Source organism: Acidobacteriota bacterium, from assembly GCA_018001935.1.
GTDB lineage: Bacteria > Acidobacteriota > JAAYUB01 > JAAYUB01 > JAAYUB01 > JAGNHB01.
On record JAGNHB010000009.1, the window covers coordinates 57,672 to 115,342 of the forward strand.

43 protein-coding genes and 1 pseudogene (2 of these 44 cut by a window edge) are annotated in these 57,671 nt (G+C 67.5%); 10 read left to right on the plus strand and 34 right to left on the minus strand.

The annotated features are described in order from the left end of the window. From KA419_05630 to KA419_05640, 3 genes are all read left to right on the plus strand, one after another. A protein-coding gene (locus KA419_05630; protein ID MBP7865412.1) for a bifunctional oligoribonuclease/PAP phosphatase NrnA crosses the window boundary here: on the plus strand, positions 1–164 show its end. 862 nt of this gene lie to the left of the window's left edge; 164 of the gene's 1,026 nt are visible here — the last part of the coding sequence; the start codon falls outside the window, past its left edge; the stop codon is at positions 162–164. A gap of 72 nt (positions 165–236) precedes the next feature. Further along, on the plus strand, positions 237–1,502 hold the full coding sequence (locus KA419_05635; GenBank protein MBP7865413.1) for an ABC transporter permease: 1,266 nt from the start codon (positions 237–239) through the stop codon (positions 1,500–1,502). Positions 1,503–1,989: 487 nt separating this feature from the next. Beyond that, positions 1,990–5,385, plus strand: coding sequence for a tetratricopeptide repeat protein (locus KA419_05640; GenBank protein ID MBP7865414.1), 3,396 nt, complete (start codon positions 1,990–1,992; stop codon positions 5,383–5,385). A 1,078-nt stretch (positions 5,386–6,463) separates the two neighbouring features. On the opposite strand, the gene KA419_05645 is transcribed toward KA419_05640, so the two are convergent. The 4 genes from KA419_05645 to KA419_05660 form a co-directional block, all read right to left on the minus strand. Beyond that, entirely contained in the window at positions 6,464–7,456 is a 993-nt protein-coding gene (locus tag KA419_05645) for a hypothetical protein (GenBank protein ID MBP7865415.1), read from the minus strand. Between the two features lie 219 nt (positions 7,457–7,675). Further along, on the minus strand, positions 7,676–8,653 hold the full coding sequence (locus KA419_05650) for an aminopeptidase (GenBank protein ID MBP7865416.1): 978 nt from the start codon (positions 8,651–8,653) through the stop codon (positions 7,676–7,678). Positions 8,654–8,701: 48 nt separating this feature from the next. Further along, positions 8,702–10,063 (minus strand): DUF444 family protein, encoded by a 1,362-nt coding sequence (locus tag KA419_05655; GenBank protein ID MBP7865417.1) that lies wholly within the window; start codon positions 10,061–10,063, stop codon positions 8,702–8,704. 205 nt (positions 10,064–10,268) lie between these two features. Further along, complete coding sequence (locus KA419_05660) at positions 10,269–11,741, minus strand: alanine:cation symporter family protein (protein ID MBP7865418.1); 1,473 nt, start codon at positions 11,739–11,741, stop codon at positions 10,269–10,271. Positions 11,742–11,897: 156 nt separating this feature from the next. On the opposite strand from KA419_05660, the pseudogene KA419_05665 reads away from it, so the two are divergent. After that, a pseudogene (locus KA419_05665) lies at positions 11,898–12,161 on the plus strand (hypothetical protein). 543 nt (positions 12,162–12,704) lie between these two features. On the opposite strand, the gene KA419_05670 reads toward KA419_05665, so the two are convergent. The 16 genes from KA419_05670 to KA419_05745 all read right to left on the minus strand — a co-directional run bounded on the left by KA419_05670 (position 12,705) and on the right by KA419_05745 (position 34,084). Then, positions 12,705–12,935: a hypothetical protein gene (locus tag KA419_05670; protein ID MBP7865419.1), complete on the minus strand. Its 231-nt coding sequence runs from the start codon at positions 12,933–12,935 to the stop codon at positions 12,705–12,707. A gap of 33 nt (positions 12,936–12,968) precedes the next feature. Beyond that, the gene (gene atpC, locus KA419_05675) at positions 12,969–13,382 is read right to left on the minus strand and encodes an ATP synthase F1 subunit epsilon (GenBank protein MBP7865420.1); all 414 of its coding nucleotides are present in this window, start codon (positions 13,380–13,382) and stop codon (positions 12,969–12,971) included. Between the two features lie 15 nt (positions 13,383–13,397). Beyond that, a complete protein-coding gene (gene atpD / locus KA419_05680; GenBank protein MBP7865421.1) occupies positions 13,398–14,813 on the minus strand; it encodes a F0F1 ATP synthase subunit beta in 1,416 nt (471 codons plus the stop codon). A 39-nt stretch (positions 14,814–14,852) separates the two neighbouring features. After that, positions 14,853–15,239: a type II toxin-antitoxin system VapC family toxin gene (locus KA419_05685; protein MBP7865422.1), complete on the minus strand. Its 387-nt coding sequence runs from the start codon at positions 15,237–15,239 to the stop codon at positions 14,853–14,855. Further along, positions 15,236–15,472, minus strand: coding sequence for a DUF2281 domain-containing protein (locus KA419_05690; protein ID MBP7865423.1), 237 nt, complete (start codon positions 15,470–15,472; stop codon positions 15,236–15,238). Before KA419_05690 ends, KA419_05685 begins: the two co-directional genes overlap by 4 nt. A gap of 181 nt (positions 15,473–15,653) precedes the next feature. Further along, positions 15,654–16,517, minus strand: a complete 864-nt coding sequence (gene atpG / locus KA419_05695; GenBank protein MBP7865424.1) for an ATP synthase F1 subunit gamma — start codon at positions 16,515–16,517, stop codon at positions 15,654–15,656. 40 nt (positions 16,518–16,557) lie between these two features. Next, on the minus strand, positions 16,558–18,090 hold the full coding sequence (gene atpA, locus KA419_05700) for a F0F1 ATP synthase subunit alpha (protein ID MBP7865425.1): 1,533 nt from the start codon (positions 18,088–18,090) through the stop codon (positions 16,558–16,560). A 57-nt stretch (positions 18,091–18,147) separates the two neighbouring features. Further along, positions 18,148–18,693, minus strand: coding sequence for an ATP synthase F1 subunit delta (gene atpH / locus KA419_05705; protein ID MBP7865426.1), 546 nt, complete (start codon positions 18,691–18,693; stop codon positions 18,148–18,150). Continuing rightward, positions 18,690–19,274, minus strand: a complete 585-nt coding sequence (locus tag KA419_05710) for a hypothetical protein (GenBank protein ID MBP7865427.1) — start codon at positions 19,272–19,274, stop codon at positions 18,690–18,692. Before KA419_05710 ends, atpH begins: the two co-directional genes overlap by 4 nt. Next, entirely contained in the window at positions 19,271–19,729 is a 459-nt protein-coding gene (locus KA419_05715) for a hypothetical protein (protein MBP7865428.1), read from the minus strand. The genes KA419_05710 and KA419_05715 overlap by 4 nt, the downstream gene beginning before the upstream one ends. A gap of 1,325 nt (positions 19,730–21,054) precedes the next feature. Beyond that, positions 21,055–24,174, minus strand: coding sequence for a TonB-dependent receptor (locus KA419_05720; protein ID MBP7865429.1), 3,120 nt, complete (start codon positions 24,172–24,174; stop codon positions 21,055–21,057). Between the two features lie 131 nt (positions 24,175–24,305). Beyond that, positions 24,306–25,058 (minus strand): bacillithiol biosynthesis deacetylase BshB1, encoded by a 753-nt coding sequence (bshB1, locus tag KA419_05725; protein MBP7865430.1) that lies wholly within the window; start codon positions 25,056–25,058, stop codon positions 24,306–24,308. A 600-nt stretch (positions 25,059–25,658) separates the two neighbouring features. After that, positions 25,659–27,296, minus strand: coding sequence for a bacillithiol biosynthesis cysteine-adding enzyme BshC (bshC, locus tag KA419_05730; GenBank protein ID MBP7865431.1), 1,638 nt, complete (start codon positions 27,294–27,296; stop codon positions 25,659–25,661). Between the two features lie 468 nt (positions 27,297–27,764). After that, positions 27,765–29,960: a polyribonucleotide nucleotidyltransferase gene (pnp, locus tag KA419_05735; protein ID MBP7865432.1), complete on the minus strand. Its 2,196-nt coding sequence runs from the start codon at positions 29,958–29,960 to the stop codon at positions 27,765–27,767. A 228-nt stretch (positions 29,961–30,188) separates the two neighbouring features. After that, on the minus strand, positions 30,189–30,458 hold the full coding sequence (rpsO, locus tag KA419_05740; protein MBP7865433.1) for a 30S ribosomal protein S15: 270 nt from the start codon (positions 30,456–30,458) through the stop codon (positions 30,189–30,191). Between the two features lie 101 nt (positions 30,459–30,559). Next, complete coding sequence (locus KA419_05745) at positions 30,560–34,084, minus strand: M20/M25/M40 family metallo-hydrolase (GenBank protein ID MBP7865434.1); 3,525 nt, start codon at positions 34,082–34,084, stop codon at positions 30,560–30,562. A gap of 237 nt (positions 34,085–34,321) precedes the next feature. On the opposite strand from KA419_05745, the gene KA419_05750 reads away from it, so the two are divergent. Together KA419_05750 and KA419_05755 are read left to right on the plus strand one after the other, a co-directional pair. Beyond that, the gene (locus KA419_05750; GenBank protein MBP7865435.1) at positions 34,322–36,523 is read left to right on the plus strand and encodes a hypothetical protein; all 2,202 of its coding nucleotides are present in this window, start codon (positions 34,322–34,324) and stop codon (positions 36,521–36,523) included. After that, entirely contained in the window at positions 36,520–37,881 is a 1,362-nt protein-coding gene (locus tag KA419_05755; protein ID MBP7865436.1) for an FAD-dependent oxidoreductase, read from the plus strand. Before KA419_05750 ends, KA419_05755 begins: the two co-directional genes overlap by 4 nt. 270 nt (positions 37,882–38,151) lie before the next feature. Here the strand turns inward: KA419_05755 and KA419_05760 are convergent, their stop codons facing one another. The 5 genes from KA419_05760 to gatE form a co-directional block, all read right to left on the minus strand. Then, positions 38,152–39,162: an endonuclease/exonuclease/phosphatase family protein gene (locus tag KA419_05760; GenBank protein ID MBP7865437.1), complete on the minus strand. Its 1,011-nt coding sequence runs from the start codon at positions 39,160–39,162 to the stop codon at positions 38,152–38,154. Positions 39,163–39,283: 121 nt separating this feature from the next. Then, on the minus strand, positions 39,284–39,691 hold the full coding sequence (locus KA419_05765; GenBank protein MBP7865438.1) for a PIN domain-containing protein: 408 nt from the start codon (positions 39,689–39,691) through the stop codon (positions 39,284–39,286). After that, positions 39,675–39,884 carry a DUF2191 domain-containing protein gene (locus KA419_05770; GenBank protein MBP7865439.1) on the minus strand — a complete coding sequence of 70 codons (210 nt, stop codon included), beginning with the start codon at positions 39,882–39,884 and terminating at the stop codon, positions 39,675–39,677. The genes KA419_05765 and KA419_05770 overlap by 17 nt, the downstream gene beginning before the upstream one ends. Before the next feature lie 339 nt (positions 39,885–40,223). Beyond that, positions 40,224–41,606 (minus strand): Glu-tRNA(Gln) amidotransferase subunit GatD, encoded by a 1,383-nt coding sequence (gene gatD, locus KA419_05775; protein MBP7865440.1) that lies wholly within the window; start codon positions 41,604–41,606, stop codon positions 40,224–40,226. After that, positions 41,603–43,525 (minus strand): Glu-tRNA(Gln) amidotransferase subunit GatE, encoded by a 1,923-nt coding sequence (gatE, locus tag KA419_05780; GenBank protein ID MBP7865441.1) that lies wholly within the window; start codon positions 43,523–43,525, stop codon positions 41,603–41,605. The genes gatD and gatE overlap by 4 nt, the downstream gene beginning before the upstream one ends. 675 nt (positions 43,526–44,200) lie before the next feature. Between gatE and KA419_05785 the strand changes: the two genes are divergently transcribed. Continuing rightward, a complete protein-coding gene (locus tag KA419_05785) occupies positions 44,201–44,776 on the plus strand; it encodes an L-2-amino-thiazoline-4-carboxylic acid hydrolase (GenBank protein MBP7865442.1) in 576 nt (191 codons plus the stop codon). 99 nt (positions 44,777–44,875) lie between these two features. Here KA419_05785 and nfi read toward each other — a convergent pair whose 3' ends face one another. The 8 genes from nfi to KA419_05825 form a co-directional block, all read right to left on the minus strand. After that, the gene (nfi, locus tag KA419_05790; GenBank protein ID MBP7865443.1) at positions 44,876–45,694 is read right to left on the minus strand and encodes a deoxyribonuclease V; all 819 of its coding nucleotides are present in this window, start codon (positions 45,692–45,694) and stop codon (positions 44,876–44,878) included. 25 nt (positions 45,695–45,719) lie between these two features. Further along, positions 45,720–47,081, minus strand: coding sequence for a HEAT repeat domain-containing protein (locus KA419_05795; protein MBP7865444.1), 1,362 nt, complete (start codon positions 47,079–47,081; stop codon positions 45,720–45,722). A 471-nt stretch (positions 47,082–47,552) separates the two neighbouring features. Further along, on the minus strand, positions 47,553–48,173 hold the full coding sequence (locus KA419_05800) for a hypothetical protein (protein MBP7865445.1): 621 nt from the start codon (positions 48,171–48,173) through the stop codon (positions 47,553–47,555). Then, complete coding sequence (locus KA419_05805) at positions 48,170–49,357, minus strand: HD domain-containing protein (GenBank protein ID MBP7865446.1); 1,188 nt, start codon at positions 49,355–49,357, stop codon at positions 48,170–48,172. Before KA419_05805 ends, KA419_05800 begins: the two co-directional genes overlap by 4 nt. Continuing rightward, positions 49,354–50,379: a methyltransferase domain-containing protein gene (locus KA419_05810; GenBank protein MBP7865447.1), complete on the minus strand. Its 1,026-nt coding sequence runs from the start codon at positions 50,377–50,379 to the stop codon at positions 49,354–49,356. The genes KA419_05805 and KA419_05810 overlap by 4 nt, the downstream gene beginning before the upstream one ends. Before the next feature lie 50 nt (positions 50,380–50,429). Continuing rightward, positions 50,430–51,155 carry a 23S rRNA (guanosine(2251)-2'-O)-methyltransferase RlmB gene (rlmB, locus tag KA419_05815; GenBank protein MBP7865448.1) on the minus strand — a complete coding sequence of 242 codons (726 nt, stop codon included), beginning with the start codon at positions 51,153–51,155 and terminating at the stop codon, positions 50,430–50,432. 39 nt (positions 51,156–51,194) lie between these two features. Next, on the minus strand, positions 51,195–52,298 hold the full coding sequence (locus KA419_05820) for a hypothetical protein (protein ID MBP7865449.1): 1,104 nt from the start codon (positions 52,296–52,298) through the stop codon (positions 51,195–51,197). Between the two features lie 144 nt (positions 52,299–52,442). Beyond that, positions 52,443–52,652, minus strand: coding sequence for a molybdopterin-binding protein (locus KA419_05825; protein ID MBP7865450.1), 210 nt, complete (start codon positions 52,650–52,652; stop codon positions 52,443–52,445). 428 nt (positions 52,653–53,080) lie between these two features. Between KA419_05825 and KA419_05830 the strand changes: the two genes are divergently transcribed. The 3 genes from KA419_05830 to KA419_05840 all read left to right on the plus strand — a co-directional run bounded on the left by KA419_05830 (position 53,081) and on the right by KA419_05840 (position 55,848). Next, positions 53,081–54,025 (plus strand): DUF1848 domain-containing protein, encoded by a 945-nt coding sequence (locus KA419_05830; protein ID MBP7865451.1) that lies wholly within the window; start codon positions 53,081–53,083, stop codon positions 54,023–54,025. 295 nt (positions 54,026–54,320) lie between these two features. Then, positions 54,321–54,647: a TonB family protein gene (locus KA419_05835; protein ID MBP7865452.1), complete on the plus strand. Its 327-nt coding sequence runs from the start codon at positions 54,321–54,323 to the stop codon at positions 54,645–54,647. 100 nt (positions 54,648–54,747) lie between these two features. Then, complete coding sequence (locus tag KA419_05840; protein ID MBP7865453.1) at positions 54,748–55,848, plus strand: DUF4349 domain-containing protein; 1,101 nt, start codon at positions 54,748–54,750, stop codon at positions 55,846–55,848. Between the two features lie 30 nt (positions 55,849–55,878). Here KA419_05840 and KA419_05845 read toward each other — a convergent pair whose 3' ends face one another. After that, positions 55,879–57,671, minus strand: partial view of a PAS domain S-box protein gene (locus KA419_05845; protein MBP7865454.1) — the 3' portion only. It continues 610 nt past the right edge of the window; the window shows 1,793 of its 2,403 coding nt (coding positions 611–2,403); the start codon falls outside the window, past its right edge; its stop codon occupies positions 55,879–55,881.

Here is a 57,671-nt window from a genome sequence, read left to right on the forward strand (position 1 = left end):
CCCTCCGCTCCAAGGGCGACTTCAACGTGGGCGATTTCGCCCGGCGCATCATCGACACGGGCGGCGGGCACCCCCGCGCCGCCGGGTGCTCCTTCGACGGCCCCCTGCCCGAGGTGAAGCGGCATGTCTTCGACCTCCTCGACCGGGAACTGGCGCAGGGGTGACCGTCGCCCCCGGCCCCGCCGGACCCCGCTCGCCCGGCGGTTTCATTCCACTGCGACGGGGTGAGGCACGAGATGACAGGCACTCCCCGAACGGGCCCGAAAAGCCGCCCGCGCGTCCGCCGGCGCGACCTGCTCACCGTCGCCTGCCGCAACCTCGCCGAGAACCGCCTGCGCTCCTTCCTGACCCTCCTCGGGCTGAGCATCGGGGTCATGTCCCTCATCACCGTCATGACCGTCATCCAGGCGGCCAACGACTACGTCGCCACCCGGATCGCCAACCTGGGCACCAACGTCTTCCAGGTCACCAAGCTCGAGGACATCTCCAAGGGAATCGACGCCTTCGTCCGCTCCATGCGCCGCAAGGACATCACCTGGGACCACTTCCTGGCCCTCCGGGCGCGGGTGGGGAGCGCCCGGCGGATCGGGGCCCAGGTCGGCGCCGGCGCCTCGCTCCGGAGCGGGGAGAACGCCGTGGACGAGTGCCAGGTGGACGGCGCCACCGCCAACATGGTGGACATCGGGATCCGCGAGGTGGCCGACGGCCGGTGGTTTTCCGAGGAGGAGCAGCGCTACTCCCGGCGGGTCTGCGTCATCGGCGACGAGATCCGGACCAAGCTCTTCCCCGGCGTGGACCCCCTGGGGAAGGAACTCAAGATCAACCACGTCCCCTACACGGTTCTGGGCGTCTGCAAACCCCTGGGGAACATCTTCGGGATGAGCCAGGACAACTTCGCCGTTGTCCCCGTCACCGCCTGGTTCAAGCAGTTCGGGAGCCGGCGGAGCCTGGAGGTCTTCGTCCAGGCGGACGACCCCCCGCGCTTCGAAAAAGCCATGGACGAGGCCCGCATCGTCCTCCGGGCGGCACGGGGCCGCCGCTACGCCATGGAGGACGACTTCACCTTCCTCACCTCCGACACCACCATCGACCTCTTCCACACCATCACCGACAACTTCTTCCTCGTCTTCCTGATGCTGACCGCCGTGGCGGCGCTGGTGGGCGGCATCGTCATCATGAACATCATGCTGGTCTCGGTCACCGAGCGCACCGTGGAGATCGGGATCCGGCGCGCCATGGGTGCCTCGCGCAAGGACATCCTCCTGCAGTTCCTCACCGAGTCCGTCACCCTCTGCATGGCGGGGGGCGCCCTCGGCGTCGGGTCCGGGTTCCTGGCCGCAACCGCCCTCGGCCGGGCGGCGGGGATGGAAACCTCGGTCCGCCTCTGGGTGGCGGTCTTCGGCGTCGCCCTCTCCAGCGCCATCGGGATGTTCTTCGGCCTCTACCCCGCCTGGAAGGCGGCGGTCATGGACCCGGTGGAAGCCCTCCGGCATGAGCATTGAAGGGGCCGGGCAAACGGAAAAGGAACCTCGAAAGACACGGAAGACACGAAAGAAGAATCCAGAATTCAGAATCCAGAATTCAGAATGCAGGAGGGAGAGACGGGAGGGGCATACAGCCGTTGGGAGACAACCGTCCGCAGGCAGTCGTCAGTGAACAGCCGTCCGCAGGCAGTCGTCGGGAGACGGGGAAAAGGGGACGGCGATGGGCCTGCAGGCCGTAACCGGAGACGCCTCTTCTCCGTGCCTCCGTGCCCCGGTGAGAGACCTTCCGGAAGGTCTTTCCCGATTCACCCTGGGTTTGCTCTTCCGAAGGGCACGCGGAGCGTCCAGGGAACTGCAGCCGGAAAGCCACCCCCCCCGAGGCTTGACACCCGGCCCGATTCCGACTATTGTCGATTCCGATACCCCGTGGATCGGCCCGGGCACATGGCGGCCCCCTTCCGGCCCGCCGGCTCGCCCGCCGACGTCGCGGGACCGGGAGACCCCCATGAACACGAACCCGCCCCGAGACGACCGGCCGCCGCCAACCCGCGGGATGCCGGCCCGCTGCCGGCCCGCCGGTCTGATCATCCTCCTGTTGGCGGGTTTTTGCCCGGGTGAGCCGCCTTCCAGTTCGTCCCCGCCGTCCGGCACCCCCGCGGAAGCCCTGGCGGCCGGGAAGGACCTCGCCGCAAAGGGCCGGTTCGCGGAGGCCCGGGCTGCGTACGAGCGGGCCCTGGAAATGGCCCGGAAGGCATCCGACCGGGCCGCGGAGGGGCAGGCGCTCGTGGGGCTCGGGAACGCCCTCCTGGATTCCGGCGACCCCTCGGCCGGCGATTCCACCCTGCGGCAGGCACTGGATGTCTTCACCGCCCGGGGCGATCTCCCGGGGCGGGCCCTGGCCCTCCAGGGGCTCGGAGACGCGTCCCTGGCCGCGAACGACCTCGCTGCCGCGCTGGAGCGATACGAAAAGGCGCTCGCCCTCCAGCGCGAAACCGGGGACCGGCACGCCCAGGCCGAGACCCTGTACCGCCTGAGCGCCACCCAATACCGGGCCGATCGGTTCCAGGCCGCCATCGAACTCAGCGAGGCCGCCCTTCCCCTGTTCCGCGAGGCGGGGGACGCCCGCGGCGAGGCGGATGCCCTGGCGGGAATCGGCTCGGCCTGCTGCGGCCTCGGACAACCGAGCCGGGCGCTGGAGTGCTACGAGAAAGTCCTCGCCCTGCAGCGCACGTTCGGCGACCGGCAGGGCGAGGCCGTCACGCTCAACAACCTCGCCGGCATTCTGGACGACCTTGGCGAAAAGACCCGGGCGCTGGCCTGTTGCGAACAATCCCTCGCCCTCCGGCGCCAGGTGTGCGACGTCCGGGGCGAGGCCATCACCCTGAGCCGGATGGGGTCGCTCTACGACGATCTCGGCCAGAAGGCCCGGGCACTGGAGTGCTACGAAAATGCCCTCCCCCTCCGCCGGGAAGCGAAGGACCGGCGGGGAGAAGCTTACACCCTGAACAACATCGGCCTGGTCTACGCCGACCTGGGGCAGAAAGACCGCGCCGTGGAGTTCTACGAGAAAGCGCTCCCCATCCTCAGGGAAGTGGGGGACCGGCGGACCGAGGCCGTGACGCTTCAGAACCTGGGCGTGGTCTACGACGACCTCGGCCGGAAGGCCCGGGCGGTGGAGTACTTCGAGAAGGCCCTCCCCCTGCTGCGCGCGATCCCCGACCGGCGCAACGAGGCGGTGACGGTGCACAACCTCGGCCAGGTGTACCAGAGCCTCGGCCAGCTGGCGAAGGCGATCGATCTCTACGAGAAGGCCCTGGCCGTCGCCCGTGAGCAGAAGGACCCGCGGGGCGAGGGCATCGCCCTGCTCAACATCGGGGCGGCCCTCCAGAGAATCGGGGAGAACGCCCGAGCGATGGAGCACTTCGAGCGGGCCCTTCCCCTTCTCCGGAACGTCGGCGACCGGCGCAGCGAGGCGGCTGTCCTGGGCGGCATCGGCACCATCCGCTTCATCCTCGGCGACGGGGACCCGGCGCTGGAGTGCTTCGACCGGGCCATCGAGCTCAAACGGGCGGTGGGGGACCGCAACGGGGAAGGATTGATGTTGAACAACCTCGGCGCCGCCTGCTTCAAGCTGGGCCGGCGTGACCGGGCCGAGGCGTGCTTTCGCCGGAGCCTGCCGATCCTTCGGGAGGTTGGTGACCGGACGAGCCAGGCCGCCACGCTCAGTTTCCTGATGAAGGTGGCCGAGGACCGGGGTTTCCGTTACCTCGCGGTTTTACTGGGCAAACAGTCGATCCGCCTGTGCCAGGAAGTCCGGGGGGACCTCCGGCGGCTGGGCCCGGAAATCCGCCGGTCCTACCTCGAGACCGTCCAGTCCGCCTACCGCAACCTCGCCTCCAGCCTGCTGCGTCTGAAGCGGCCCGCCGAGGCCCACCAAGTCCTGTCCCTCCTGAAGGAACAGGAGTATTTCGATTTCACCCAGGGGGCGGATTTCGCGGGTGGAGCCGTTCTCACCGCCGATTTCACACCGCTGGAGCAGAGGATGGACCGACGGCTCCAGGAGGCCCTCGGGGAGGCAGCCCGGGTCGGGGGCGACCTCACGGTCCTTCAGTTTCGCCAGCGGCGAACATCGGGGGAGGAAACCCGCCTGGCCGAACTCGCCGCCGCTTATGAAAATACCCGGAAAGCCTGGGAAAGGGGCCTGGACGCCACCGGGGCCGAGATGGAGACGGAGGGGCCCCGGGAAGCCCCCTTGGTCCCGTCCTCCGTGAGGGAACTCTGGAAGGATCTGCACGCACTGGGACGGGGCACGGCCGTGGTGTACACCCTCCTGGCCCCGGACCGGGCCTGGCTCGTGGGGCTGACCCCCGGCGACCTCCGGTTCTGGGAGGTGGAGCTTCCCGTTGAAAGCCTGAAGTCCACCCTCGAAGCGTTTCACCGCCGGCTCCAGTCTCCGGGCTCGGACCCCCGCCCCACCGGGAAGAAACTCTACGACGCCCTGGTGGCGCCCCTGAAAAGCTGGCGGCAGGAGAAAAAGGTTCACCGGATTCTCTGGTCACTGGACGGGGTCCTCCGCTACGTTCCCCCCGGCGCGCTCTGGAGCGGGACGCACTACCTGGTGGAGGAGTTGCCTGTCTCCGTCTTCACGCCCGCCGCCCGGCTCCGTGCGAACCCTTCCCACGGGCCCCGGCAGGCCCTGGCGGCGGGGGTCTCGAAGGCGATCGGGGATTTCCCGGCCCTGGAAGGGGTACCGGCCGAGTTGCGTTGCGTGGTCCGGCAGGAGAACGGCCCGGACGGCGCCCTCCCCGGCCGGGTACTCCTGGACGGCGACTTCACCGAGGCGAGGCTTCGGGAGGGCCTGGGGACCGGATGCTCCGTGCTTCACCTGGCCAGTCACTTCCAGTTCAGCCCCGAGGGCGAGCGGGAATCCTTTCTGTTGCTGGGGGACGGCACCCGTCTTAGCCTGGAGGCCATGCGAGCGGGAGAGCCGCTGTTCCGGGGCCTGGACCTGCTGACGCTCTCCGCCTGCCAGACGGGCGTGGGAGGAATGGGGGCCATGGGGGACGAGGTCGAGGGGTTCGGCGTCATGGCGCAGCGGCAGGGGGCCCGGTCCGTGATCGCCACGCTCTGGCCCGTGACCGACGACAGCACCCGCGCCCTGATGCAGCGTTTCTACCGGGCCTGGGCCCGGCGGGGCGCCGCCCGCTCCGACGCGCTCCGGGAAGCCCAACTGGCCCTGCTCCGGGGGAAAGCCACGGTCCATCTCCCCGGGAGCGGGCGCGGGGACGCACCGGACGAGGGGAGCAAGGTCGGTTCCCGCCGCTTCGTGCCCCCGAAAAGCGCCCCCTGCGCCCACCCGTACTACTGGGCGTCCTTCATCCTGATGGGGAACTGGAAGTGAGAGGTTATAGGCTGTAGGCTGTAGGCTGTAGGCTGTAGGTCCGGAGGGGTTCCCATCGGTATCGGTATCGGTATCGCAATCGCCGTCGCGGGGAAACCCGTTCGTACGTGCCGTCCCGGCGCGGATCCCGCCCCGCCCGTTCGTACGCGCCGTCCCGACGGGGATTTCCCTGCAAATGGACGCACGTCAAAACGGTTTTACGGTTATTTCGGTCCCGTCGTGCATCGGAACAATGCCGTGCCCCCGCCGCCTTCGGGGCGGGTTCGGAAAGGTTTTGGCGCACGGATCCCCGGGGCGGCGCCGCGGACGCTCGACACGTCGTCGCGCTCTGCTTGGGTTCGCCGGCGTCCGCGGCTTGCCCCGGGCTGAAACGCCTTTCCCCTGCGGGGAATAGGGGCGGGGGGGGCACAAATCAAATCAGGATCGGACGTTCGAGGGCCCCGGTCGGGAGCGGACGTTCGAGCCGCCCAACCGGGATCAGACGTTCGAGAGCTTCGATCGGCATCGGACACTCGCGGAACTCAACCGGAAACGGCGCTTCGAGGGACCTGCCCTCCCCGAAGGGGAGGGGGCGTCCCAGCCGGGGGCAAGGCGCGGGCGCCGGCCTCGAACGTGTAGCGAGCCTCTCGTCCGGAGCGCCCGCGTCGCCGCCCCCGGAACGCGGCAGCGGAGGAAGAAAACGCACCCTGAAAGGGTGCGGGGAAGGCGGGTTTTCCGGCCAGGGCCGTCTTCTATAGCGGGCTTTGCGCCTGGCCAGAGCCGGTCCGAATCTTGATCTCGCCAAGGAGCAACGCTCGCAAAGAAAACCCTTTCCGGGAAGCGCTCGGGGTTGCGATGGGCTGGTGATGGGGCCGCGCCGCTTCGGCGGCCTGCGCGGCGCGGTCAAAGCGGCGCTCCGGAAGCCTGCGCGCCGCACTCCCCAGGACAGGCGGAAAGTGACAGGCCGCGGGTTGCGGGTCGGAGGGGACGCCCATACCGACTGCCCGCGCCGACTGCGATAACGATTCCGGAACCCTTTACGGCCCCGAGACGCTTACCGGCGCTGACCCCTCCGAACCTGCAGCCTACAGCCTACAGCCTATTCCCCGTACCCTTCCAGGATCTCCACCTGCAGGAGGACCAGGTCCAGGATGTTGATACGGCCGTCGCCGTTGAGGTCCGCGTCGGGATCGTCCGGCTCGTCCTGCCGAAGGATACGCTCGAGGAGCAGGGTGTCGGCGGCGGTCAGTTCCTCGTCCCCGTCCAGGTCGCCCCAGCGGCAGAGGGGGAAGGGGGCGCTCACGGCGGCGGGCCACCCGCTGGGGTGGCAGACCTTCAACCGGCACGCGGGGGCGAAGGCGCCCGGCACGACCCAGGGGTAGACCCCGGAATTGGCGATGTTCTCGGCCACGGCGATCCAGGTGGCGCCGTTGTCCGTGGAGTAGAAGATGGAAACCGTGCCGGAGTAGTTCGCGGTGTTCCACTGGATGTCCAGGTCGAAGTCCTCCACCGCCGGCTCGCCGGCCGCCGGCGCGGTCAGGGTGATGGTGCCGCTTCCGTGCATGGGGATCTTGGCGGCCTGCTCGGTCTCACGGCCGAAACTCTCGGCGAAGGCCACGACCTGGAGATTGGTCCGGTCCCAGGAGGGGTTGAGGGTCAGGGCTTGCTGGAGGGTGACGGACCCGCCGATGGGGATGTTGACCGTCGTCCCCAGGTTGCTCGGGAGCAGGGCGCGACAGACATGGTCCACCGTCCCCTCGCTGTACCAGGAGAAGGGGATGGCATTCTCGACGAGGGCGAAGAAGAACACCCCCTCGAAGGCATAGTCCCCGGAGACGTTGGCGACCGTCGCCGTCACCGTGTTTTCCGCCACCCAGGACAGCCGGATGTCCACGAGGGCGGGGACGCTCTTCCGGCTGTTGAAGGCGGTCAGGTACTCGTTGTAGGCGCTGGGGCAGTTGGCGGCGCCCGTGATTTTCAGGCTGCCGTCCACGACGACCGTGGGGGTGCCGGCGACGCCGTAGGGGCCCGAACGGGCGCCGTAGGCGGAGCCGGAGAAGGGGTCGCCGGCATGGTAGGCGAGGATCGCCACGTCGGCGCCCTGGTTGGTGTTGAGGGTCCGCAGGCCGCACGCGGCCGCCGGGCAGTACGGTCAACCCACCGCCGTGGTGAACTCCTGGAACAGGACCATCCGGGTCGCCCGGGCTTCCGACGCCCACACAAAGGCCACCGCCAAAGCGGCCAGGAGGATCGCGACAATCCGTCTTGGGGTCATGGCAAGCACCTTCTTGCTTTGGATAAAGGGAATGACTTATTCGCCGAGCAGGAGCGCCCCGTCCCGCATGAGGGGGCGGCCGTCCACGTCCACCGACGGGTCGCGCACGATCCCGTCCAGGTGGATGGGAACGTCCACGGTCCCGCCCATGGAAACGTTGTTACCGAACGCCACGTGGATGGTCCCCATGACCTTCTCGTCCTCCAGGATGCAGCCGATGATCCGGGCGGCGTCGTTGGTGCCGACGCCGAACTCGGCCACGGTGAAGGCGTCCGGCCCCACGGCGGTCAGCATCTCCCGGAGCCGGTCGGCGGACGGGCCGCCCGTGATTTCGACCGCGAGGCCGTCCCGGATCTTCACCCGGATCACCTCTCCCGCGGGCTGCAGGTCGCCGATGCCGGCCATGGAGCCGTCGATGACCACCACGCCGTTGGCCGTCCCCTCCAGGGGGCGGAGGTAGGCTTCGCCGGAGGGGAGGTTCCCGAAGGTCCCGGACTTGCGCACCAGGCCGGTGGACGCGTGGGCGTGGACGCCCCGGATGGAGAAGGACAGGTCGGTCCCGGTTTTCGTCGTCACCCGGACAGCCTCCCCCTTCTCCAGGATTTCCGCCACCGCCTCCGTGCGGGCGGCGATGGCGTCGTGGTCCGCCCCGAGGCAGCGGATCACGGTGTCCTCCCGGATCCCGGGCATGGTGGCCACCCGGGCCCCGGCGGCGCAGGCGTCCCGCCGGGCGGCGGTGTGGGTCAGCGACTTTTCGGTGGGGGCCACCACCAGGGAGAAGTCCCGCATCAGGCGGGCCACGGAATCGTTGGGCTCCTGCCCGTTGCGCTGCATGACCGGGATCTCCACGTAGACGGCGTAGAGCCCGAGGCCCAGGGCGCTCTCGAAAAACGCCCGCCCGATGGGCCGGCACACGGTGTCCGTCAGGATCAGCACGCTCTCGCACGCCTGGACCGCCAGGCAGTCGCGGAGCGCGACCGTCGCGCTCGCGATGAGGGCCTTTTCGTCAGTCATCGAACACGATCCTCCCTTGGGGAAATAGGCTGTTTCCGGGGTCATCGGTCAGGAGATGAGCTTGCGAATCCCCTCGATGACGCGGGGCTCGTCGGAATCCTCCGGCATGGCGTCCATCCGGAGCAGCCGGGGCTGCTCCTCGAGAAGCCTGGACCGCTTCACGTAACTTTCGAGCTCGGTGTCCTTCACCCCCCCGTGGCGGGCGACCGTGATCCCCACCCGGTTGGCGAAGCGGAGCATCTTCCGCAGCTCCGGGACGGCGAGGGCCCCGTTGCTGTCCCAGTCGTCGCCGTCGGTGCCGTGGAAGACGTAGATGTTGTTGTCGCGCTCCAGGTTCTCCTTCTCCACGATCTCGTTCACCAGGCGGTAGGCGGAAGACACCTGGGTCCCGCCGGCCACCCGGGAGTTGTAGTAGGTGTGGAAGTCGGGGACTTCCTTCGCGTCGGTGTCGTGGAGGATGAACCGGGAGACGATCTGCCGCTGGTACTGGAACAGCAGCCACGAGTAGATCAGCACGTGCTGGGTCACCACGAGTTCCGTGGGTTTCCCCGTCATGGAACCGGAGTAGTCCCGCAGGAAAAACACCACGGCCTGGGACTCGAAGTCCTTCTCCCGGGAGAGGATCCGGTAGACCTTGTCGTTGGGCGAGATCAGGAACTTCTCGGGGTCGATGGCCGCCGGGTCCGGGACGTTCCCCAGGTGGATGTTGGTCTGCAGGACCTCCTTGAGGGTGGCCTTCTTGTCGAGGAACTGGCCGAAGCCCCGGTGGCGGTCGGTGAGGTCGTAGGTGTAGCGGGTGAGCGAGCGCTTCTTCCCCTTGTCCTTGAGGTTGGGCAGCTCGAACTTCTCCGTCAGGATCTTCCCCAGGTCGTAGGCGCTGGACTCCATCTCGTGGGACTCGCCCTGCCCCTGCCCGGCGCCGCCCTGCCCCTCCTCGCCTTCCGGCCGGACCGGCTGCTCGCCGATGACCTCCCCTTCCTCCCCCTCGCCGGACCCGCCGGTCTGGCCCTCACGGGAAGCCGTGGTGAAGGAGTTGTCGTGGATCAGCTTCTCCTCCACCGTGGTGGGGACGACCACCACCTTGTCCTTGCCGCCCCGGCCGGGCTTGATCAGACGGCCCACGCGGATCTTTCGGGGGAAACCGTCCTTCTCGCGCTGCTTGTCGCGCTCCAGGAGTTCGTCCAGGGACTGCACGCACAGGACGGGGTTTTCCGCGGGCGGGCGCAGGGCCTGGAGCACATCGAGGTCGGTGTGGGCGTAGAACGTGGGCGGAGCGGGCGGGGCGTTCTCCGGGTCGTGGCCGGGGGACTCCCGGGAGACCTCCAGCTCGGCGCGGATGCGGGCCTCCTGTTCGGCGGTCAGGCCGTCCGCCTTCAGGCGATCCAGGAGTTCCCGGGCTTTCCGGTCCATGCGGGCCCCGCTGCGCTCAGTGTGCCGCCGTGGCGGCCGGTTTCAGAATATTTCAGTTTCCCCCGGTTTGCAACAGCCTTTTTCCCGCCCCGCCCGACAGACCTATCGCCGGCATTTGCATTCAATCCGCCCGCACCCCCGGGACCTCTTTCCGCGTATTCCGTGGTCTGTAAGACACTAAACCGCAGAATACGCAGATAAGATTTTATTGGTCGGCGTTTTTCGTGGTCGGAAGCGGGGGCTCACCGTCCGGCGCCCAGCAGGAGGTGCGGCGGATGCCGAGGGCCCCGGGTTGGAAGCTGAGGTTCTCGCCGCGCTTCCGCTGCGCCTCGAAGTCGCGCAGCACCGCGAGCCCTGGCTTCGCCAGGAACAGGATGGCGACGATGTTGAGCCAGGCCATCAGCGCCACGCCGATGTCGCCGAAGCCCCACATGAGCTTGGCCGTCCGGACGGCGCCGAAGTAGGTCACGCCCAGCAGAACGGCGCGGACAAGGATGATTCCCGAGTGGCGGGCCCGGCCCTTGAGCAGGTAGGCGACGTTGGTCTCCGCGTAGTAGGCGTAGGCCATGAGGGTGGTGAAGGCGAAGAAGAAGAGGGCGACGGAGACGAACTCGCCGCCGAACCCGGGGAAGAGCGTGTCCACGGCCCGCTGGGTCCAGGCCGGGCCGTGCGGCACGCCGGGGATGTTCTGCACCAGGAAACCGCCGCGGCCGTCCGCGGTGTTGAACTGGCCGGTCATGAGGATCATGAAGCCCGTGGCGGAGCAGACCAGGAGGGTGTCCACGTAAACCGAGAAGGCCTGGACGAGCCCCTGCTGCGCCGGGTGCTCCACCTCCGCCGCCGCGGCGGCCTGGGGGCCGGTCCCCTGGCCCGCCTCGTTGGAAAAGATGCCCCGCTTGACCCCCCAGGCGATGGCGGACCCGACAACCCCTCCGAAGACGGCGTGGCCGCCGAAGGCGGAGGAGAAGATCAGGCTGAGGACGGCGGGGAGCTTGCCGATGTTGACGGCCACGATGGCCAGGGACATGATGACGTAGCCGACGGCCATGAAGGGCACGGCCAGCTCGGCCACCCGCCCGATCCGTTTCACGCCGCCGAAGATGATCAGGGCGAGGAGGGCCGCGACCCCGGCGCCGGACGCCCAGGCGGGCCAGTTGAACGCGTTGGTGAAGGACTCGGCGATGGCGTTGGCCTGGATGCCGGGGAGCAGGACCCCGCAGGAGAGCACCGTCGCCACGGCGAAGATCGACCCGTACCACTTCCATCCGAGCCCTTTCTCGATGTAGTAGGACGGGCCGCCCCGGTACTCGCCCTCGATCTTCTCCTTCCAGACCTGGGCCAGGGCGGCCTCGACGAAGGCCGAGGCCGCGCCCAGGAAGGCGATGGCCCACATCCAGAAGAGCGCTCCCGGCCCCCCCATGGCGATGGCCGTGGCCACGCCCGCGATGTTCCCGACCCCCACGCGTCCCCCCAGGGCCATGGCGAATCCCTGGAACGACGAGATGCCGGCGGCGGAGGCCTTCCCGTGCCAGAGCTGGTGGACCATCTCGCCGAGGTGCCGGACCTGGAGGAAGCGCGTCCGGAAGGAGAAGTAGATGCCCGTGCCCAGGCAGAGAACGATCAGGGGGGTCCCCCACACCCATCCATTCACCGTTTCCACCAGCGAGTGCAGATCCATCGCTTTCTCCTTTGCGGCCGTGTTCGGGTCCCTCGACGAAAAAAAGTATTATACCGGTTCCTCCCCGGCAGGGAAACGGGAAACGACCGGGCCCGGTTTTTGCTTGCGCCCGGGTGTCGGGGTGAGTAGGATGAGAACCGCTCGCAAGGGGGAATGATGGACGAACGAGCTTTCTACACCGAGTCCCGGACGACGAAAACGGCCGTGCTGAACTGCCCGCACTGCCGGACGCAGGCGGATTACGGCCTCCAGTGGCTGGTGCGGCGGAAGAAGGACCGCCTGCCCCCGGGCGCCGACGAGCGCGACCGGGCCAAGTTCGGCAAGGCCCAGACCTACATGGTCCTCCTGGACGACCGGGTGATGTGCTCCAACCCCCGCTGCCGCAAGCGCTTCGAGGTCTCCGGGATCAAGACCGTCGCCATGGAGCAGCCCGACGCCCCGCCCCGCCCGGGGGCTCCGGGCGGCCGGTACGGGCCGAAAACCCGATGACGGGCCGGGACGCCCGGTGGCGGGCTGCCTTCCGGTTCACGCCGGAAGACCGGGCCTGCAACCGGGCGGGGCGGATGAGCGAGGCCCCGCGGCCTTCAATCCGGGATCAGCCGTTCGGGCGACGGGATCGCGGTGAGGAAATCAGATTGTCTTCGACAGTGACAGACTGGATTTTTCCTTTGCCAACCCCGAATACGGACGCCTCTTCCACCAGAGTAACAAGGCGCTGAAAAAGCAAACGTCCCGCATTCTCGGTCGATAGAACAATCTCTTCAGAATACACTTGACGCCGCAGGCAAGAGAACAGGGCTTCAACTCCTGACGGGTGTTCCGGAAATCAGGACTGCAGCGACACAAAGCCACTCAAGAGAAGTCTGTTTCAAGCCCTCGCTTTGCGAGGCCTGGCGGCTTCGCGGCTTTGCGCGAGGCCGAGACCGTCCGTTTTTGTTGTTTCGGAAGAGTCCGAGCGGGGGGTCAGGTCCTTTCCACGCGGACGATCTCGCGGCCGGAGGCGTCCACGCCGTAGCCCCGGACGGCCCACTCCGTGGGGCCGTTCTGGGAAAGGGCGTCCTCCCCGCAGGAGCAGGCGGGAGTCGGGCAGAGCAACCCCCGGATCCGGACGATCTGGTAGGACTTCAGCCAGCCGTCGGTGACATTGGCCACGGCCTCGGTCCGGTGAAACTCGTTGAAAAACCGCGCTTGCATGCCAACATCTCCTTGTGATGCGCTGCGGGCCGCTCAGCGGGGACGGGTCGCGCCCAGGCGCTGAAGCGCCCGGTAGAGGCTGGCGGCGGCCCGGGAGTAATCGATGTCGGGGGCGCCGGAGCCGAGCCGCTGTTCGGCCCTGAGCTTCGCGCGCTCCGCCCGCCCGGTGTCGATCTCCCCCTCGCTCTCCGCCACGTCGGCCAGGACGGACGTGTCCTCCCCCTTCACCTCCACGAAACCGTCCCGGCAGAAGAAGCGCCGCTCGTTGCCGTCGGTGTCCGTCAGCGTCAGGACGCCGCAGCCGAGCCGCGCCATGAGGTCGGCGTGCCCCGGCAGCACCCCGATCTCGCCGTCGACGGTCGGGATGCTGACCCGGGCCACCCGCCCGGAGTACAGGTTCTTGTCGGGGGTGACGATGTCCAGGTGAAGGGTCGTTTTCTCGGCCATCCGTTCCGCCTTTCCTCAGCTCTCCTGGGCCATCTTCCGGGCCCGCTCCACGACCTCCTCGATCCCGCCGGCCATGTAGAAGGCCTGTTCGGGGACGTCGTCGTGAAGGCCGTCGCAGATCTCCCGGAACCCGCGGACCGTCTCCTTCACGGGCACGTAGTTCCCCTTGTAGCCCGAGAACTGCTCGGCCACGAAGAAGGGCTGGGACAGGAACTTCTGGATCTTCCGGGCCCGCCCCACCACCAGCTTGTCGTCGTCGGAGAGCTCGTCGATGCCCAGGATGGCGATGATGTCCTGGAGGTCCTTGTAGCGCTGGAGGATGGTCTGGACGCGCCGGGCGACGGCGTAGTGCTCCTCGCCCACCACGTGGGGGGTGAGGATTCGGGAGGTGGACGCCAGCGGGTCCACCGCGGGGTAGATCCCCATTTCCACGATGGAGCGCTCCAGGTTGGTGGTGGCGTCCAGGTGGGTGAAGGTGGTGGCCGGCGCCGGGTCGGTGTAGTCGTCGGCCGGGACGTAGATGGCCTGGATGGAGGTGATGGAGCCCTTGGACGTGGTGGTGATCCGCTCCTGCAGTTCGCCCATCTCCGTGGCCAGGTTGGGCTGGTAGCCCACGGCGGAAGGCATGCGGCCGAGGAGGGCCGACACCTCGGACCCCGCCTGGGTGAAGCGGTAGATGTTGTCGATGAAGAGGAGCACGTCCTGGCCTTCCTCGTCCCGGAAGAACTCGGCCACGGTGAGGCCGGTCAGGGCCACGCGCAACCGCGCGCCCGGCGGCTCGGTCATCTGGCCGTACACCAGGGCCGCCTTCTCGATGACACCCGACTCCTTCATCTCCAGCCACAGGTCGTTCCCCTCGCGGGTGCGTTCGCCCACGCCGGCGAAGACGGAGAAGCCGCCGTGCTCCTTGGCGATGCGGTGGATCAGCTCCATGATGATGACGGTCTTGCCCACGCCGGCGCCCCCGAAGAGGCCGATCTTTCCGCCCTTGGGGAAGGGCTCGATGAGGTCGATGACCTTGATGCCCGTTTCGAGCATCTCCGTGGCCACGCTCTGGTCGGTGAAGGAGGGGGCGGGGCGGTGGATGGGGTAACGGGTGTCGGAGACGATCTCGGGCCCCTTGTCCACCGGCTTGCCGAGGAGGTTCATCACGCGCCCCAGGGTGTTTCGCCCCACGGGGATGCTGATGGCGGCGCCGGTGTCGATCGCCGTCATCCCGCGAACCATCCCCTCGGTGGGCTCCAGGGCCACCGTCCGGACGCGCCCCTCGCCGAGGTGCTGCTGGACCTCGGCGGTGACGTCGATCCGGGCCCCGCTGAAGGAGCCGTCGTCCACGATGCGGACGGCATTGTAGATGGCGGGGATCTTGTCCTCGTCGAAGAGGCAGTCCACCACCGGCCCGATGATCTGGATCACTTTTCCTTCAACCATGTGCGCTCCTTGAGTCTTCTAAATCAAAGCCGCTTTGAATCACCAGAGCCGCTCAACACCATAGGCGTCAAACGACGCGTCGGCGCTGAGGAGGGGGATTCGCTCAAAAAGAACCTGTGCCGCAAGCATCCGGTCAAACGGGTCACGATGATGAAAAGGTAGACTGGAAGTTGCTATCGTATGTTCAACGCTTATGGGGAGGACATTCAATCTCAATCTGTCCAGGAGGAGTTGAAGCAGATTGTCGAACGATCCCTGAAACAACAACTTATTTAAACTGAACTTGATGGCCATTTCCCAGAGACTCGCCACACTGAAAAGGAGTTCATGCCTGTTGTTTTCTAGAATGGATCGGGCCTCTCCGCTGAGCCTTGGTGAGCCCTCTGCGAACCAAAGTGCGGCATGGGTGTCAATTAAAACCTTCATTTTGTATAGTCCGCAAAGTCTTCCAGCGGGGCGTCAAAATCATCGGCTATACTGATTTTCCCCTTAGCAAAGCCGAAAACAGCCCGCGGCGCTTCCTTTTCGATCGGGGGAATGATCTTGGCCACGACGGTGATCTCGTCCTCCCCAGTGATGTACACTTCTTCTCCTCGTTCCACCTGTTGCAACAGTTGGAATATCTGCTCCTTGATCGCGCTGACCTTCACCCTTTTCATGTTAATCTTCTCGTAAGATAAAATCCTCAATACTAATCCAGTAGAATCTCTTACTGTCAGCTAAATGATCTTCAATTTGAGTTCTTTTTAACTTCATCGTTGTTATCGATCAAAAAGAATACTATTTTGTCTGCCAGACCAACGAGTTCATCATAGGTCATGTGCTCCACTGTTATTCTCCTTACAGTGCGTTGGCGCCGCTGACGATCTCGATGATCTCCTTGGTGATGGCCGCCTGGCGGACCCGGTTGCGGAACATCACCAGCCGGTCGATCATCTCGCCGGCATTCTTGGTGGCCGACTCCATGGCGGCCATCCGGGCCCCCTGCTCGGCGGCGGTGGACTCCAGCAGGGCGTGGTAGATCTGAACGAGGGCGTGGCGGGAGAAAACATCCTCGCAGATCTCCCCCCGGGGCTGGTCGTAGAGGTAGTCCACCCCGACCGGCTCCTCCCCCTCCTCCCCGAGTTCCAGCTCGGCGATGGGCAGGAGCTGCTCCACCACGATCCGCTGCTGGATGACCGACTTGAACTCGTTGTAAATGAGGAAGACCCTGTCGTACTCCCCGCGGATGAAACTCTCCAGGACCGGCTCGGCCACGCGGTGGGCCAGCCCCAGGTCCACGCGGGCCAGTTCGTCGACGTACCAGGCCTCCAGCTCGTAACGGCGGCGCTTGAAGTGCTCGTAGCCCTTCTTGCCCACGGTGTCCAGGGCGAAGGCGACGTCGGGGCGCTCCGCCATGAAGGCGTGGGACGCCCGCAAGATGTTGGCGTTGAAGGCGCCGCAGAGCCCCTTGTCCCCCGTCACCACCACGAGGAGAATCTTGCTGTCGCCGGTGTCGCGCATCAGGGGGTGGGAGAGGTCCTCCATCCTCCGGGTCAGACGGTTGACCACGGTCAGCATGTGCCGGGCGTAGGGCCGGGCGGCGAAGACCCTCGCCTGGGCCTTCTGGAGCTTGGCGGTGGCCACGAACTTCATGGCGCGGGTGATCTGCTGGGTGTTCTTGACGCTCTTGATCCGCCGCCGGATGTCGAGGAGATTGGCCATCGGAATTCCCTTCCTGCGGGCCTGTGGGGCGCCCGGGCCCTCAGGCCTGGATCGCCGCGGCGTTCTGCTCGGCGAAGACGGTCTTGAAGGCGCCGGTGACGTCCGTGAGACGCTGGCGGAGTTCGTCGCTCATCACCTTCTTCTCCGCCAGCTCCGCGAGGAGGGAAGCCTCCCGCGCCTGGAGGTGGGCGAAGAACTCCTTCTCGAACACCCGGCAGAGGGGGACCGGGATGTCGTCCAGGTACCCGTTGGTGGCCACGAAGATCAGGATGATCTGCTGTTCGGTGGGCAGGGGTTGGTACTGGTCCTGCTTGAGGATCTCCGTCAGGCGCTTGCCCCGCTCCAGCTGGGCCACCGTGGCCTTGTCCAGGTCGCTGCCGAACTGGGCAAAGGCCTGGAGCTCGCGGAATTGGGCCAGGTTGAGGCGAAGGCTCCCCGCCACCTGCTTCATGGCCTTCACCTGGGCGCTGCCCCCCACGCGGGACACGGAGATCCCCGGGTTGATGGCGGGGCGGACGCCGCTGTAGAACAGGTCCGTCTCCAGGAAGATCTGGCCGTCGGTGATGGAGATGACGTTGGTGGGGATGTAGGCCGAGATGTCCCCTGCCAGGGTCTCGATGATGGGGAGGGCCGTCAGGGAGCCGGCCCCCAGTTCCTCGTTGAGCTTCGCCGCCCGCTCCAGGAGGCGCGAGTGGAGGTAGAAGACGTCGCCCGGGTAGGCCTCGCGGCCGGGGGGGCGGCGGAGGAGGAGCGAGATCTCGCGGTACGCGGCGGCGTGCTTGGAGAGGTCGTCGTAGATCACCAGGGCGTGGCCCTGATGGTCGCGGAAGTACTCGCCCATGGCGCACCCGGTGTAGGGCGCCAGGTACTGCATGGGGGCGGGGTCGGAGGCGGCGGCCACCACCACGATGGACTTGTCCATGACGCCGTAGCGCCGGAGGGTGTCCACCACTCTCGCCACCGTGGACTGTTTCTGCCCGACGGCCACGTAGATGCCGACGACGTCCGTGTCCTTCTGGTTGATGATGGTGTCCACGGCGACGGCCGTCTTCCCCGTCTGCCGGTCGCCGATGATCAGCTCGCGCTGGCCCCGTCCGATGGGTATCATGGAGTCGATGGCCTTGATGCCGGTCTGCAGGGGCTCCTTCACCGGCATGCGGTCGGTGACGCCCGGGGCGAGGCGCTCCAGGGGGTAGTACTGGTCGGTGACGATGGGCCCCTTGCCGTCGATGGGCTGGCCCAGCGCGTTCACCACCCGGCCCACCAGGGCCTGTCCCACGGGGACCTGGGCGATGCGGCGGGTGCGCTTGACGACGTCCCCTTCCCGGATCTCGAAAAACTCGCCGAGGAGCACCGCGCCGACGTTGTCCTCCTCCAGGTTGAGGGCCATGCCCATGACGCCGTGGGGGAATTCCAGCAGTTCGCCGAGCATGGCGCGCTCCAGGCCGTGGATGCGGGCGATGCCGTCGCCGACGGTGATCACGCTGCCCACCTCGGCTACGTCCACCTCGGCTTCGAACCCCTTGATCTGCTCCTTGATCAGGCGAGTGATTTCATCGGCTCGGATATCCATGCTTACTCCTTGTTTCCGACTGCTGACGACCGTCGACCGCCCATGGCCGGGGAGGGCTCACGACGTCCCGGCCAGGCGCTCGGCGAGCCGCTCCACCTGGCGCTTCACCGACCCGTCGTAGACGGTCCCGGCCACCTCCACCCGCAACCCCCCGATCAGCGACGCGTCCACCGCGGCGCTCACCTGGACCCGCCGGGAGAGGACCCGGCCCAGGGTTTCGGAGAGCCGTGCCACCGCTTCCGGCGCCAGCGGGCGGGCGGTCCAGGCCCGGGCCTTGACCACCCGGTCCAGACGGTCCATCTCCTCCCCGAAGAGGGGGTGGATGTCCATCACGTGGGCCAGCCGGTGGTTCGCCGCCAGGACCTTGAGGTAGTCGTTGAAGTAGGGGTGCCACCCGAAGGCCTTCCCGAGCGCCGCGAGGATCTCCAGCTTGTTCCGGGACGGGATCACGGGGTTTTTCAGGATGGGGAGGAAATCGGGGACTTCCGCGGCGATCGCGCCCAGCTGCGCGTAGGCGGCCGTAACCTGCGGTGCGGCGCCGTCCGCGAAGGCCACCTCGGCCAGCGAACGGGCGTAGCGAAGGAGGGTCGATCGCCGGATCATCGCTGTTCTCCGAGGCCCTGGAGGAAGCGCTCGAAGAGGGCCGCGTCGTCCTCCGGGCGGATCTCGGCGCGCAGGAGCCGGCGGGCGGCCTCGGCGGACTGCTCGGCGGCGAAGGCCCGCAGCCCGTCCAGGGCTTCCTTCGTCTGGGACTCGATCTCGATACGGGCGCGGGCGCGGAAACGTTCCATCTCCTCCTCCGTGTGCCGGGCGATGCGGTCCTGCGCGGCGGCCGCGTCCCGCTCCGCCTGCTCACGGACCCGGCCGATCTCGGCCTCCAGGGCGGCCAGGCGCGCCTGGGCTTCGGCCAGCTTCGCCTCGGCCTCGGCCCGCGCCTTCTCCGCGTCCTCCAGCTTCTTGCGGATCTCCGCGGTCCGGTGGACGAAGAAATTCTTCAGGGGTTTTCGAAGGAGGAGGAAGAGGCCGCCGAAGAGGACGACGGCGTTGAAGATCTTGCCGGCCAGGAGCCACCCTTCGCTGAAGGAACTCGTGATGCCGCCGGAAGCGGCGCAGGGCGAGGCCATGGCGAAAAGAAGCCCACCGAGGAGGAGCCACCGGGACCGGGGAAGACGGACCGCGCTCATGACTGCAGCTCCCGCGCGAGAATCCGCTCCGCGGCCATCCGGCCGAAACGCTCGATGTCGTCCTGCAGGCGCTTCCGCGACAGGGCCGCCTGCTCCGCGATGTCCTTCCGGGCGGTCTCGACCTGCACGCGCAATTCCTCCTGGAGGGCGTCGAGCCGTTCTCCCTGGTCGCGGGCGGCCTCGAGCCGGGCGCGGTCCACTGCGGCGGCCGCTTCCTGGCGGGCGGCGCGAAGGGCGGCCTCCAGTTCGCCGGCGATTTCCTTCCGGCGGTGGTCGGCGGCGACGGCGGCGTGCAGTTTCCCCTCGGTCTCCGTTTCCCGTTGCTTGAGGGTACGGAAGAAGGGCTTGTAGAACATTCCTTTCAGCAGGAGATGGTAGGCCACGAAAAGCACCACCACCACCACCACGGAATAGTTGAGGCTCAAGGCCTCGGTCGCCCCCGACATCAGGTACATCCGCTCTCCATCATCGTCCCGGGATCGTCGCCCTCCGCGTTGCAGCGAAAGGATTTCTTATCATCGAATACCCCGGGTGTCAAGCTCCTTTCTCCGCCCCCAATCGGTTTCCCCCACCGTTGTCGGTATCGGTATCGGTATCGCAATCGCCATCGGTATCACAATGGCCATCGCCATCGCTGCACCACCCCCACGGCAGTTGATGACAGCGACCGCGATTGCGATGGCGACCGCGATGGCGACCGCGATGGCGATTGCGATGGCGATTGCGATACCGATATCGATGGCGATAGTTCAAGGGTTGGTTTTGGCCTTGACAAACGGTGATCATGGCCGCGACCGGGAAAAACCCGCCCCGAAGGCTGCGGGAGCCAAACGGGGACCTGGGATCTCGCGCGTGCTGCATATACACTGCTTCGAGGGGATTCAAGCTAAAGCCCCTTCGGCGCCGATCCCGAATCCGCCGGGGATAGTTCGGCCCGGGAGGAACCCTCCTTCCCCGCTCCCTTTCCGGGTGCGTTTGGCCTGTTGAGCTTAACCGGAGACGCTTCTTCTCTGTGCCTCCGTGCCTTCGTGAGAGATCTTCCGGAAGCTTTCTTCCGGACGCGGGGCGACCGGTGAAGGCTCGCTTTCGCACCGCTTGGCCGCCTCCCCGGCGACCTGTTTCCTTGGCGAACTTTGCGTCTTGGCGAGAGCCGACGCGGATCTTGATCTCGCAAAGGCGCCAAGAGCGCAAAGGAAGACCGATATAACGCCTGCCTGTGGGACATGCCCCGTCAGCGCCGCCTGTCCCTTTGGTCCCTTTGGTCCCCTTGTCCCTTCGCGCCCCGGCTTCATCACGGCGCCCTCATGCCGGCTGAAAGCTCGGCACCCTCCGCCGGGTGCCTGTGCGCCCGGGTCTCATTTGCCGGAAGACACGCGGGTTGCCGTGGGGTCGCGCCGCTCCGGCGGCCTGCGCGGCGCGGTCAAAGCGGCGCTCCGGCAGCCTGCGCGCCGCACTCCGCAAGGAAGGGAGGAGATCGAGGGCTGCGGGCCGCCGTCGCCGAGGAGGCCACCGATCCCGTCTGCGACCGCGTTCACGGCTGCGAAAGCGATTGCGGCTGCGATTGCGACAGCGATTGCGATTGCGACTGCGGTTGCGATTGCGATTGCGATTACGACTGCGATTGCGACTGCGATTGCGATACCGATACCGATACCGATACCGATGAGACAACCTCCGGACCTACAGCCTACAGCCTACAGCCTAAAACCCTTGGGCGTGGGTAAAAAAAAATCCCCCCCCGGAGGCGGGGGGGGATGGGTTTCGGAAATCCCCGGGGGGATCAGAAGGAGTAACGGATCCCGAACTGGATCTGCCAGCGGGACAGCAGGTCGTTGATGACGTAACGCTGACCGGGCGAGTACGCCAGCTTCGGCCGGCTGGTGGCGGCGTCGAGGCCGCGGAACGTGAGCAGCGAGTTGTCGAAGTTCACGTAGCGATAGACACCCCAGTCCTTGTTCAGCATGTTGAGGAAGTTCATGATGTCCATCGAGAACTCGATCTTGTGTCCCTTCAGCCACGGGAGCGGGATGTCCTGCATGAAGCGGACGTCGACGCTGTGGTTCCAGGGCTCGCGGGCGCTGTTGCGCGCCACGATCTCCCCGCGGTGCTGGCTCAGGGCCGGGTCGCCGTTGATGTAGGCGTTGAGGGCGTCCCAGTTGTTGGTGGTCAGGATGATGTCGTTCTGGTCGCGCGGGACGTAGATCAGGTCGTTGGCAGCGCCGTCGCCGTTCATGTCGCTGGCGTAGATGTAGGAGAAGGGGCGGCCGGAGCGGCTGGTCAGGAACATGGAGACCGTGGTCGCCGCGTTCTTCAGGAACTCACGCTGGTAGGAGACGGCCACCTTGATGCTGTGGCGGACGTCGAAGGCCGAGAACGTCATTTCCGGCTCGTTCGGGTTGCCGCGGATGTTGTTGTAGCGCCAGTTGGAGTACGCCACCGAGCTGGTGCCGCTGTTGACGTCGTAGGACTTGCCCAGGGTGTAGGAAGCGTTGGCGCTGAACCCGCCGGAGAACTGCTTCTGCATCTGGAAGGACAGGTTCCAGGACTTGCCCTCGTCGGTGTTGGTGAGGTACATGCAGTTGGTGTACTTCTTGGTCAGCCAGTTGGTGGTCCAGCTGGTGCTGGTGGCGCCGGCGGTGCCGTAGAGCGGTCGGCCGTCATAGAGGGTCTTGCCGGTGGCCAGCAGGTTGATGTTCTTGTAGAGGATGTCCTTGAGGACCTTGGTGTAGACGAACTCGACCGTCCCGACCAGGCCCCAGGGCAGCTGGCGATCGAAGGCGATGTCGCCGCGGATGATGGAGGGGTACTTGAACTCGGGGTCGATCAGGTTGACCTCGTTGGTCTGGGCGGCGAAGGAGTGGGGCTGGTTGTCGGGGTCGGGGTTGAACGCCGGCGTGGCAGCACCGGTGACGGTGATGCGGGTGAACTCGATGCCGGTGTTGCTGAACTGGTTGGACAGCCACACGTAAGGCACGCGGCCGGAGAAGAGGCCGATGCCGCCGCGGAGGTTGTTCTTGCCGTCGCTGTTGATGTCCCAGTTGAACCCGACGCGGGGCGACCACAGCAGGTTGCCGCTGGCCGTCTGGTTGGTGGGGATGCCGAAGTAGGTCACGGTGTCCGGGTTGGCGGTGGGGGTGTCCAGCATGTAGGGGATGTCCACGCGGAGGCCGTAGGTCAGCTTGACGTTGGGCTTGACCGAGAAGGTGTCGCCGAAGTAGAAGCCGATCTGGGCCACCCGGAAGCGGGCGGAGAGCAGCGGGTCGGAGCCGTTGGCGAACCCGACCTGGTAGCGGTTGGCCTTGCCGATGTTGAAGTCGTCGAGGCTGGAGAACCGGTAGGAACCGAAAAGGTTCTGGATGAACAGGTTACGGAACTTGTACATCTCGTTGTGGGTGCCGAACACGAAGGAGTGCTTGCCCCAGATCCAGGTGAGGTTGTCGGTGACCTCGTACACGTCCTGGTCGAGTTCGTTGGCCTGGGAGCTGTACTCCGTGCCGGCGTTGAACGAGTAGCTGCTGCTGGAGTTGACGTAGACCTGGATCGCCGGGAAGCGGGTGGCGCCGCTGCGGCGGTCACGGATCCGGGTGTAGGACACCGTGGCCTCGTTGAACAGGGAGTTGGAGAGCGTGCTGTTCAGCTGGACGACGGTGGAGTTGGTCTTGTCCTTGATGACGTAGTTGTTGTCCGGGAACTTGAAGGAATTGGGGTAGAGGTACAGGTTGTCCTTGAGGGGGGCGTTGTAGTTGTGCCGGACGGTGAGGTGGTGGTTGTCGGAGATGTTGGCGTCGACGCGGACGAACAGCTTGTTGGATTCCTTGCGCCGGGTGACGAAGGAACTGAAGCCGCCCGGGTCGTAGCCGTACTTCTGGCAGATCTGCACGAAGCGCTGGGCGTCGGCCACGGAAACGTTGGCGCCGCCCCAGTCGTACGGGCTGCCGCTGTCGTCGATGATGTACTCGGAGGGGTTGGAGTAACGGCTGAGTTCGCCGTTCACGAAGAAGAAGAGGCGGTCCTTGATGATGGGGCCGCCGATGCGGAAGCCGACCTGGTAGTCCTTGAACTCGGGGTAGGAGATCTCGTTGGTCCCCTTGCCCACGAGGGACTGGTTCCGGCCGTAGAAGTAGATGGACCCGTGGAACTCGTTGGAGCCGCCGCGGGTGACGACGTTCACGCCGCCGCCGGTGAACCCGCCCTGGCGGACGTCATAGGGGGCCAGAACGATCTGGAACTCCTGGATGGCGTCCATGGAGATGGGGGTGGACTCGGTCTGGCCGCCGGGGGAACCCAGGTCGCTCAGGCCGAACAGGTCGTTGTTCTGCGTCCCGTCGATCTGGATGTTGTTGTAACGGGCGCTGCGGCCGTTGGCGTTGAAGGACCCCGGGCGCTCCTTGTTGGAGTCGAACTGCGGGGACAGCCGGGTCAGGTCGTCCAGGGAGCGGGTGATGCTGGGCATGGCGTCGATGGTGTCCAGCGTCACGTTCTGGGACGCGCCCGTCCGGTTGGGGTTGATGATGGGGTTGGAGGCCACGACCAGCACCTCGCCGGCGTCGATGGACTCCATCACCAGCTGGACGTTGAAGGTCCGGGCTTCACCCAGTTTCAGGTAAACGTCCTTCACTTCCTCCTTCTTGAAGCCTTCGCAGGAGAACGTGAGGGAGTACGGACCACCCGCCCTCATCATGGGGATCGAGTATCCGCCGTCATCCCGGGTGACGACCTGGTAATTGGTGCCCGTGGGGACGTGCACGGCTTCCACCAGGGCCCCGGGAAGCTCGACCACCTTGTCAACGGTTTTACCTTCCACTCTCCCCTGGAGGCCTGACGTAGTCACGCTCTGGGAGAACGCGGCGGGTGCGCCGATCACAAGGCAGAGCAGCAGAAACGGAATGAGTCTCTTCATGCGCCTACTCCTTATGATGGTATTTGGCTCATATCATTGCAATCCGGAGCAACATGCCTCAAATTGCTTAATTCTTTTACCAGAATCGACAGGGAAATCAAAGGTTTTTTTTTGCATTCTCTGGTCAAAAATCACAACAGGCGGCCCGTTTTCCTTCCGAACGACCGGAGAGGGTCGTCCGTCACGAGGCAGCTGAACGTGTGAAAGGCCTCCGCGTGCTTCACCCCGACCAGGGCCCCCAGGCTGAGGGAATGCGCCTCCATCAGCCCGAAAAAGCGGGACTGGCCGAGGAAAGTGGGGGCTTCCCCCTCGCGGCGGGGGGCCACCTGGGAGGCGTGGCAGCGCACGGCCCGGCACTTGGTTTCCCACGCCTCGGAGACGTCCACCAAAAACGAGGGCTCCACCCGGTGCGGCGGGGCGAAGGCGAAGAGGTAGTGGGGCCGGAAGGGCTCCGAACCCGGGGCCACCTTGCCGAGGCCGGCGTTGTGGACGGCCGCCCGCGTGAGGAGAAAGGCGGCGGTGTGGTCCGGGTGCGGGTCGCGGGGGTGGTGGGTGTAGACCTGCCGCGGCCGGTGGCGCCGGATGAACCGCACCATCTCCAACCGCGCTTCCCGGGTGTTCTCCAGTTCGCCGTCGGGGCAGCCCGGGGTGTAGCGGAGGGCGACATCCAGGACCTGGGCGGCCTCCACGCTTTCCTGGCGCCGCAGTTCCGGTGTCCCCCGGCTGCCGGCCTCCCCCCGGGTCAGGTCCACCACGCCCACGCGGTAGCCCAGGCGCACCAGGACGGCCACGGTCCCGCCCGCCAGGATCTCGACGTCGTCGGGGTGCGCCCCCACGAAAAGCACGTCGAGCCGGTCGTCGTTCTCTTTGCGATAAAGGTACATGGGAACTCCAGGAGAAGGTTGATAGGCTGAAGGCTGTTAGGCTGAAGGCGGTTAGGCTGAAGGTTGTTAGGCTGAAGGCGGTTAGGCTGAAGGCGGTTAGGCTGAAGGGACTTAGGCGTTTTCATATAATTACTTCCTGAGGAGTGCGGCGTGGAGGCTGCCGGAGCGCCGCTTTTTTCCCTCCGGCCGCCACAAGGCGCGGAGGCTGCCGGAGCGCCGTCCCCACGGGGTTGACGGGCGCCGGGCACGCCGCCCGCGCCGCTCCGCGGACTGCGCGGCGCGAAGAAAGCGGCGCCACGAAGCGTGTCGCCGCACTCCACGAAGGAGCTTCCCGTCGTTTGCCGATGCCGGTTGCGATAAAGAAATCAATTCCAATCCCCAGTGCAACCGCGATACCGATTGCGATACCGACTGCGACTGCGACTGCGATTGCGATTGCGATCCCGATACCGATCCCGATTGCGATCCCGATTGCGATACCGATTGCGATACCGACTGCGACTGCGATCCCGATCCCGATACCGATGGAACCATCTCCGAACCCACAAACATAGCCTAACAGCCTTCAGTCTAACAGCCTTCAGCCTAACAGCCTTCAGCCTAACCGCCTTCAGCCTTCTCCCCCACCAGCACCGCGTGACGGCGCTCGAAGGGGTCGGCGGCCTCGAGGAGGTCTCGAACCAGGCCAGGCCCGTGACGGGCCACCAGGGCCGGGGCGCACAGGACGCGTTCCTGGGGCTTGCCGCCCGGGAAGACCTCGGAAAGGAGGGCGTCCACCTGGCGGGCCACCGTTTCGCCCCGGGCACGGGTCTCCCTCCCGAGCCGCGCTTCCAGGCGGGCTTCCAGGTCCCGCACCCGGTTGAGGGTCGTGGACGCCGACCGGGACATGTCGTCGGTGAAGGCGGCGCAGATCGCCTCCAGTTCCCCGGTGACCCGTAAAAACGCCTGGCGGGTTTCGCGGTAGCGCTCCAGCGCCCCGGTCTCCCCCCGGACGCGCATCCCCTTTTGTAACAACGAAACCCGGCCCTCGAAGAGGTCTCCGGCCGACAGGCCGAGGCGCTCGAGCTTCCGCAGGGTCCCCGCGGGGAGGACGCTGGCGGAGCCGCGCGGCCAGAACAACCCCCGCCCCACCGCCATCTCGCGGAAGAGCCCGGGGAGCTGGGCGTGGTACGCCATCTCGCCGGGGCCCCCGACGACAGCCGCCACCGGGAACAGCCAGTTCTGGAAGACGGGCCGCATCAGGACGTCCGGCGAGAACCGCGCGCCCTCGTCGGCCGCCGCCCGTTCCAGGGAATCCCACTCCCGGCCCGACCCGTCCGCCCGGAAGCCGCCGGTCCCCGTCCGGGTCAACCGGCGCCGCCCGAGGGTCTCGTCGAGGTGGAACCAGAACGCGCGCTCCGGCTTGAACCCGACCCGGGGCTTGAACCCGAGGGCCCGGATCGCCGCGGTGTCCTCCCGGACGGCGTCCAGCAGGACGTCGTGGCGTCCGGCGGCCCGGGCGGCGAACTCGCGGCGGAGACCGTCCACGGCCGGGTCGAGGGGGTCGAAGAGGAGGAGCCCCGTCCCGGCGAACAGGCGCCGCATCAGGGCCGTGAACGACCCGGCGAAGGTGGCCTCGGCCCGGACCGTCCCCAGGACCCACGTGCGGACCTCCCCGGCGAAGGGCAGCCCCGCGAGGCCCGTTTCGAGGGCGGCTTCCACGGTCGCCGCCCCGGGCCCCAGGGCCAGCGGGCCGGTCGGGAACCGGGACGCGCCGGCCCCGGGGCCGGCCGTCACGGTGAAGGGCTCGCCGGCGCCGGAGAGCAGGCGGGCGGTGCGCACTTCCGCGAGGTCGTGGTCCTCGGAGGCCACCCAGAACAGGGCGACGGCGTCGGTCCCCGCGTCCCGGAGAGCCTGGACCAGGCGGAGGGCCGTGACCGCCTTGAGGACGGTGTAGAGAGGCCCCGTCAGGAGCCCGGCCTGCTGACCGGCCACCACGTACCAGGGGGTCCCCCGGCGAACCTGTTCGACCGCCTGAAGGGTCTGCCCGTCACCGTCGGTGTTCCGGGCGGCCACGACGTCGGCCGCCCGCGCCCGTCCCGGCGGGGGCCCGGCGGCAATCGCGGCGATGGCGCCGGGGGACCACTCCCCGACGTCCAGGAACCGGCGGCGGGCTTCCCCGTCCCGCAACAACATCGCCGCGAAGGGGTTCACCCCCGGTCCAGTCCCCGTCCCTGTCTCGACCACGACATGCCGCATGTAATCCCTTCCCCCATCCAGGATGATGATCCCGAAAAAAATCCGGATTCCTCAAACCACAAAGAACGCAAAGACACGCAAAGAAGGTCCGAACTCTTTGATTTCAATGCATGGCAGGCTCATCATTCTGGGTTCCAAGAGTACTCCGCGCTCTTTGTGGTCTCATCGAATTTTACGAACGCATCAAGCATGACGGGTTCGCAAAAAGCCGGAAGACGGATGGAAAAGTGGCTGTAAAGCCTTTTTTTGAGCCATCACCCGGAGGGTGATGGTACTTTTTGCGGCCCCATCAAGTATCCGTTTCGGTATCCTGATCGGCCTCGCAAGCGGTCAAAATCAGGCGCTCCATCCGCTTGCCGACGGGCACGGCTCTGACCGGTCACTATACGCCTCCCCGGGGCCGGGAGGACAAAAAAAAGGGACTCCCGGTGAGGAAGTCCCTGACGTTTCGGGGGCAAAACCCGAAGGCTAGCGACGGTGGCCGCCGTGGCCGCGATCACCGCGGTCGCCGCGATCGCCGCGCGGCCGATCGTGGTGTCGCCGCGGCGGACGGTCGTCGTGGCGCTCCTCCTCGGGGCTCATCCCCTCGGGCGGCTCCTGGAGGGCCTTCATGCTGAGCTTGACCTTGTTGGGCGGCTCGATGCCGATCACCTTCACCTGGATCTCGTCGCCCAGCTTCAGGACGTCGTGGATGTCCGGCGTGCGGCGGTGGGAGACCTCGGAGATGTGCATCAGGCCGTCGGTGCCCGGGAGGATCTCCACGAAGGCGCCGTAAGCCTCCAGGCGGGTCACCTTGCCGGTGTAGACCTTCCCGACCTCGGCTTCGGCGCAGATGTCGTTGATCCGGCGCCGGGCGTCTTCCGCCGCTTTCTCGTCGCTGGCGAAAATCTTGACGGTGCCGTCGTTTTCGATGTCGATCTTGGCCTTGGTGGCTTCCACGATGGACTTGATGGTCTTCCCGCCGGGGCCGATGAGGTCCTTGATCTTGTAGTCGGAGATGGTCATGGTGTAGTAGCGCGGGGCCGTGGAGGACAGCTCGGGGCGGGGCTTGTCGATGACGGCGTCCATCTTGTCCAGGAGGAAGAGCCGGCCGCGAAGGGCCTGTTCCAAAGCTTCCTTCATGATCGCCGGGGTGATCCCCTCGATCTTGATGTCCATCTGCAGCGCGGTGATCCCGTCACGGGTGCCCGCCACCTTGAAGTCCATGTCGCCGTAGTGGTCCTCGAACCCGGCGATGTCGGTCAGGATGGCGTGCTTGTCGCCCTCCAGGACCAACCCCATGGCCACCCCGGCCACAGCCTTGGAGATCGGCACGCCGGCGTCCATCAGGGCCAGGGAGCCGCCGCAGATGGTGGCCTGGGAGGAGGAGCCGTTGGACTCCAGGATGTCCGACACCACGCGGATGGTGTAAGGGAAAACCTCCGTCGGGGGAATGACCGCGCGGAGGGCCTTCTCCGCCAGGGCGCCGTGCCCGATCTCCCGGCGGCCCGGGCCGCGCAGGAAGGCCACCTCGCCCACACTGAAGGGCGGGAAATTGTAGTGGACCATGAAGGTCTTGCTGGATTCGCCGTCCAGGGTCTCCATGACCTGGCTGTCGCCGGAGGTCCCCAGGGTCACCGTGACCAGGGACTGGGTCTCGCCGCGGGTGAAGAGGGCCGAGCCGTGCGTGCGGGGGATGAAGCTCAACTCCATGTCCAGGGGGCGGATCTGGTCGAAGGCGCGGTCGTCGGTCCGGCGGCGGTTTTCCAGCAGGTCCTTGCGGAAGATCTCCTCCTTGAGGCGGTCGAAGACGCGCTTGACCAGCTTGCGCCGGGCCTCGTCCTCCTCGGGGTAAGACTCGACGATTTCCTTTTTGAGTTCCTTGACGCGGCGCTCGCTGTTGAGCTTGCCGGGGGTCCGGATGGCCGCCAGGATGGCCTCGCCGTACTTGCCCCGCACCTCGGACATGAGGTCTTCGGGGTAAACGGGGGGCTCGACGACCCGCTTGACGGGCTGGAGCTTCGCATGGATCTCCTTCTGCAGCCCGATGAGCCGGCGAATCTCCCCATGGGCCAGGTCCAGGGCTTCCAGCATCTGTCCCTCGGCGATCTCCTTGCAGGAACACTCCACCATGACGATGGCGTCCTCGGAGCCCACCACTACCAGGTTCAGGGTGGTCCGCTCCATGTCGGGGATCCGCGGGTTGACGGTCAGGGCGCCGTCGATGAGACCGATCCGCACGCCCGCGATGGGCTTGTGGAAGGGGATGTCCGAGAAGTACAGGGCGCTGGAGGCGCCCAGCATGCTCAGGACGTCGGGCTCGTTCTCCCCGTCGGCGGAGACGACGAAGGCGATGACCTGGGTCTCGCAGTTGTATCCTTCCGGGAAGAGGGGCCGGATGGGCCGGTCGATGCACCGGCTGGTCAGGATTTCCTTCTCCGTGGGGCGCCCCTCCCGCTTGAAGAAGCCGCCGGGGAACCGTCCCGCGGCGTAGGTGTACTCCTTGTAGTCCACGGTGAGGGGAAGGAAGTCGACGTCCTTGGGCTCCCGGGCGGCGCAGGCGGTCACCAGGACCACCGTGTCGCCGTAGCGGACCAGGGCGGCGCCGTCCGCCTGCTTGGCCAGGCGTCCGGTCTCGATGCTGAGCTCCCGTCCGCCGATCTCGAGTGATGCGCGATGTTGCATGTGTATATCCTCCATATCGATTATGCTCAAGGTAGTGGCGCAAGCTTCAGCTTGCGCGAGTTGTTTTGAAAGTTCTCCCGTCACGCCGGGTCGAGCGGATCCCGACGCGCCCGGCCGGCCGCGGCGTTATCGGGAGTGCCGGCGGAAAATAAGCCACACCCGGCGGAGTGCGCGACACCGCCGGGTGTGAACGGTTCAGGTTCTGTTCGGAGTGATTTCGCTGCGGGCTTACTTGCGGAGGCCCAGTTCGGCGATGAGCTTGCGGTAACGTTCAATGTCCTTTGCTTTCAGGTATTCCAGGATGCGCTTGCGCTGGCCCACGAGCTTGAGCAGGCCGCGGCGGGAATGGTGGTCTTTCACGTGCGCCTTGAAGTGGTCCGTCAACTCGGTGATGCGCTGGGTCAGGAGGGCCACCTGCACCTCGGGGGACCCGGTATCCTTTTCATGGTGCCGATATTTCGCGATCACTTCGCCTTTTGCTTCCTTGGTGACGTTCAAAATCGTTCCTCCTCGACAAAATGCAAACGCGCTTTTTAGCACAGATGCGCGGCGTTGTAAAGAGAAAATTTTCGTCCGCCGCCGACGACACCGAAGGGGAATCACCTCGGTTTCGGCACCACGTGCAGCTTCACCGGCCGCCCCTCGCGGTCCACCGTGACGTCGGTCCCCTGCCCGGCCGTCAGCGTCTTCAGGACCTCGGTGTACTCCTTGAGCCCCGCGACGCTCCGGGCGCCCACCGCCACGATCACGTCGCCCGCCCGGAAGCCGGCCAGGGCCGCGGGGCCGCCCTCCGTCACGACCCCGACGCGCACGCCGGCGCCCTGGAAGGTGAAGTCGGGCACGATCCCGATCCCGACGCGGCGCGACCCGGCGGGAGGGCCCCCGGTCGCCGCGCCTTGACCGGCTTCGGCGCCCCGGGGGGCGTCCGGGTCGGCGGAGGCCGTTTGCGGCACCGCCAGCGCCTCCTTGCGGCCGGCCAGGTAACCGACGATCTCCGAGGCGTACTCGGCGATCTTCGCGAGGCCCGCGAAGTCCACCTTGTCGGGGGTGTCGGCGGGGGTGTGGTAATCGGGGTGAGGGGGGGTGAACAGGTGCAGCGCCGGGACGCCCCTGGCGGCGAACATCGCCTGGTCGCTGGAGTCCAGGGCCTCGTTGACCAGGTCGTGCTGGAGTCCCGTCACGTAACCGGCCCCCATGAGGATGAAGGGCCACTCCCGCGCCGTCGCGGCGCCCAGGGCCAGGAGCTTGCCCGCCCCGAGCCGGCCCACGGTGTCCAGGTTCAGAACCGCGAACAGCTTATCGACCGCGAAGGGTTTTCCGGCCGCGATGAGGTGCCGGGACCCCACCATGCCGCACTCCTCCCCGGTGAAGGCGACGAAGAGAACGGGCCGGTCGGGGCGCTCCCCCCCCGCCATCACCCGGGCCAGTTCCAGGAGCACCGCCACGCCCGAGGCGTTGTCGTCGGCCCCGGGGTGGACTTTCCCGGCGTTGCCGGGGTGGGCGAGGGGGTACCCCCGGCCGAGGTGGTCGTAGTGGGCGCAGACCAGGACCGGCGATCCCGCGAGGGCGGGGTCCTTCCCCGGCAGCAGGCCGAGGACGTTCTTCACCGGCTTCGCGGTTTCGCCGTCCCGGCAGGGCGCCTCGAAGCGCTGGAAGTACGCCGCGTCCCCCGCCGGCTGGAGCCCTGCCGCCTGGAAGGCCAGGGCGACGTGGTCGGCCGCGGCGTCCAGCCCCGGGGACCCGAAAGCCCGGCCCTCGAGGGCGGGGTCGGTGAGGGCTTCGACGTGACGCTTCAGGGCCGCTGCGGTGTAGGGGGAAGGCAGTTCGGCCAGGGCCCGGCCGACGGGCAGCTTCCCCATCGGGGGGAAGGCGGCCGCGGGGACGGACGGGTCGAAGGCCGCCGTCAGGGGCGAACGCATCGCGGGCCAGACGCCTTTCCCCACGTTGACGGGTTCACTCCCCTCGAAGACCAGCCAGCCGTACTTTCCGTAATGGGGGACCTTCCGGCCCAGCCCCGCCACCACGTTGGGGGAGTCCGCCGCCAGCCACCCCACGGCCAGGGAGGGGGACGCGGGGTGGGGAAGCGCCGCCACCACGCAGCGCCCGGCCCGGGGGATCTCACGCCCCTCCAGCGTCGCCACGCGGGGGGTGAGCTGCGCGCCGTACGGTTCCGCCAGGGCCGCGAGCCTCGGGACGAGGCGGTTTTCCCAGCCGAGCGCCCAGACCGCGGCGTCGGCCGGCAGCTCGGACAATTCGTTGTCCAGGCAGACCGCGGCCTTTCCCCCGGAATCCTTCGCCCACCCCTCGGCGAGGTCCCGCCACGCCCGCAGCATCCCCGTGTCCGCGTCCGCCGGCAGGGCCAACCAGACTTTCGCGGCCCCCAGGACGCGGGACAGGGAGGGGGGGGTCTCCCGGGGATCCAGGCGGCGGAAGAGGTCGAAGGCGGGGTCCACGTCGATCCGGAGGGGCCTGCCGGGAACGGTGAGGGTGAACTCCCGCACCGGTCCGTCCAGCGTCACGCGCCGGACGACGGCGTCGCGCTTCCCCTCGAGGGTCACGGCCACCGGGACGTCCAGGCGGTAGGGCGACCCCGCCTGGACCTGGGCCAGGCGGAAGCTCACGGTGAAACCGCGGCCGGCAGAACGGGTGGAAACGCCCGACAGGCGAAGGTCCGGGGCGCCGGACCGGTCGATCCACTGGCGGAAGAAGGCCCGCAGGTCCTGCCCGGAGACGGCGGCGAAGGAAGCCCGGAGGTCGTCCCACGACGCGCGCCGGAACCGGTTCGACGCGTAGAAGGCGCCCAGGGCCTTCCGGAAGGTCTCGTCCCCCAGGGTCGTTCGAAGCATGTGGAAGACCATCATGGATTTGCCGTAACCCAGGGCCTCGGTCACGGCATCCCGACGCTCGCGGAAGCGGTCCAGGGGGGCGTCGTCCGCGGGCTTGACGTAGTCGGCGTACTTCTGGAGGGCGGTGCGGCGGTAGTCGGTGTCCTGGCCCTTCTGCTGGGCGATGAGGTGGTCCGCCAGGTAGGTGGTGAGACCCTCGCACCAGTTTCCGCCCGCCATGTCCACGAAGACGCCGTTCCCCCAGTAGTTGTGGAGCAGTTCGTGGGGGTAGGAGGAGTGGAGGATGAAGGGGAGACGGATGACCTTCTCCCCCAGCAGGGTGAAGGAGGGCATGCCGTAGCCCGTTTCCCAGTAGTTCTCCACCAGCGCGAACTTGCGGTAGGGGAAGGGCCCGATCAGGGAGCGGTACAGGGCGGCGTAACGGACGGTGGCGTCGAGGTAGCGCCGGGCGAGGGCGCCGTCCGGCGTCCGGAGGAAGGCCTGGACGGCCAGCCCGTTCCCGGTCGCGGCGTACTCGGTGAAGGGGCCCGCCACGAGGTAGATCTCCTCGGCGGGGTCGGCGCAGCGCCAGGCGGTCCGGCGGAGGCCGTCGACGGTCTCGTGGGCCGTCCGCTCCCCCTGGGAGACGGCGTCCCAGTTCCCGGGGAGGGTGACCGCCAGGTCGAAGGCGACCAGGCCGTCGCCGAACCAGGGCACCCACAGGGAGCGCCCGCAGAGGTAAACCCCCCGGGGATCGACGGTCCCCGGGGTCTCGGAGAACCCCCGGGCATACTCCGGGCCGCTCGGCGTCACCGGGTGCTGCAGGGGCCCGGCGTAGCGGAGGGTGACCACGCTTCCCCCGCTGCGCCCGGCGGGAAGGTCCAGGACGAAGAGGGAGGCGGGCACGGCGTCCGGCATCGACGCGGCGGACGGTCCCGGGCGCCGGGGGGGCTTCCCCGCCCGAGGGGCATCGACGAGGGAGAAATCGCCGGGCCGGGGGGAGCGTTCCTCCCGTCGCAGGCGGGCGCCCGCCGTCTCGCAGGAGACGTCCAGCCCCTCGTGAAGCAGGAAGGCCACCGGGCGGCCCGCCGCGGAGGCCGGGAAGGTGATCCGGTCCCGGACCTCGAGATGCCTCCGGGCCGGGTCGATCCGGACGTCCAGGTCGTGGTGGACGCGCGCCCGGCCGGCCGGAGCCGGCGGGGCGGCCGCGAGCGCGGCCAGGAAGGCCCCGGAAAGGAACAGGGCGGTTGAAATCGCCCGCGAACCGGCAGGTCTCGACAAGGGGGGTCTGGGTCTCATCTCGGGCTCCTCGCTCTCCGGGTTGGCGGCCGTGGCGGCCAAGGGAGAATTGATGCGGTCGCAAAAAGGGCCATCGCCCTCTTTGCGAGGCCAGCGGGATTTGACCACAACCCGGGCCCGCCCCGCAACGGGGAAATGGGGAGAGCGGGGCGGGCGGGGCGGGGTGTTCCCTTTTCCTTTGAAACCGGTGCCCGCCTCGGCTAGAATGCCTGCACCCGACCGGGTAAGGAGGCTCCCATGGAACACGATCAAGACGGACGCACGGACCCTTCCGGCGAACCGCGGGCCGAACAGCCGGCCCCTGTGACCGAACCGCCGGACGCCGGCTCCCCGGACGCCGCTACGGCCGTCCCCCCGCCGGTGAACCTCCCGGAAAGCTCATCCTTCGCCACGCTCCCGCCGGGCCCTCTTCCGGCGACCGTTGAGCCGGGCGCCGTCCCGGGCGGGTTCGGCGCCCCAGCGCCGATGCCTCCCCCGCCGCCGGAAGGAACCGGCGCGGGAACGAAAAAGGTGGTTTGGTTGCTCGTGGGCTTGGTCGCCCTCGCCGGGATCATCCTGGGCGGGTACTTCCTGTGGAGGAAAACTGGGGGAGGAGGCGGGAGACCCTTCGAGACCGCCGCCCGCCACATCCCGAAGGACTCGCCCGGCTTCCTCTCCATCGACGACCCCTCGGCCCTGCTCGAGGTTTACGGCAATGCGGCGGCGAAGAGCCCCGACTTCAAGCGGGCCATGGACATGGTCGCCCTGCAGAGCAAGCAGGCCATCGGCTTCGACGTCACCACGCCCTCGGGCTGGGAGGACGGCGGGTTCGACCCTTCGGCCCCCATCTGTGCCGGCATGCTCTCCGTCCCGGGCCCCGACCAGCGCTACGAGTTCCTTGCCAGCGTCGGGGTCGTCAGCGAGGGGCGGGCGCTCGAGAGCATCCGCAAGATCCTCACCTCGGGGGGCCTCTCCCTCGAAAAGGACAGCGAGGGCGACCCCGTGGTCTACCGGGCCCGCTACGGTTTCGGGACCGCGACCACGGGCCCCTTCCACCTCGCCTTCAAGGATTCCCGGGCGTTTTTCCTGATCACCGACCGCCCCGGCGTCAAGCCCCCCGACCGCCTCCGGGAAGTCCTGCGGCTCGCGCCGGCGGACTCCCTGCTGGCGGACCCGGAGTTTAAGCAGGTCACGGCCCGGTGCACCACGACGGGGATGTCCAGTGTCTTCGTCAACCTCAAAGCCGTCGTCCGCGCCGCCACCGGGGGCAAGCCCAACCCCCTGTGGGACTCGTTCCGTTCCATGGCCGCCGCCTCCGGCGACGAGGCGGGGACCCTCTACCTGTCCCTGGAGCCGGGGTCGGGGCTGCTGGAGTTCCTCAAGCCCGGGGGCAGCTGCACCGAGATGCTCTCCCGGCTCGAAAAGCCCTTCGCGGCCTTCTCCCTGAGCCTGGCTAACCCCGTCGGTTTCTACCGCTTCATCGCCGAGAGCGTGGGGGAGGGGAGTGAAGTGGAACAGAACACCCACCTGCTCGAGGAGGTCTACGGGATCCGGATGGCGGACCTCGAGGAACTGACCCGGAACTGCGCCCTGTCGGTGGCGGTGTACCTCGGCCCCGACCTGTTCGCGCTCGGGACGCGCGGCGCCCGGCCCGACGTGGTGGGCGTGGCGGAGGTCAAGGACCCCGCCCGGGCACGGCAGGTCCTGTCGGCGGTCGCCGCCGCCGGGCGCCTGAGGGAGCAGCCCGCCGTCGCCGGCGTCCTCTACGTCTCCGACGACCCCCAGCACCCGTGGGCCATCGGCCTGTCGGGGAAGTACCTGGTGGGCGGCAACTCCGTCGCCCGCGTGGAGGGCGCGTGCCGCGCCACGGTTGCGCGCTGGGCCCCGCACCCCGCTGAAGGGTCCCTGATCAGCCTGGAGATGCACCTCGGCGACCTGCTCAAGGGCCTCCCCGAGGCGGTCAAGCGGCAGGCCGGCGGCATCCTGGACAGTTTCATCGGGGAGGACGCCCTCGTCACCTACCAGGCCGTTCGCAAGGACAACGGCCTGCAGCTGGACGTCCTGACGAAAGGGGTCAACCCGGCCTTCTTCCTGATGGCGGGGAGCGTGGCCGCCTATCTGCTGCCGACGATGGGGGACCGCCCGCCGCGACGGGTCTCGGAGGCCTCGACCGCCGCCATGCTGCGCAACATTGCCTCCGCCCAGGTCGCCTACAGTTCCAAGCTGTCGAACGAAGGGCAGTACGGGAGTTTCGCCGACCTGGCCGGGCAGGGCTTCCTGGATTCACGCTTCAAGAGCGAGGAACCGGTGATCGACGGGTTCCAGTTCTCCCTGAGCACGGACGGGAAGCTCTTCACCTGCGCCGCGGTGGGAACGGAAGACAACGCCGGGAAGCGCTACTTCATCAACAACGACCTGGTGGTGTGCAAGGACCCGGCCTGCAGGGAACCCTTGCAGTGAGCGCAGGGATCGTCGTCATCGGGGGCCAGGCGTCCGGCCTGGCGGCGGCCGTCCAGGCACGGCGGCGGAACTCCACCGTACCCGTCACGGTCCTGGAGGCCTCCCCCCACGCCGGGACGGGCGTCTGCGGGCTCCCTTTCCTCTTCACCGGCGAGGTGGCTTCCCCCGGGGACCTGGTCCTCCACCGGCCCGAGGACCTGGAGCGACACTACCGGGTCCGCGTGCGGACGGGCCACCGGGTGACGTCCGTGCACCCGGGGCGCCGGGTCGTGCGCTGCGCCCTCGAGGGAGGCGGGGAATCCGACGTCCCCTACGACCGCCTTGTCCTCGCCGCGGGGGCCCGGGCTGCCGTTCCCCCGGAAGCCGCCGCGGCCGGCCCCGACGGGGTCTTCACCCTCCGCACCCTGTCCGACGCGGCCCCCCTGCTCGTCTTCCTGTCGGAGCGCCGCCCCCGCTCGGTCCTGGTCCTGGGCGGGGGCACCCTGGGGATCGAGATGGCGGACGTGTTCGCCCGCCGGGGTCTCGAGGTCACCCTGGTGGAGCGGGAAGCGTCCCTGCTCCCCGCCTGGGAGCCGGAACTGGCCCTCCGGGCATCGTCCGTCCTGGCGCAGCGGGGGGTCCGCCCGGCCCCGGGGTCGGTGGTCCGCGAGCTCGGGCACTCGGGGGGGGCATTCCACTGCCGGCTGGGGACCGGGGAACGAATTTCAGCGGACTTCGTGTTCTGTGCCTGCGGTGTCCGGCCCGAAACCGCTTTCCTCGCCGACCTTCCCCTGCGGTTCCATCCTTCCGGCGCCGTCGTCGTCGATGCGCGCATGGAGACGTCCGTCGCGGGCATCTATGCCGCCGGGGACTTCGCCGCAGCCCCCTCCCGGCCTTCGGGCGCGCCGGCCCCGGCCAACACCGCCGTGCGCGCCGCCCTCACCGGCGGGGTCGCCGGCGACAACGCCGCGGGCTACGACAGCCGCGGTGGGCAATGGGCCGACGCCTGGTGCCTCCGCCTGTCGGGGCTGGAGCTGGCAGCGGCGGGCGTCACCGGGGCGTCCGCCCGCGGGTGCGGCCTCCGGGCCGAAACCGTCTCCATCCGGGCGCCGCTGGCCCCCCCCTACTTCCGGGACCGGGCGGGAGCCGCCGCGGTGGTCGGCGTGTTCGACACCGCCCGCGGCACCCTGCTGGGCGCCCACGCCGCCGGCCCCGCGGGGACCGCCGCGCTGGTGCAGCCGGCCGTGCCCCTGATCGCGCAGGAAGCCACCGCACGAGAGATCCTCGGGATGGAATTTCCCTACACCCCGCCGCTGGGCACCGTCCGCCACCCCCTGCAGCAGCTCGCCCGGCTCTTCCTGAAGACCGCCGGGGGGTGAGCCCGCCGCCCCCCGCCCCGGTTTTTTCAGGTTCCGAAAAAAAACTTGAGAACTTTTCCCGGATATGGCATCATACCTATGTTGCCGGTCTTTCATGTCACAACTAGATTCTCTACATTAAACGCCATTTGAGACACCCACCCATTTAGCGATTCCCACCTTAAAGAGACCACTTTTCATGAAAGACCGGCACGTTTTTTCCGCCGGCCCCGCGATAAATCCTTCATTATCCATGATCAACCCGGAACACCCTTCCGGGCGCCCACCCCTTCAATCCGAGGGAAGCTCGAGATCGACGACGAGGGGGTAGTGGTCGGAACCGGTGTACGGTCCGACGACGCGGTCCCGGACCCGGACGTCCGGGGAGTGGAGGCAGTGGTCGAGGGGGATGCGGAGGAAGAGGTTCCCGCTCGGCCAGGTGGGCTGGACGCCGAACCCCCGGGAACTGTCCTTCAGGCCCGACCGGGCCAGAAGCGACCGGAAGGCGTGGCTCCAGGGCGTGGCGTTGAGGTCCCCCAGGACGACCAGCGGCCCCGGAGTCCGGCGGGCCCGTTCGGCCAGGCGCTCCAGATGCTCGTCCCGCCAGCGGGCGTATAGCCGTCCCGCGGGCGGGAGCGGGTGGGTGGCGATGACGGCGAGCCGGGCGGGGGCGATGTCCAGCTCGGCCACGATGGAGGGGACACCGGCTACCCCGATCCCGACGACCTCGGCCCGGCGAAAGGGGAGCCGGCTGAAGACGCCGATCCCGAAGTTGTCGTCCCGAGGCTCGGCGAGGGAGGCCCGGAAGCCTGCCAGGACGGGGCGCAGCCGCTCCAGCCAGGCGGCGTCGATCTCCTCCAGCACCAAAACGTCCGGGCTGTACCGGCGGATCACCGTGGCAACGCGGGCGGGGTCCCCCGCCCGGGTGTTCACGTTGACCAGCATCACCCGCAGTGCGCGTCCCCTGCCGGGGGGCGCCGTTTCCGGGCCCACGTAGAGCGGGATGATCACGGCCAGGTTGGCCAGGGCAAAGGCCGTGAAAACCAGGGCGGTCCGGAACCGCCGCGTCAGGTAGAACGGGATCGCCAGGAGGGACAGGCCGACGAAGTACTGCACCCGGAAGTGGGCGAAGAGGTCGAGGTACCAGGCCCACGCGCCCGGGAAGCCCAGCAGAGTGGCGGTGCAGAACAGGACACCCACGGGGGTCAGGAAGCGCCAGGGGCGAAACCGGAACCACCCGGTCTTGGGGTGCTCGTCCAGCGCCATGGTCTTGTTCACCATCGGCCCATCCGTCTTAGCCATCGGGTCGCGCCGCTCCGCCGGGCTGCGCGGCGCGCTGATAGCGGCGCTCCGGGAGCCTCCGCGCCGCACTCCACGGGAGAGGGTGCGCCTCCCGGGCGTCTCGGGATCTAGATAACCTCTTTCATTCCATCATTTTAAACAGGCGTAAACCCGCCTCTTCTTCCAGGGTGACGAAATGGCTGTCCAGGCTCAGGATTTCCACGTCATTTTCCTTGGCGATCATGGCGATATGGCAATCTGCCAATCCGATGGTTTTCCCTTTTCGCCTCATGCGAAATGACAACTCCCCTGCCGCCAGCCAGGTAGCGGGGGATTCATGAAGAAATTCGAAGACGTGAACGAAGTCCCGCAACACGGACAACTCTTTTTCGGACTTGGCCCCCTGCATCATTTCGGCCACGACGATCCCGGCGGAGCAGACCCGGTCCTCGGCCAGCAATCGTTGCACCACTGAAAAGCCGGGTTCAGTCCTGCGAAAGAAGTCGATCCAGACGGAGGTATCGACCAGCACCTTACCCGAGCCGTGCATCGCCGTGCCTCAATTCGTCCGCGGTGACGACGAATTCCATTTTTCCGGCCATTTCCAGGATCCGCTCGAGTTTCTTCTGCCGGATCTCCTCCTTGATGGCCAGGATGACTGCCTCGGTCTTGCTGCGGGCGTTCGTGACCTCCATCAACTCCGTTAAAAGGTCGCCGGGCAAGGTAATGGTCGCTCTTGACATGAATTTTCTCCATGAATATTCTGCATGGATACTAGCATGATTGATATGAGATTTTCAAGCACGGATTTTCAGAGCGCCATCGTCCGGGGCCTGCCGGTCGTTCCTCCCCCGACGGGCCGCATCGCACCGCCGGGCTGCGCGGTGCGTGGACAGCGGCACTCCGGCGGCCTTCACGGCAAAGGGGACACTCTTCTTGTTTGTGGCGAGGGGGTGTATCGATTGCGATTGCGAAATCGATACCGATACCGATGGATTCCCGTTACGGCTTCTGTCTTCTTCTGAGACTACAGCCTTTTCGATGACGACTGCGATTCCGATACCGATACCGATGAGTGTGGCTTATTTCCGATAACGGGAAATGAACTCCTCCACCTCGGGGATGCCGCCCTGGAAGATGAGGTAGCCGTTGCTGGGCTCGCGCTCGGTGATCTCGCCGTTCACGGGCTCGAACATGATGCGCTTGACCTCGTCCAGGTCAGCGGATTGCCCCAGCGCCCAACCGAGCTTGACGTACGCCACCTCGGGGAGCATGTTGGCCATGGGCACCACGCCCAGCTCCATCATGTCCCGCCCGGTGTCGTAGACGTACATCTGCACGTAGCCCCAGAGGGTCTGAACGGTCATGTAAACCGCGATCCCCTTGTCCTGGGCCCGCTTGAGGGCCGGGTAGAGGGGCTTGTTCACGTGGCCCAGGCCGGTCCCGGCGAAGACGATGCCGCGGTAGCCGTTGTCCACCAGGGAGTCGATGATGTCCGCCTTCATGTTGGGGTAGTAGTAAACGATGCTCACCCGGTCGTCGAAGGCGGTGTTGACGGTCACGTCCTTGTCCTGCCGGCGGCGCTTGTAGTCGGTGCGCAGCGGGGTGATCGTCTCGCGGCTCACCATGGCCAGCGGGATGTCGCCGATGGTCCGGAAGGTGGAGCGGTAGCTGGAGTGCATCTTGCGCACCCGGGTGCCGCGGTGCAGCAGCCCGTAGGTGTCGGAGGTGGGGCCGAACATGCAGACCATCACCTCGGCGATGTCACCCTCGGCGGCGGCCTTGACGCTGTGCATGAGGTTGAGGGCCGCGTCGGAGGAGGGACGGTCGCTGGAGCGCTGGGAGCCCACCATGACGATGGGGACCGGCGAGTTCTGCACCATGAAGGACAGGATGGCGGCCGTGTGGTGCATGGTGTCGGTGCCGTGGCCGATGACCACGCCCTGGACGCCCTTGCGGATCTCCCGGCCGATGGCCTCCGCCGTGCCGATCCACTGCTCGGGGCCCATGTTCTCCGAGAAGACGCCGTAGAGCTTCTCGGTCTCCAGGTTGCAGATGTCCGCCAGTTCCGGGACGGACCCGTACAGTTCGCCCGGCGAGAAGGCGGGGATGACGGCGCCCGTGCGGTAGTCCAGGCGGCTGGCGATGGTCCCGCCGGTGCCCAGGAGCTTGACCCGGGGCTTCTTGGGGTCGAAGGGGAACTCCTTCTCCGGGATCTTGTAGTGGGCCTCCTTCCGGCCGCCCACGGTGACGGTGGTGATGTTGTCCACGGCGATCCCGATGTTGTACCCCGTGCGGAGCTTGATGACCACGTGCAGGGGGTCGGCGGTCTCGGACCGGGGCAGGATGATGCCGGTGAAGGTCCCCTTGGCGGTGGCGATCTCCACGTCGCTCCAGACCGGGGCGGAGAAGTGCTTGAGGACCTCCAGCGCGCGCCCGCGGTATCCCTTGTATTCGGACATCATGCCTTCACCTCCTGCAGGATTTCCCGGACGCGCCCGGCCACGGCGGACCCGTCGAGCCGGCCGCGCAGGTGGCCCATCACGGGCCGCATGGCGGCGCGGAAGCGCTTCTCGGCGTCCGCCCCCGGCATGGGGGGCAGCAGGGCGATCTGCCGGCGGACGAGGCCGTCGATCTCGTCCGGCGGGGGGGCGGCGGGGTGGCCGTCCTCCCAGGGCTCCCCGCGGGCGGCCCGCTCCAGGAGGAGCAGGACCCCTTCCCGGACGGTCTTCCCGTCCCGGAGCAACTCAAAAACTTTCCGGTACACGTCGGCGGTGAGGGCGGCCTTGTCGAGCCCCTTCCGGGCCAGGCGCTTGGGGAACTGCACCAGCGCGACGGCGGCGAAGCCCGGGGCGAGGCCGAGTTCCCTGACCGCGGACGCGAAGACCCGGTGCAGGGGGGAGATGGCCAGCGGCCGAACCGTGTCCGCCGGGATGCCGAGCTGCCGGTACCAGCTCTCCCGGTCCCAGACGTAGTCGGGCAGGCCGGCCCGGATGCGGTCGAGCCGCTCGGCGCTGATCTTCTTGGGGGGCAGGTCGGTGTCGGGGTACATGCGGTCGGGGCCGGGGAGGATCCGCTCGAAGCCGTTGGTGCCGTCCCGGAGGGCCTGGCGCGTCTCCGAGGGGATGCCGACGGTGGCCTCCCGCGCCCGGATCACGATCTCCGAGGCGCCGGTGGCGGCGTCGGCGGCGTCGCCCCAGACCAGCACCACGGTGTCGTCGTCGCCGCTGCCGCCGGCCTTCTTGACCGCCTGCCACTCGGCGGTGGAGAGGGTCTCGCTGGCACTGTCGGAGTGGACGATGTTGGGCAGCGTGGTCAGGCAGGCCACGACCCGCACCCGGTCCATGATCTCGCGGGAGAAGAAGGTGTCCGTCTGGGTCTGCCAGCGCAGCAGGCCCTTGAAACCGAAGAGCGTCACGCACTGGACCGTCTTCCCCTCGCCCACGGCCCGCCGAATGGGCTCGTAGCGGGTCTTTCGCAGCAGGCGGGTCACGTCCTCCACCCGGGAGGCGAAGGCCTCGGCGGTGATGCCGCGCCGGTGCAGCTCCTCGCGCAGCCGCAACAGGTTCCACTGCCGCATGGCCTCGTTGTAGGTGAGGAGCGGGATGTTGGGGATTCGCGGGACCCCCTTGATCTCGATGCGGGTGCCGCCGGTGACGCTGACGTTCACGTCCTGGCGGGCGGCGCCGATGCCGGTGCGGACCTTCCCGGTGGTGCGCACCGTGCGGCGCAGGATCTCGCCCACCTCGGCCACCTCGAAGGGGGTCCGCATGGCGGGCGCCGTCACCGTCTCGATGAGGGGCATGCCGAGGCGGTCGGTGAGGTAGACCCGGCGGTGGCCCACGTCGCTCACCTCCCGGCAGGCGTCCTCCTCCAGCCCGAGCTGGATGATGGGGATGGTGCGGTCCTTGTAGGGGACGCTCCCGTTGACGCCCACGATGGTGGTGCGCTGGAAGCCCGTGGGAATGCTGCCGTCCAGGTACTGCTTGCGGGCGATGTGGATCTCGTCCACCATGGAGCAGCGGTAGAGGAGGCCGATCTCCAGGGCGATGTCCAGCGCCTCCTCGTTCAGCTCGAAGGGCGGGGTGTCGTCCATCTCGTAGGTGCAGACCGTCTCCCGCTTGATCTGGTAGATGATCTCCTTTTTCGTCTTGAATTCCATGAGGGCCGTGCCGTCGTACTCCCCCAGCTCCGAGAGGGTGGGACGCATGTGGCGCAGGATCTCGGCGTCGTAGTCGTCGGAGTAGCGCCCGGCGGGACAGCGGCAGAAGAGCTTCTTCCGCGTCAGGAGCTGCTGGTGGATCTCGAGGCCCGAGCGGAAGCCGACGGTCTCGTAGTCCTTCCCGGTCATCTCGGCGAACGGCTTGAAGATGAAATCGAACACGAAGCCCCCTTTCGTGGGGAACGGCCGGCGGCGCCGGCGATTCTCCGAAAATTGCGAAGCACCCGACACTATAGCGCGGATGCGGCGGCGATTCAAGCGCCGAGCGCGACCTGCGGACAATCCGTGAGAGATCCTTCCGGGATTATTTTCACCAAAGCACGGAACGAATAAACGGAGCATCGGAAGTCGGGAGGGGTGATCCGCGGGTGATGCGGGATTTGCGGCCCATGCGGTCTTCCTTCGCGAGCTTGGCGCCGGGGCGAGAGCCTGTCCGGATCTTGATCTCGCAAAGGCGCCAAGCTCGCCAAGAAAACCGAATAACCGGGGATGTGGCCAGGGGGTACGAAAGCCCGCCTTCACCCGGTCGTCGCGCTGCCGGAAGAGAGCTTCCGGAATCGTTCTCTCACAGAGGCACAGGGGCACGGAGAAGCGGCGTCTCCGATTACGATCAACCGGCTGAACGCCCTCTCCTTTCTCCTGCCTCCTGCCTTCTTTCTTCTGAATTCTTCGTTCGTGTGGTTCGTGTGGTTCGTGGTTATTTTCCCTTTCGTGTATTCCGTGTATTTCGTGGTTCTTTTTCCGGTTTATCTGCGTCCGAAAAAAGCGCTCCCTCGATTTCGCGCGGCGCCTGCGGTAGAATCCCGGTGTGCACGAATCGGGAGAAGGAGAACCGGAATGGAAATCGATCGTCGATGCTGCCTGAGGTCGCTGGTGATCGGTGCGGGCCTGTGCGCGGCGCCGTTCGGCCTCGCCGCAACGGACGGGGAACGCAAGGGGCTCGAGGAGGAGATCCTGGCCATGCTCAAGCGCGAGATGCGCGATAGGGCCGGGCTGTTCAAGGCACTGGTGAAGAAGTACGGCCCCGGCGTGCTGGAGTCGGTCCGGGACTACGTGGAAAGCTCCACCGCGGAGCGCCTCCGGGCCGCCGACCTCCCCCGGCGCGACCTCGACGCCATCCTGGAGCTGATCTGGAAACCGTCCTCCGGGACCCTGGATTGGGAGGTGGAAGCGAAGTCACCCGGGGAGCTGCGAATCCGCGTCACGCGGTGCCTTTACGCCGACGAGATGCGCCGCCGGGACGCCGCCGACATCGGATTCGCTTTCTACTGCGCCTTCGACGACGGTTTCTGCCGCGGGTTCAACCCCGACCTGAGCTTCCGCCGCACCAAAACCCTCATGGCCGGCGACGACTGTTGTAACCACACCTACACGCTCACCCCGTCAGAGCCGCGACCGTCAGGGAGCGGTTGATGCCTGATCTTCGATGGTTTCGCCCAAGGCCGGAAAACGAAAGGGAAAGTGTCTGTATCGCCCTGGGTTGAGCCATTACCCGGAGGGCGGCGGGGGATGTCACCCTGGAGTTGGGTCCTGTGGCCCGGTTTGAGGTCCCGGGTCAAGGCTTGGGTGTCCCGCCTGGCGGCTGCGGCGGCGGGCGGCCTGGTGGGCGAGGCGGGTGGGTTCGGGGAGACGGAAGCGGCCGCAGCAAATCAGGGTCCATTCCACGGCCCCGTCGAAATCCACCCGGTGGCCGGGGGAAACGAAGAGCGGCGCGACTCCGTCGCGGGTGCGGACCACGCGGCCCACCTCCCGGCCCCCGTAGACCAGCGGCACCCGGCTCCCCCGGGCGAAGGGCAGCGGGCCGTGGGCTCCCACCAGCCGGCTCTTGGCACAGCCGATGGTGGGAATCCCCAAGACCAGCCCGAGGTGGGAGGCGAGGCCCAGGCCGCGGGGGTGGGCGATCCCCTGGCCGTCGCACAGGACGAGGTCCGGGCGTGCGGAGAGCCTGGCGAAGGCGGCCAGGATCGGCGGGATCTCGCGGAAGGAGAGGAACCCGGAGACGTAGGGGAATTCCACCGGCGCCTCCGCCTCGACGGTCTCGACCGGCCGGAGGGTGGCGGTGTCCACCACCACCAGGACCGCGTAGCCGGTGTCCCCCGCCACGTGAACGTCGGCGCCCAGGACCCGGTCGATGGGCCCTTTCAGCGGCTCCAGGCTGACCTGCGAAGCCAGTCGGTGCTGAACTGCCGCCGCCTCCGCCGTAGTGCGGACGGGGGGGAAACCGACTTCGTTCACCACGGATGAACACGGATGAACGCGGATCGCATCGTCCACCGGGTTAGTCGGCCCCGGAGGAGATCCGGAGAAGCATCCGTGTCTATCCGTGTCCATCCGTGGTTGATCGGCTTCGACGTCGTCACTCGCCCAGCTTGGCGCGGAGGCGGCGGATGGCGTTGATGGCGGCGTTGGCCACGTCGGTGTTGGAATCGTGGGTGTAGGACTCCAGCTCGGCCAGGGTGTCCCTTCCGCCGGCGAGGCCCAGGGCGTCGATCAGCTTCACGCGCACCTTCCCCTTGCTGGACCGGAGCAGCGGGAAGAGCCGGGGACATTCCTCCGGGGAGAAGCCGGCGAGGTAGTCGAACACCTGGTCGCTGTAGCGGACGCTGCCCAACTCGCTCACCATCTCCTCCAGGGCGCCGGGGCGGCCGACGCGGTAGAGGGCGAAGTCCAGGGAGAGCTGGTTGCGGCGCTCCTCGGAGCGCTCCCGGGCGGCCTCCAGGGTGTCCCGGTGCGCCGGGTTGGCGATGCGGGCCAACCCTTCGGCCCCCGCCATCTGCATCCCCGTGATCTTGTGGTTCAGGGCGGCCACGAAGAGCTTCTCCGCCCGCGGGTCCCCGATCAGGGCCAGGGCCTGGAGGCACTTGATCTGGAGGTCCTCGGGCCGGGAGGCGGGGACCACCTTGAGGATCTTGTCCCGTTCCTTGATGCCGGACTCGAAGATGTCCATCAGCGGTTCCACCGCCTCGGGACAGCGCAGCAGGCCGGCCACCAGGATGGCCTCGTCGTGCACGTCCTTCTCGGGGTCGTTGACGAAGGGGATCAGGGCCCCGCAGGCCGAGGGGTCGCCGATCTTGTAGAAGGAGCGAAAATACTCGATCCGGATGTCGTTCTTGGGCTCGGCAGGGAGCTTTTCCGCCATGGCGCTCAGCGCCCCGCGGCCCCGGAGGATGCCCAGGCTCATCACCGCCCCCTTGCGGACCCCGTTGGAGGGGTCGCTCAGCCGGGCGGCCAGCGCCTGGACGGCGTCGGGACTGACGGGGACGTACGGCTCGACGATCAGGTCGTTGTAATTGCTGTCGAAGGGGTTGAAGAAGGAGAGCACCTTCTTGGAGCCGGCGACGAAACCACCTTCGTCCAGGACGTAGAGCCGCACGATGGCGTTGATGGCGGTCTTGCGGATCCCCTCGTCCCGGTCGGCGGTGAGCTTGATGAACACGGGCAGGGCCCGCATGTCGCGGATCCGGTCGAGGGCGTAGAGAACGGCGGCGCGGACCTTCGCCTCGGGGTCGTCCGCGGCCTCGATCAGGGCGGGCACCGCGGCGCGGACCTCCTTGTCCCCCAGGATCTTCGCGGACTCCTCGCGGCGGTCGGCGTCCGGGTGCTTGAGGTCGTAGATCAACCCCTGGACGGACAGGGTCTTCGTGACCTGCTGGGGCGGGGCGGCGACCAGGGCGGACAGGGCGAGGGCCATGAGCACGAGAACGGCGGTTCGTTTCACCTCGAATTCTCCTTCGAACGGGATTCCGGCGCGTCGGGCGGGCGCGGGCAGTGACAAGGGAAGTCTACACCAAACCCGAAGCCCCGGTAAAGATGATTCGGGTTCGGGGGCCCCGGTTGCATCGCGTCTTCGAGTTCCCGCTGAAAGCCTGGGAAAGGAACCACGAATGGAGAATTCAGGAGGCAGGAGGCGGGAGACGGGAGAAAGGAGGGGGAGTTGGGTCTGTTGACCTTTATCGGAGATGACTCTTCTCCGTGCCTTGGTGAGAGAAGTTCCGGGAGATCTCTCCCGGCGGCACGACGTTCCGGTGAAGGCGACCTTTCTTGCCCCTTTTCTGAATCCCAGGTAATCGGTTTTTCTTTGCGAGCTTTGCGCCTTTGCGAAATCCGGATCCGGATCGATTCTCGCCAAGGCGCCAAGCTCGCAAAGAAAGGCGGCCAGGGCGGAAAGGCGGGGGACCCCCGGGGTTCGCTACGCTTCTTCCGTGGTCCCTTGGTGTCTCTTCGCCCTGGCGGACGCCTTGAGCTTCGGCGGGACGAGACGGTGGCAGCGGGCGGAGGCCTCGCCCAGCATGCGGTTGAGGAGGAGGCCGAAGGTGATGGCGATCTCCAGGTCGGCCGTCGTGCCGGAAGCCTTGCAGACCTCGGCCAGGAGGCCGTCGTAAAGCCCCTTGTCGCCGAGGCGCGCCGAGCAGTCCGCGACCCTGGCGGCGAAGGCGTCGTGCGGCCGGCCCGTGGAGCGCGCCAGGAACGCCCGGATCTCGGTCGGCGCCTCGGCGGGCGGCGGGGGGAGCCCCTCGTCGGCGGACAGCACCGCCAGGGCCAGGGCGGCCCAGGACTCCACCAAGCCCGCGGCGGCCTCGGGCGTGATCGCGGCGAGCCCCGAGCGGAAGGGGGAACTTTCGAAGAGGAAGAGCAGGCGGTTCATCTCCTGCACCCCGAAGGCGATCCCGCGATAGTACGCCAGGCGGACGGGGTCGGAGGCCTTGCCCGCCTGCCGGAGGAAGCGGCGCTCGATCCGCCCGAAGCAGCGGTCGTACCGGGGGTCGCCGGAACCGAAGACCTGGCTCGAGAGACGCGCGAGAAGCTTCATTCGTCCTCCTCCGTAGACGGGGTGACGGGCCGGTACGGTGCGATCCGCCGCACCAGGTCCCGGTACGAGGCCAGGTCGCCCATGCTTCCCCGCACGTCCTCCCGGTAGAGCCGAAGCAGGGTTGGGAACGCCGGGTGACGAACGAGGCGGACGACCTCCTCCTCCGACAGTTTATAGACAACGACCGGGAGCAGATGGTTCCGTATGCAGAATTTGACCTCCTCGATGAGCGCCCGGTCGAAGCCCAGCCGACGGAGGACCTGGCCGGCCACCTCGGCACCCCGGGTGGAGTGGCCGGGGAAGTGAAGGTTTCGCTTGTTCATGGCCAGGGTCAGCGGCTTGGCGACGTCGTGGAGCAGCAGGGAGAGCCCGAGGGCCGGCGAGGCCTTCCGCACGCGGCGGAAACACTCGAGGGTGTGGGTGAAGACGTCGCCTTCGGGGTGGTAGTCCTTGTCCTGCGGGCAGCCCTTGAGGTCCTCCATCTCGGGGATGACCCGCCCCAGAACGCCCAGGTCGTCCAGGCGCGCCAGGCCGGCCTGGGGGCTCGAGCCCGTCAGCACGTCCAGCAGCCCCAGGCGGTAGTGCGGCAGCGCCGGCCGGTCCAGCGGCAGCGCCATCCCCCGGAGGGCCTCGAGCAACGCCGGGTCGGGGGTGAAGCCTTCCTCGACTTCCATCCGGACGGCCCGGAAGAGGGCGGGGAGGTTCCGCAGCGGGTTGGCGGCCGGGGGCGCGAGGAGCCGCAGGCGCTTGCCCCGGATGTCCGTCAGGCAGCCCGACGGGTCCAGGAACCGGGAGCGGCCCGGGTCGAAGAGGAGGGCGTCGGCGGTGAAGGGTCGCCGGACGGCAACCGGCTTCAGGCGGGCCAGCGGGATCTTCCCCAGGACTCCGGGGAGCAGGGGATCACTCTCCACTTTCAGGAGGCATCCCCCGGCGTCCAGGCTCACGCTGGCGTCCTCCGCCACCCGGGGCAAGGCGGGAACGGAAGCCCCCGCCTCCTCGCCGGTCCCGCCGAGGGGGCGGGCATCGAAGCGCCGGGCAAGGTAGAGGAGGTCGGCGTTGGTCCACACCTGGAGGGTGGATGGCCGTTCCCCCGAATAGAGCCGGCGGGCGGACTCGCCCACCACCAGGAAGGCGTAACCGTCTTCGCGGAGGGTCTCGGAAATCTCCCGAAGCCCGGGGCTCACTCCGCCTCCCGGGCCGGTTTCCCGGCCAGGAGCAGGGTGGAACGGTCGTTGAGGGGGAAGGGGTCCCCGACCGTTTCCAGGCCGGCCTCAACCAGCCATCGCCTGACGTCCGACGCGGGGTAGGTGTCACCCCCCTCGGTGTTCACCAGCATGTTGACGGCGAACAGGAGATTGAACATGGGCCCGGTCCGGCCCTCGTCCACGAAGAAGTCCACCACGGCCAGCAGGCCCCCGGGGACAAGCGCGCCGGCGGCCTTCCGGAGGATCGCCCGGTTGTCGTCCTGCGAATAGCTGTGGATGATGTTGGCCACCAGCGCGCAGTCGAAGCCGCTCCCCACGTCGTCGGCGAGGAAGTCCCCCTCCACGTAGCGCACCCGCCCCGCGAGGCCGGCTTCACGGACGTTCTCCCGCCCGATGGCGGCCACGTCGGGATGATCGAAGACCACGGCCTCCAGTTGCGGGTGTTTCCGGCAAAGCTCGAGGCTGTGCCAGCCCGGACCCCCGCCGAGGTCCAGCAGGCGCCGCCGCCCGGAAAGGTCGAACGCCGAGAGGAGCGCCGGCGCCAGCAGGACGGCGAGGTTCTTCATGCCCTGGATGAAGTGCCGGGTCTGCTCCCCCGGCGGGAACGGCCGGGGGATGTCCGCCCGGGGGACCGCGGCGCCCGTCCGGAGGACGGTCGACAGCGTGCTCCAGGAACTCCAGAGGCTGTCCTGGTGGCGAAAGATGTCGCCGAGGTAGCGCGGCCGGCCGGGGACGAGGAACGCGTCCGCCAGGGCGGTGTTGGCATAGGCCGGGCCGGTCTTCGCGAGGAAACCGAGGCCAACCAAAACGTCCAGGACCATCCGGAGCGGCCGGGGGTGGGTGCCGGTGCGGGCGGCGAGGTCGTCCAGGGTCAGGGCGCCCGGGGCGAGGGCCTCGAACACGCCGGCGGACACGGCGGAGAGGAGGACCCGGGACTTTTGAAACGCCGCCACGGTCTCGTAAACGAAGGGAAGCGGGTCGGTCGGGCTCGGGGGGGTCATGTCGATCTGTCCTTTCGGGTCGGGTGACGGCCGCTGGGGGGCGCGGGGGGTCAGCGCCCGCGGGAGCGCTGGCGGAGGACCTCGTAGAGAAGGATCCCGGCGCTCACGGAAACGTTGAGGGAGGAGACGGAGCCCCGCATGGGCAGCTTCACGAGAAAGTCGCACTTCTCCCGGACGAGGCGGTGGAGGCCCTCCCCTTCCCGCCCGAACACCAGGGCCGTGGGGCCGGTGAAATCCGCCTCGTGCCAGGCGAGGGAGGCCTCCGCGTCGGTCCCCGTCACCCAGACGCCTCGCTCCTTCAGGCGTTCCATGACCTGGACCAGGTTGGGGACGCGGGCCACGGGGACGTGCTGGGCGGCCCCGGCGGACGCCTTCCAGGCGGCGTCCGAGAGGGGGGCGCTCCGCCGCTTGGGCACAAACACGCCGCTCGCCCCCGCCCCGTCGGCACTGCGGAGGATGGCCCCCAGGTTCTGGGGGTCCTCGATGCCGTCCAGGAGCAGGAAGAGGGCGTCGCCGCCGACGCGGTCCAGGAGGTCCTCCGCGTCGGCCAGCGGGGCGGGCGCGGCGAAGGCGGCCACCCCCTGGTGGGGTTTCCCCTCGCACAGGGCGTCCAGGCGCTCCGGGCGCTCGAACCGGACGTCGACGCCCACCGCGCGGGCCAGCCCCACCAGTTCGGCCAGGCGTCGGTTGTCCGACTCCTGCCGGACGACCAGGCGCTCGACGGTGCCCGACCGGAGCGCTTCCCGCACGGGATGGATGCCGTAGATGAGGGGCATGGGTGTGTTCCTTTCCGGGCGTTGCACCGCCCGCGGGGATCAGGGCCGGTCCGGGACGTCCGGCGGCGCGGTCGCGGTTTCTCCCCCCGGAAGGCCGGCCGGGGCTTCTTCCACCGCCGGGCCGGTCGGTTCGTCCCCCCGCGCCTCGGGGGTGAGGGGGGACGGCGGCCCGGGCTGCGCCGGGGGAGGCCCGGCCGGCGCGGCGGGTCCCGGCGGGGCGGCGGCAACCGGGGGTAATAACACCGGGAGAAGACGCTCGCGCAGCCGGGGGTCGAGCCCGGCAAGCAGGAAAACGGGCCAGGCGCGCACGATGACGTGCAGCGGCAGCAGCACGGCCTCCCCCACCACCGGCAGGACCGCCAGGCAGCAGGTTAGGCAGAAGGCCAGGGTCGTGAGGAGAAAGGTCGCTACGGAGAAGAGGAGGCGGAGGGGCGCGTAGACCAGGAAAACGATGGGGCGCCGGGCGAACAGCCCGAAGAACCCCGCCCAGGCCCGGAGAACACCCTCCCGACGGGCCCACATCAGGGGGACCACGAAATCCTCGAGGTAGATGGACAGGAACCCGGCCACCAGTCCGACCCCCGCCAGCCCCAGCAGGAGGGTCGTGGACTGCCCGGTGAGCTTCTGCAGCAGCGTTCGCTCGAAAAGCACCAGGAAGAAGGCGACCGCGGTCACCAGGAAGAACAAGAAGCCCAAGGTTCCGGTGAAGAGCTTCCAACCGAAGAGGGAGTTCCCCTGCCGGGCGTTCTCGCCCCAGGCGGCGGCGAGGGGCTTGTCGGGGAAGAAGAGGCCGTCCAGGTACATGAAGCGGCCCCGGCAGGCCACGAAGACCCACACGATGCGGAGGAACACGAAGGCCGCGACGATCAGGGCCACGGCGATCGCGATCAGGCTGAGGTGGCCGAACAGGAACGCGAGGTAGGGCCCGGCGTCCGGCCGTTCGGCCGGCGGACGTCCGGGAAGGTCCAGCATCGCGCTGTTGTAGGTGAAGATGCCCAGTTCCAGTGTGCTTCCCAAAAACGCCAGGAACGCCAGGCGGATCCACCCGGGGAAGCTCAGGGGGCGAAAGAGCCGCTTCCGCGAGAACCGGAAGGCCTCGCCGAACGCGGCGAACACCGAAACCCTGACTGGCAAGCCGTCCATCCCGATCCCCCCGGCACAAGTAAAGGGCATTGTACACCAGGGGGTCTCCCCGGGGGGAGCGATTTTTCCGGTCGCCCGGCGCAGTTGCCCGCTTCGGCGGGCACGGTCGGGCACGGGCGCCGGTCGGGGGTCGCCGGCGCTTCGTCAGTCCGTCGCCAGCATCACGCTGGAGGCCTTGATGACGGCCCAGGCCTTCGTGCCCTCCGCCAGCCCCAGTTTTTCGGCGGACTCCCGGGAGATGATGGACACCACGTGCACGCCGTTCCCGATGTCGAGGACCACCTCGGTGTTGACCGCCCCGTGGGTGACCTTGACCACGGTGCCGCTCAGGACGTTGCGGGCGCTGATCTTCATGACGGCCTCCTGTTCGTTCCGCGTTTCCTGTTTCCCATTATAACAACGAAATTCGTAAAATTTGATGGGCCCGCAAAAAGTCTTTTTTGCCCGCGAATCACGCGAATGAACGCGAATCAGAAATCAAGAACTGATGCGGTCGCAATAAGTACCATCACCCTCCGGGTGATGGCTCTAACAAAGGCCTTACAGACATTTTCCAGCTCGTTTTCCGACTTTCTGCGAGTTCATCAAGAACTGACAGGCACCGGTCAAGCGGTGAATCACCCGCCATTTTTTTCGTGGGGTTCGCGGGGTTCGCGCTTAAGATAATCCCGGTCCGTCACGGATCGGGCCGAGAGGTGCAGGGAGCCATGGCGGGTTTTCGCGGGTGGGAACGCGTGACGGTGAACGGGCCGGACGGGGCCGGGCGGGAGGCCGCGGCCCCCGTGATCGTCTCCGCCAGCCGCGCCACAGACATCCCGGCGTGCCTTCCGGCGTGGTTCCGGGAGCGGTGGCGGGCGGGCTTCGTGGAGCGGGTGAACCCCTTCAGCGGCAAGCCGGCCCTTGTGAGCTTCGCCCGGACCCGCGTCCTCGTCTTCTGGACGAAGAACCCGGCGCCTTTCTTTCCCGTCCTCGACGAACTGGACGCGTCGGGGGTCCACTACTACTTCCAGTTCACGCTCAACGATTACGCGGCGGAGGGGCTCGAACCGGGCCTGCCGTCCCCGGGGGAGCGGGTGGAGACCTTCCGGCGCCTGGCGGGCAGGCTCGGGCCCGACCGGGTGGTCTGGCGCTTCGACCCGCTGATCCTGGCACACGGGCTCACCGTCGGGAGCCTCGCCCGCAAGGTCGACGGCCTGGCTGCCCGGCTGTCCGGTTCCACGCGAAAACTGGTGATCAGCTTCGCGGACGTGACGAACTACCCGGCGGTCCGCGCCCGGGTGGGTGACCCGGGCATCGGCTGGCGGGAGTTCACCGGGGCGGAGCGGGAGGACCTGGCCGGGGCCCTGGCGGCGACGGCCCGCCGGGAGGGTTTGGAAATCGGCGCCTGTGCCGAACCCTTCCCCCTCGACCGCTTCGGGGTCCCCCCCAACCGGTGCATCGACGACGTCCTGCTGGCGCGGCTGTTCCCCGGCGACGAGGCGCTCATGCGCTTTCTGGGGCGGCCCGTCGGCGGGGGCGACCCGGCTCCGGACCCCCGGCTCAAGGACCGGGGCCAGCGCAAGGCCTGCGGCTGCATCGTCAGCCGGGACATCGGGTCCTACGGCACCTGCCGCCTCGGCTGCGTCTACTGTTACGCCCGGAGGTCGTCCGGGCCCCTCTCCCCCGAACCGATGGAAGGAACCTTTTCGGCAGAGACGGGTCTAACACAGGGGCCCTGCCGGTCGTGAGCCGGCGGCGGTGTCGTTCCCGATTCGCGTGATTCGCGCCTTCCGCGGGTCAGAAGACACTTGTTTCGATGCCGGAGGTTCAGCCATGTCAACGAATGAGAGCACCTGTCCAGGGCAACCGTGGTGTTTCGGAATCGCTCTCGTTGCGGCCCTGGCGGTTGCGATTCCCTGTGCTCTCCCTTTGACGGCGGCAGAGCTGGAAGCAGGATGGCCCTGCTCGGCGGGGCTGGATTTCCCCCCGGGTTCGAAGAGCGATACCGTGCACATCTCAGGCAAAGACCTTTGCGAGCGTGCGGTGAAGCACGTCCCGCCCGTTTTCCCGGAATTCGCCCGCCATGCCAGGCTGCAAGGGATGGTCATCGTCCTGATCGTCGTGGATGCACTGGGGAAGGTCCGGTGTGCCAAGGCGGTGTCCGGCCATGCCCTGCTGAAGCCGGGTGCGGTCAAGGCGGCCCTGCAGTGGGAGTTCCGTCCCCTGGTGAGAGCGGGGAAAACCTATGCCTTCCGGGGTTGCCTCCTGTTCCGGGCGGAACTTCTCGGGCAGGGTTGGACGGACGAGGAGCGGGAGAATGCCTGCCTGCGCGACCTCCGGTTCCGGTTCGCCGACCGGGCTGCCCAATGACCGGCGCACCCGGCGATTGAACGGCGCGTGACGCAAAGCCCTTTTCGTTCGCCGGTGCCGGCGGTATAATGGTCCCAGCGATTCCGTCCGGGAGGGTGCCATGGCCAGACGATCGGCGATATTGTCGTTCTTCCTCCTGTTCATGCTGCTCGGGTGCGCCAAGTCGGACCGTTCGGCGCCGGCCCCCGAATCGACCGCCCGGGCTGCCAAAACGGCGGACGAGCCGGGGGCGATGCCGGCCCCGCCGGCCGAGGCGCCGTCCAGCCCGCCCGCGGACAAGACCGAAGCGCAGGCGGTCGCCCCGGGGAGCGGCGGGAGCGTCCTGGACCCCGAGGCGGTGAAGAAGGCCCAGTCCGTCGCGCTCAAGCTCATCAAGACCGGGAACCTTCGGATGCGGGTGGACAAATATGCCGAGGCCCGGGCCGCCCTCGGCCGCATCGTGGCCGAGCACCAGGGGTACATTTCCCAGGAACGGGAGGAGACCACGGACACCACCGTCACGGGCGACCTGGCGATCCGTGTCGACTCCGCCCGGTTCGACGCCCTCGTGGAGGCCCTGGTCAAGCTTGGCGCGTACGTCCATGCCAAGAACGTGAACGTGAAGGACGTGACCGAGGAGTACGTGGACGTGGCCGCCCGGCTCAAGGCCAAGCGGGAGGTGGAGGCCCAGTACCTCCAGATCCTCAAGCAGGCGAAGAACGTCCGGGAGACCCTGGACGTGGAGCAGTACCTCCGCCAGATCCAGGAGGAGATCGAGGCCGCCGAGGGCCGGCTGCGCTACCTCGACAACCAAATCTCCCTCAGCACCCTCCAGGTGTCGATGTACGAGAACCTGCCCGGCGGCCCGAAGCGGGACCCCCAGGAACGGGGGTTCTTCGGGAAGCTCTGGGACGCCTTCGGCGACGGGTGGGACTCCATCAAGCGGACCTTCATCGGGGAGGTCCGGAACTGGCCGGGTTGGGTGATCTTCCTTGTCCTCGTCTGGGTGGGGGTGAAAGTGTTCAAACGGATGCGGAAGGCGGGGCACTTCAAGCGCCGGGAAGCGCCGGCCTGGATTCCGCCGACCTATTCGCAATATCCCGCACCCACCGGGCCGTTCCCCACCGGGCCAATGCCGCCGCCGTCCGGCCCGGCGGCACCCGCCGCCCCCGGGGGGAGCGCATCGGCGTCCGTCCCGGAGGAGAAACCGCAGGGAACCTAGATCAAACCGGCCGTCCCGTCACTGCATCCGTCACGAATTTTCCTTTGGCTCGGCGCGGTCCGAGGGGACGGTGAAGAAAAAACAACTGCCCTTCCCCGGTCCCTCGCTCGTCACCCCGATCCTGCCCCCGTGGATCTCCACGATCTGGCGGCAGATGTAGAGGCCCAAACCGGTCCCCCTGATGATGCTGTCAAGGGTTTCCCCGACCTGCCGGAACTTCTCGAAGACTTCCCCCTGCTTGTCTGCGGGGATTCCCACCCCGGTGTCCCGCACCGTGACGAGAACACCCTGCGATGCGGCCGCCCCCGGCCCCTCCTCACCCCAACGGGCACAGCCTTTGCAACGGCGTGCGCCGATGAAGATGGTCCCGCCTCTCTCGGTGAACTTCACGCTGTTGGAGACCAGGTTGATGAGGACCTGGATCAGGCCGTCCTCGTCCCCCATTACCGCCGGAAGGCCGGCCTCGACCTCTGCGGCGACCTCCAGCCCGTTCTGCTTGAAGAGGGGCCGGGTGACCATCAGCGCCTGGTCGATGATATCGGGGACGGAAACGGGGAGCCGTTTCCATTCCTTCTTGCCCGCCTCGATCTTCGAGAGATCCAGAAGGTCCGAGATGAGCTTGGTCATTCGCCGGCTCTCGAACATGATGATTTCGGCGTTCTCCCGGATCTGCTTCGCGGCGGTGCGGGCTTTCTCGTTTTCCGCCGGGAGGTTGGGAAGGATCACCTTTTCCACTTTCCGATGGACGATGTTGGCGAATCCGACAATGGACGTGAGGGGGGTCCGCAGTTCGTGGGACATGCAGGAGAGGAACTCGCTCTTGGCCCGGTTGGCCGCGTCAGCCGTTTCCTTCTCGGCCTTCAACTCATCGATTCGCTTCTTCTCGGTGACGTCCTCGATGATCCCCTCGTAGTGGCTCACCTTTCCGTCCTCCCCGCGGATGACGTGGGTGTTCTCCGACACGTGGATGATGCTTCCGTCCTTCCGGTAGGCCTTGTACTCGAAATTCTTGATGAAACCGTTCCCTTCAAGGAGACGGAGGTACTCCCTCCGTTTTTCGGGATCGACATACAGGGTGAACAGGCGGTTCGAAAGAGAGGCGATCATCTCGCCCGGCGAGTCATAGCCGAAAATGCGGGCCATGGCGGGGTTCGCCGTAAGGAGACGCCCTTCCCACGTGGTCTGGAAGATGCCATCCGTCGCGTTCTCGAAAATGGTCCGATAGAGTTTTTCCGATTTCGTCAGCGCCTGCTCGGACTGTTTCCGCTCCGTGATGTCGTTCCCGACCCCGATGACTTCACGGATAACACCCGACGCGTCGTACCGGTTGATGGAGTTCCACGAGACGACGCGCCGGCTCCCGCCCTTGGCGATGAGCGTCATCTCGTATTCCCGGACATCCCCTTGCTCAAAGTCGCGGAACAACTGCTCGACCTGGCGGTGTTCCTCTCCGGGGTAGAGGGCTTCCCACCAGTTCCGGCCGATCAATTCGGCGGAGGAATAGCCGGTGATCCTTTCCCCGGCGGGATTGATGAAGGTCGTGGTGCCGTCGGGCGCGATCCCGCAGATGATGACGGGCATGTCCTGGATGATGGCGGCGGAGAAGTCGCGCTCGAGTCGGAGTTCCTCCTCCACGTGTTTACGTTCCTCGACCTGGTGCTGCAACTCCAGCTTCTGCCGCTCCTCTTTGTCCTTCAGACGGCTGAAGATGCCGGGGATCTCGTGACACCGGACCCTGCCGGCCCCCGGGTAGAGCTTTTCGCTCTGCTCCAGGATGGCTTGCTCAAGACTTTCGGGCGGCGCCATGATGAAACGGCACCGGT

What these genes read in the sequence shown, in the direction of transcription:
- atpH (MBP7865426.1), bottom strand. Translation starts at nt 18,693, where the DNA reads ATGATCCGGCGATCGACCCTCCTTCGCTACGCCCGTTCGCTGGCCGAG.
- bshB1 (MBP7865430.1), bottom strand. Translation starts at nt 25,058, where the DNA reads ATGTACCTTTATCGCAAAGAGAACGACGACCGGCTCGACGTGCTTTTC.
- KA419_05685 (MBP7865422.1), bottom strand. Translation starts at nt 15,239, where the DNA reads ATGAAGGTTTTAATTGACACCCATGCCGCACTTTGGTTCGCAGAGGGC.
- KA419_05710 (MBP7865427.1), bottom strand. Translation starts at nt 19,274, where the DNA reads ATGAGCGCGGTCCGTCTTCCCCGGTCCCGGTGGCTCCTCCTCGGTGGG.
- KA419_05810 (MBP7865447.1), bottom strand. Translation starts at nt 50,379, where the DNA reads ATGACCCCCCCGAGCCCGACCGACCCGCTTCCCTTCGTTTACGAGACC.
- KA419_05760 (MBP7865437.1), bottom strand. Translation starts at nt 39,162, where the DNA reads ATGGCTAAGACGGATGGGCCGATGGTGAACAAGACCATGGCGCTGGAC.
- KA419_05750 (MBP7865435.1), top strand. Translation starts at nt 34,322, where the DNA reads ATGGAACACGATCAAGACGGACGCACGGACCCTTCCGGCGAACCGCGG.
- KA419_05745 (MBP7865434.1), bottom strand. Translation starts at nt 34,084, where the DNA reads ATGAGACCCAGACCCCCCTTGTCGAGACCTGCCGGTTCGCGGGCGATT.
- bshC (MBP7865431.1), bottom strand. Translation starts at nt 27,296, where the DNA reads ATGCGGCATGTCGTGGTCGAGACAGGGACGGGGACTGGACCGGGGGTG.
- atpD (MBP7865421.1), bottom strand. Translation starts at nt 14,813, where the DNA reads ATGGTTGAAGGAAAAGTGATCCAGATCATCGGGCCGGTGGTGGACTGC.
- KA419_05650 (MBP7865416.1), bottom strand. Translation starts at nt 8,653, where the DNA reads ATGACTGACGAAAAGGCCCTCATCGCGAGCGCGACGGTCGCGCTCCGC.
- gatD (MBP7865440.1), bottom strand. Translation starts at nt 41,606, where the DNA reads ATGATGTCCGAATACAAGGGATACCGCGGGCGCGCGCTGGAGGTCCTC.
- KA419_05800 (MBP7865445.1), bottom strand. Translation starts at nt 48,173, where the DNA reads ATGAAGCTTCTCGCGCGTCTCTCGAGCCAGGTCTTCGGTTCCGGCGAC.
- KA419_05660 (MBP7865418.1), bottom strand. Translation starts at nt 11,741, where the DNA reads ATGGATCTGCACTCGCTGGTGGAAACGGTGAATGGATGGGTGTGGGGG.
- KA419_05820 (MBP7865449.1), bottom strand. Translation starts at nt 52,298, where the DNA reads ATGGACGGCTTGCCAGTCAGGGTTTCGGTGTTCGCCGCGTTCGGCGAG.
- KA419_05840 (MBP7865453.1), top strand. Translation starts at nt 54,748, where the DNA reads ATGGCCAGACGATCGGCGATATTGTCGTTCTTCCTCCTGTTCATGCTG.
- KA419_05715 (MBP7865428.1), bottom strand. Translation starts at nt 19,729, where the DNA reads ATGTACCTGATGTCGGGGGCGACCGAGGCCTTGAGCCTCAACTATTCC.
- nfi (MBP7865443.1), bottom strand. Translation starts at nt 45,694, where the DNA reads ATGGACACGGATAGACACGGATGCTTCTCCGGATCTCCTCCGGGGCCG.
- KA419_05825 (MBP7865450.1), bottom strand. Translation starts at nt 52,652, where the DNA reads ATGAAGATCAGCGCCCGCAACGTCCTGAGCGGCACCGTGGTCAAGGTC.
- atpC (MBP7865420.1), bottom strand. Translation starts at nt 13,382, where the DNA reads ATGGCCGAGAAAACGACCCTTCACCTGGACATCGTCACCCCCGACAAG.
- atpA (MBP7865425.1), bottom strand. Translation starts at nt 18,090, where the DNA reads ATGGATATCCGAGCCGATGAAATCACTCGCCTGATCAAGGAGCAGATC.
- KA419_05690 (MBP7865423.1), bottom strand. Translation starts at nt 15,472, where the DNA reads ATGAAAAGGGTGAAGGTCAGCGCGATCAAGGAGCAGATATTCCAACTG.
- rlmB (MBP7865448.1), bottom strand. Translation starts at nt 51,155, where the DNA reads ATGCCCCTCATCTACGGCATCCATCCCGTGCGGGAAGCGCTCCGGTCG.
- KA419_05720 (MBP7865429.1), bottom strand. Translation starts at nt 24,174, where the DNA reads ATGAAGAGACTCATTCCGTTTCTGCTGCTCTGCCTTGTGATCGGCGCA.
- KA419_05670 (MBP7865419.1), bottom strand. Translation starts at nt 12,935, where the DNA reads ATGCAAGCGCGGTTTTTCAACGAGTTTCACCGGACCGAGGCCGTGGCC.
- KA419_05655 (MBP7865417.1), bottom strand. Translation starts at nt 10,063, where the DNA reads ATGGACCGGAAAGCCCGGGAACTCCTGGATCGCCTGAAGGCGGACGGC.
- KA419_05640 (MBP7865414.1), top strand. Translation starts at nt 1,990, where the DNA reads ATGAACACGAACCCGCCCCGAGACGACCGGCCGCCGCCAACCCGCGGG.
- pnp (MBP7865432.1), bottom strand. Translation starts at nt 29,960, where the DNA reads ATGCAACATCGCGCATCACTCGAGATCGGCGGACGGGAGCTCAGCATC.
- KA419_05785 (MBP7865442.1), top strand. Translation starts at nt 44,201, where the DNA reads ATGGAAATCGATCGTCGATGCTGCCTGAGGTCGCTGGTGATCGGTGCG.
- atpG (MBP7865424.1), bottom strand. Translation starts at nt 16,517, where the DNA reads ATGGCCAATCTCCTCGACATCCGGCGGCGGATCAAGAGCGTCAAGAAC.
- KA419_05765 (MBP7865438.1), bottom strand. Translation starts at nt 39,691, where the DNA reads ATGCACGGCTCGGGTAAGGTGCTGGTCGATACCTCCGTCTGGATCGAC.
- KA419_05770 (MBP7865439.1), bottom strand. Translation starts at nt 39,884, where the DNA reads ATGTCAAGAGCGACCATTACCTTGCCCGGCGACCTTTTAACGGAGTTG.
- KA419_05635 (MBP7865413.1), top strand. Translation starts at nt 237, where the DNA reads ATGACAGGCACTCCCCGAACGGGCCCGAAAAGCCGCCCGCGCGTCCGC.